Origin of the sequence: Butyricimonas sp. Marseille-P2440, from assembly GCF_900091675.1 — a bacterium.
GTDB lineage: Bacteria > Bacteroidota > Bacteroidia > Bacteroidales > Marinifilaceae > Butyricimonas > Butyricimonas synergistica.
In genome coordinates, this window is sequence record NZ_LT594610.1 from 1 (window position 1) to 57,671 (window position 57,671).

Annotated in this window: 55 protein-coding genes, 1 tRNA gene and 2 rRNA genes (1 of these 58 running past the window's edge); 55 read left to right on the plus strand and 3 right to left on the minus strand. The window is 40.2% G+C overall.

What is annotated here, in order from left to right; genetic code table 11:
* The 3 genes from BN8899_RS20955 to BN8899_RS11015 form a co-directional block, all read left to right on the plus strand.
* Positions 1 to 97 (plus strand): 23S ribosomal RNA (locus tag BN8899_RS20955); the annotation flags it as partial.
* A gap of 271 nt (positions 98 to 368) precedes the next feature.
* Positions 369 to 479: ribosomal RNA gene (gene rrf / locus BN8899_RS11010) — 5S ribosomal RNA — on the plus strand.
* 35 nt (positions 480 to 514) lie between these two features.
* Positions 515 to 588, plus strand: a tRNA-Met gene (locus BN8899_RS11015).
* A gap of 123 nt (positions 589 to 711) precedes the next feature.
* Here the strand turns inward: BN8899_RS11015 and BN8899_RS11020 are convergent.
* On the minus strand, positions 712 to 1,485 hold the full coding sequence (locus BN8899_RS11020; protein WP_065219474.1) for a DeoR/GlpR family DNA-binding transcription regulator: 774 nt from the start codon (positions 1,483 to 1,485) through the stop codon (positions 712 to 714).
* Between the two features lie 346 nt (positions 1,486 to 1,831).
* Here BN8899_RS11020 and BN8899_RS11025 point away from each other — a divergent pair, with 346 nt between their 5' ends.
* From BN8899_RS11025 to BN8899_RS11045, 5 genes are all read left to right on the plus strand, one after another.
* A complete protein-coding gene (locus BN8899_RS11025; RefSeq protein WP_018337474.1) occupies positions 1,832 to 3,409 on the plus strand; it encodes a glycerol-3-phosphate dehydrogenase/oxidase in 1,578 nt (525 codons plus the stop codon).
* Between the two features lie 43 nt (positions 3,410 to 3,452).
* Complete coding sequence (gene glpT, locus BN8899_RS11030; protein WP_065219475.1) at positions 3,453 to 4,799, plus strand: glycerol-3-phosphate transporter; 1,347 nt, start codon at positions 3,453 to 3,455, stop codon at positions 4,797 to 4,799.
* A 21-nt stretch (positions 4,800 to 4,820) separates the two neighbouring features.
* Positions 4,821 to 6,239, plus strand: coding sequence for a glycerophosphodiester phosphodiesterase family protein (locus tag BN8899_RS11035; RefSeq protein WP_065219476.1), 1,419 nt, complete (start codon positions 4,821 to 4,823; stop codon positions 6,237 to 6,239).
* A gap of 24 nt (positions 6,240 to 6,263) precedes the next feature.
* Positions 6,264 to 7,619: a histidine kinase gene (locus BN8899_RS11040; RefSeq protein ID WP_065219477.1), complete on the plus strand. Its 1,356-nt coding sequence runs from the start codon at positions 6,264 to 6,266 to the stop codon at positions 7,617 to 7,619.
* A gap of 137 nt (positions 7,620 to 7,756) precedes the next feature.
* Positions 7,757 to 8,407, plus strand: coding sequence for a tetratricopeptide repeat protein (locus BN8899_RS11045; protein WP_018337470.1), 651 nt, complete (start codon positions 7,757 to 7,759; stop codon positions 8,405 to 8,407).
* A gap of 56 nt (positions 8,408 to 8,463) precedes the next feature.
* Here BN8899_RS11045 and BN8899_RS11050 read toward each other — a convergent pair whose 3' ends face one another.
* Entirely contained in the window at positions 8,464 to 9,060 is a 597-nt protein-coding gene (locus BN8899_RS11050) for a MarC family protein (RefSeq protein WP_018337469.1), read from the minus strand.
* 103 nt (positions 9,061 to 9,163) lie between these two features.
* Here BN8899_RS11050 and BN8899_RS11055 point away from each other — a divergent pair, with 103 nt between their 5' ends.
* Both BN8899_RS11055 and BN8899_RS11060 read left to right on the plus strand, forming a co-directional pair.
* The gene (locus BN8899_RS11055; RefSeq protein ID WP_065219478.1) at positions 9,164 to 9,943 is read left to right on the plus strand and encodes a short-chain-enoyl-CoA hydratase; all 780 of its coding nucleotides are present in this window, start codon (positions 9,164 to 9,166) and stop codon (positions 9,941 to 9,943) included.
* A 35-nt stretch (positions 9,944 to 9,978) separates the two neighbouring features.
* Positions 9,979 to 10,824, plus strand: coding sequence for a 3-hydroxybutyryl-CoA dehydrogenase (locus BN8899_RS11060; protein ID WP_065219479.1), 846 nt, complete (start codon positions 9,979 to 9,981; stop codon positions 10,822 to 10,824).
* An 80-nt stretch (positions 10,825 to 10,904) separates the two neighbouring features.
* On the opposite strand, the gene BN8899_RS11065 is transcribed toward BN8899_RS11060, so the two are convergent.
* Entirely contained in the window at positions 10,905 to 12,497 is a 1,593-nt protein-coding gene (locus tag BN8899_RS11065; protein WP_065219480.1) for an outer membrane beta-barrel protein, read from the minus strand.
* 506 nt (positions 12,498 to 13,003) lie between these two features.
* Between BN8899_RS11065 and BN8899_RS11070 the strand changes: the two genes are divergently transcribed.
* From BN8899_RS11070 to BN8899_RS11290, 45 genes are all read left to right on the plus strand, one after another.
* Complete coding sequence (locus BN8899_RS11070; RefSeq protein WP_065219481.1) at positions 13,004 to 13,528, plus strand: UpxY family transcription antiterminator; 525 nt, start codon at positions 13,004 to 13,006, stop codon at positions 13,526 to 13,528.
* Between the two features lie 3 nt (positions 13,529 to 13,531).
* Positions 13,532 to 14,221, plus strand: a complete 690-nt coding sequence (locus tag BN8899_RS11075) for a hypothetical protein (protein ID WP_065219482.1) — start codon at positions 13,532 to 13,534, stop codon at positions 14,219 to 14,221.
* Between the two features lie 9 nt (positions 14,222 to 14,230).
* Entirely contained in the window at positions 14,231 to 15,106 is an 876-nt protein-coding gene (gene rfbA / locus BN8899_RS11080; protein ID WP_065219483.1) for a glucose-1-phosphate thymidylyltransferase RfbA, read from the plus strand.
* Positions 15,107 to 15,133: 27 nt separating this feature from the next.
* Positions 15,134 to 16,351 (plus strand): hypothetical protein, encoded by a 1,218-nt coding sequence (locus tag BN8899_RS11085; protein WP_065219484.1) that lies wholly within the window; start codon positions 15,134 to 15,136, stop codon positions 16,349 to 16,351.
* A complete protein-coding gene (locus tag BN8899_RS11090) occupies positions 16,344 to 17,804 on the plus strand; it encodes a lipopolysaccharide biosynthesis protein (protein ID WP_018337461.1) in 1,461 nt (486 codons plus the stop codon). The genes BN8899_RS11085 and BN8899_RS11090 overlap by 8 nt, the downstream gene beginning before the upstream one ends.
* Positions 17,794 to 18,906, plus strand: a complete 1,113-nt coding sequence (locus BN8899_RS11095; RefSeq protein ID WP_018337460.1) for a DegT/DnrJ/EryC1/StrS family aminotransferase — start codon at positions 17,794 to 17,796, stop codon at positions 18,904 to 18,906. Before BN8899_RS11090 ends, BN8899_RS11095 begins: the two co-directional genes overlap by 11 nt.
* A gap of 11 nt (positions 18,907 to 18,917) precedes the next feature.
* Entirely contained in the window at positions 18,918 to 20,027 is a 1,110-nt protein-coding gene (locus tag BN8899_RS11100; protein ID WP_065219485.1) for a sugar-transfer associated ATP-grasp domain-containing protein, read from the plus strand.
* Positions 20,024 to 20,887, plus strand: a complete 864-nt coding sequence (locus tag BN8899_RS11105) for an aldo/keto reductase (protein WP_018337458.1) — start codon at positions 20,024 to 20,026, stop codon at positions 20,885 to 20,887. The genes BN8899_RS11100 and BN8899_RS11105 overlap by 4 nt, the downstream gene beginning before the upstream one ends.
* A 2-nt stretch (positions 20,888 to 20,889) precedes the next feature.
* A complete protein-coding gene (locus BN8899_RS11110) occupies positions 20,890 to 22,140 on the plus strand; it encodes a CapA family protein (RefSeq protein WP_065219486.1) in 1,251 nt (416 codons plus the stop codon).
* The gene (locus tag BN8899_RS11115) at positions 22,131 to 23,102 is read left to right on the plus strand and encodes a 2-hydroxyacid dehydrogenase (protein WP_065219487.1); all 972 of its coding nucleotides are present in this window, start codon (positions 22,131 to 22,133) and stop codon (positions 23,100 to 23,102) included. Before BN8899_RS11110 ends, BN8899_RS11115 begins: the two co-directional genes overlap by 10 nt.
* Positions 23,090 to 24,427 carry an MmgE/PrpD family protein gene (locus BN8899_RS11120; protein WP_065219488.1) on the plus strand — a complete coding sequence of 446 codons (1,338 nt, stop codon included), beginning with the start codon at positions 23,090 to 23,092 and terminating at the stop codon, positions 24,425 to 24,427. Before BN8899_RS11115 ends, BN8899_RS11120 begins: the two co-directional genes overlap by 13 nt.
* Before the next feature lie 11 nt (positions 24,428 to 24,438).
* A complete protein-coding gene (locus BN8899_RS11125; RefSeq protein ID WP_018337454.1) occupies positions 24,439 to 25,320 on the plus strand; it encodes a hypothetical protein in 882 nt (293 codons plus the stop codon).
* Between the two features lie 7 nt (positions 25,321 to 25,327).
* Positions 25,328 to 26,536 carry an ATP-grasp domain-containing protein gene (locus BN8899_RS11130; RefSeq protein ID WP_065219489.1) on the plus strand — a complete coding sequence of 403 codons (1,209 nt, stop codon included), beginning with the start codon at positions 25,328 to 25,330 and terminating at the stop codon, positions 26,534 to 26,536.
* A gap of 15 nt (positions 26,537 to 26,551) precedes the next feature.
* Positions 26,552 to 27,808, plus strand: coding sequence for an ATP-grasp domain-containing protein (locus tag BN8899_RS11135; protein WP_065219490.1), 1,257 nt, complete (start codon positions 26,552 to 26,554; stop codon positions 27,806 to 27,808).
* Positions 27,809 to 27,818: 10 nt separating this feature from the next.
* On the plus strand, positions 27,819 to 28,955 hold the full coding sequence (locus BN8899_RS11140; RefSeq protein WP_018337451.1) for an HpcH/HpaI aldolase/citrate lyase family protein: 1,137 nt from the start codon (positions 27,819 to 27,821) through the stop codon (positions 28,953 to 28,955).
* Positions 28,956 to 28,965: 10 nt separating this feature from the next.
* Positions 28,966 to 29,478 (plus strand): fumarate hydratase C-terminal domain-containing protein, encoded by a 513-nt coding sequence (locus BN8899_RS11145; protein WP_065220696.1) that lies wholly within the window; start codon positions 28,966 to 28,968, stop codon positions 29,476 to 29,478.
* Positions 29,479 to 29,490: 12 nt separating this feature from the next.
* A complete protein-coding gene (locus BN8899_RS11150; protein WP_231932333.1) occupies positions 29,491 to 30,342 on the plus strand; it encodes a fumarate hydratase in 852 nt (283 codons plus the stop codon).
* A 5-nt stretch (positions 30,343 to 30,347) separates the two neighbouring features.
* A complete protein-coding gene (locus tag BN8899_RS11155) occupies positions 30,348 to 31,421 on the plus strand; it encodes a sugar-transfer associated ATP-grasp domain-containing protein (RefSeq protein ID WP_065219492.1) in 1,074 nt (357 codons plus the stop codon).
* A 3-nt stretch (positions 31,422 to 31,424) separates the two neighbouring features.
* Entirely contained in the window at positions 31,425 to 32,651 is a 1,227-nt protein-coding gene (locus tag BN8899_RS11160) for a hypothetical protein (RefSeq protein WP_065219493.1), read from the plus strand.
* Positions 32,652 to 32,655: 4 nt separating this feature from the next.
* On the plus strand, positions 32,656 to 33,813 hold the full coding sequence (locus BN8899_RS11165; RefSeq protein ID WP_065219494.1) for a TDP-N-acetylfucosamine:lipid II N-acetylfucosaminyltransferase family protein: 1,158 nt from the start codon (positions 32,656 to 32,658) through the stop codon (positions 33,811 to 33,813).
* Positions 33,800 to 34,975: a carcinine hydrolase/isopenicillin-N N-acyltransferase family protein gene (locus BN8899_RS11170; protein ID WP_065219495.1), complete on the plus strand. Its 1,176-nt coding sequence runs from the start codon at positions 33,800 to 33,802 to the stop codon at positions 34,973 to 34,975. The genes BN8899_RS11165 and BN8899_RS11170 overlap by 14 nt, the downstream gene beginning before the upstream one ends.
* Before the next feature lie 2 nt (positions 34,976 to 34,977).
* Positions 34,978 to 35,610 carry a PglD-related sugar-binding protein gene (locus BN8899_RS11175; RefSeq protein WP_065219496.1) on the plus strand — a complete coding sequence of 211 codons (633 nt, stop codon included), beginning with the start codon at positions 34,978 to 34,980 and terminating at the stop codon, positions 35,608 to 35,610.
* A 16-nt stretch (positions 35,611 to 35,626) separates the two neighbouring features.
* Positions 35,627 to 35,857 carry an acyl carrier protein gene (locus BN8899_RS11180; RefSeq protein ID WP_018337443.1) on the plus strand — a complete coding sequence of 77 codons (231 nt, stop codon included), beginning with the start codon at positions 35,627 to 35,629 and terminating at the stop codon, positions 35,855 to 35,857.
* Between the two features lie 5 nt (positions 35,858 to 35,862).
* Positions 35,863 to 36,621, plus strand: a complete 759-nt coding sequence (locus BN8899_RS11185) for an SDR family NAD(P)-dependent oxidoreductase (RefSeq protein WP_026207450.1) — start codon at positions 35,863 to 35,865, stop codon at positions 36,619 to 36,621.
* A 5-nt stretch (positions 36,622 to 36,626) separates the two neighbouring features.
* On the plus strand, positions 36,627 to 37,385 hold the full coding sequence (locus BN8899_RS11190) for an SDR family NAD(P)-dependent oxidoreductase (RefSeq protein WP_065219497.1): 759 nt from the start codon (positions 36,627 to 36,629) through the stop codon (positions 37,383 to 37,385).
* Between the two features lie 6 nt (positions 37,386 to 37,391).
* Positions 37,392 to 38,786 carry an AMP-binding protein gene (locus BN8899_RS11195; protein ID WP_065219498.1) on the plus strand — a complete coding sequence of 465 codons (1,395 nt, stop codon included), beginning with the start codon at positions 37,392 to 37,394 and terminating at the stop codon, positions 38,784 to 38,786.
* Between the two features lie 5 nt (positions 38,787 to 38,791).
* Entirely contained in the window at positions 38,792 to 39,031 is a 240-nt protein-coding gene (locus tag BN8899_RS11200) for an acyl carrier protein (protein WP_065219499.1), read from the plus strand.
* A gap of 10 nt (positions 39,032 to 39,041) precedes the next feature.
* The gene (locus BN8899_RS11205) at positions 39,042 to 40,100 is read left to right on the plus strand and encodes a 3-oxoacyl-ACP synthase III family protein (protein WP_065219500.1); all 1,059 of its coding nucleotides are present in this window, start codon (positions 39,042 to 39,044) and stop codon (positions 40,098 to 40,100) included.
* Between the two features lie 49 nt (positions 40,101 to 40,149).
* Positions 40,150 to 40,602: an acyltransferase gene (locus BN8899_RS11210; RefSeq protein WP_065219501.1), complete on the plus strand. Its 453-nt coding sequence runs from the start codon at positions 40,150 to 40,152 to the stop codon at positions 40,600 to 40,602.
* Between the two features lie 17 nt (positions 40,603 to 40,619).
* Positions 40,620 to 41,195, plus strand: coding sequence for a sugar transferase (locus BN8899_RS11215; protein WP_051082693.1), 576 nt, complete (start codon positions 40,620 to 40,622; stop codon positions 41,193 to 41,195).
* Positions 41,192 to 42,154 (plus strand): DapH/DapD/GlmU-related protein, encoded by a 963-nt coding sequence (locus tag BN8899_RS11220; protein ID WP_065219502.1) that lies wholly within the window; start codon positions 41,192 to 41,194, stop codon positions 42,152 to 42,154. The genes BN8899_RS11215 and BN8899_RS11220 overlap by 4 nt, the downstream gene beginning before the upstream one ends.
* A complete protein-coding gene (locus BN8899_RS11225) occupies positions 42,144 to 42,824 on the plus strand; it encodes a PIG-L deacetylase family protein (RefSeq protein ID WP_026207449.1) in 681 nt (226 codons plus the stop codon). Before BN8899_RS11220 ends, BN8899_RS11225 begins: the two co-directional genes overlap by 11 nt.
* Before the next feature lie 29 nt (positions 42,825 to 42,853).
* Positions 42,854 to 44,020, plus strand: a complete 1,167-nt coding sequence (locus BN8899_RS11230; protein WP_065219503.1) for a DegT/DnrJ/EryC1/StrS family aminotransferase — start codon at positions 42,854 to 42,856, stop codon at positions 44,018 to 44,020.
* A gap of 10 nt (positions 44,021 to 44,030) precedes the next feature.
* Entirely contained in the window at positions 44,031 to 44,807 is a 777-nt protein-coding gene (locus BN8899_RS11235; protein WP_018337431.1) for a polysaccharide biosynthesis/export family protein, read from the plus strand.
* A gap of 22 nt (positions 44,808 to 44,829) precedes the next feature.
* The gene (locus BN8899_RS11240) at positions 44,830 to 47,193 is read left to right on the plus strand and encodes a GumC family protein (protein WP_231932334.1); all 2,364 of its coding nucleotides are present in this window, start codon (positions 44,830 to 44,832) and stop codon (positions 47,191 to 47,193) included.
* A 25-nt stretch (positions 47,194 to 47,218) separates the two neighbouring features.
* The gene (locus BN8899_RS11245) at positions 47,219 to 47,929 is read left to right on the plus strand and encodes a tyrosine-protein phosphatase (RefSeq protein WP_065219504.1); all 711 of its coding nucleotides are present in this window, start codon (positions 47,219 to 47,221) and stop codon (positions 47,927 to 47,929) included.
* Positions 47,930 to 48,635: 706 nt separating this feature from the next.
* Complete coding sequence (locus tag BN8899_RS11250; protein ID WP_082987025.1) at positions 48,636 to 49,157, plus strand: UpxY family transcription antiterminator; 522 nt, start codon at positions 48,636 to 48,638, stop codon at positions 49,155 to 49,157.
* A gap of 44 nt (positions 49,158 to 49,201) precedes the next feature.
* The gene (locus BN8899_RS11255; protein WP_065219505.1) at positions 49,202 to 49,969 is read left to right on the plus strand and encodes a hypothetical protein; all 768 of its coding nucleotides are present in this window, start codon (positions 49,202 to 49,204) and stop codon (positions 49,967 to 49,969) included.
* A 120-nt stretch (positions 49,970 to 50,089) separates the two neighbouring features.
* On the plus strand, positions 50,090 to 52,009 hold the full coding sequence (locus tag BN8899_RS11260; protein ID WP_065219506.1) for a polysaccharide biosynthesis protein: 1,920 nt from the start codon (positions 50,090 to 50,092) through the stop codon (positions 52,007 to 52,009).
* A 29-nt stretch (positions 52,010 to 52,038) separates the two neighbouring features.
* Positions 52,039 to 52,467, plus strand: a complete 429-nt coding sequence (locus tag BN8899_RS11265; protein WP_065219507.1) for a BT0820 family HAD-type phosphatase — start codon at positions 52,039 to 52,041, stop codon at positions 52,465 to 52,467.
* A 47-nt stretch (positions 52,468 to 52,514) separates the two neighbouring features.
* Positions 52,515 to 53,309 carry a polysaccharide biosynthesis/export family protein gene (locus tag BN8899_RS11270; RefSeq protein ID WP_065219508.1) on the plus strand — a complete coding sequence of 265 codons (795 nt, stop codon included), beginning with the start codon at positions 52,515 to 52,517 and terminating at the stop codon, positions 53,307 to 53,309.
* A gap of 34 nt (positions 53,310 to 53,343) precedes the next feature.
* On the plus strand, positions 53,344 to 55,788 hold the full coding sequence (locus tag BN8899_RS11275; RefSeq protein ID WP_065219509.1) for a GumC family protein: 2,445 nt from the start codon (positions 53,344 to 53,346) through the stop codon (positions 55,786 to 55,788).
* 30 nt (positions 55,789 to 55,818) lie between these two features.
* Positions 55,819 to 56,454 carry a sugar transferase gene (locus BN8899_RS11280; protein ID WP_065219510.1) on the plus strand — a complete coding sequence of 212 codons (636 nt, stop codon included), beginning with the start codon at positions 55,819 to 55,821 and terminating at the stop codon, positions 56,452 to 56,454.
* Positions 56,451 to 57,350, plus strand: coding sequence for a methionyl-tRNA formyltransferase (locus BN8899_RS11285; RefSeq protein ID WP_065219511.1), 900 nt, complete (start codon positions 56,451 to 56,453; stop codon positions 57,348 to 57,350). The genes BN8899_RS11280 and BN8899_RS11285 overlap by 4 nt, the downstream gene beginning before the upstream one ends.
* Positions 57,351 to 57,367: 17 nt before the next feature.
* Positions 57,368 to 57,671, plus strand: the beginning of a protein-coding gene (locus tag BN8899_RS11290; RefSeq protein ID WP_065219512.1) for a PIG-L deacetylase family protein. It continues 350 nt past the right edge of the window; 304 of the gene's 654 nt are visible here — the first part of the coding sequence; the start codon lies at positions 57,368 to 57,370; its stop codon lies off the right edge, out of view.

Here is a 57,671-nt window from a genome sequence, read left to right on the forward strand (position 1 = left end):
CATCTAGGGTCGTCGTAGACGACGACGTTGATAGGCCACAGGTGTAAAGCCGGCGACGGCAAAGCCGAGTGGTACTAATCACCCGATAGTTGACGTTCGGTGGGTGAGATGATTCGATTAACGTTCCGGTCACTTGTCAAAACAAGTTTGACAAGTGTAATTGAAAATTGACAGTTGAGAATTGAAAATGGTGAAATGTCACCAGGATCAAGATGCAACGTTAGGTTTTCAAGGCATGAATAAATAACGAACTTTAAAGATATTTGTCACTGTGGCAAGAGTGCCACGCTGGAGTGACGGGAGTTGAAAGATAGACGTTAATTGGGAATTCATTTTCAATTTTCCACTTTCAATTTTCAATTTTATTAAACGGTGTCTATAGCGACGGTGATCCACCTCTTCCCATCCCGAACAGAGAAGTTAAGCCCGTTAGCGCCGATGGTACTGCCGAAAGGTGGGAGAGTAGGTCGATGCCAAATTTCCAAATCACTGGTATTTTTTAGCAGTGATTTATGGCGAGGTAGCTCAGCTGGTTAGAGCGCATGATTCATAATCATGAGGTCGGCGGTTCAAGCCCGCCTCTCGCTACAAAGTAAAGTTAGTGCTAAAAGGATCTCCGAGAAATCGGAGATCTTTTTTTTATTTTTATTTTGGTATTGACTTTGCTGAAAAATAAATGCTTGTTACATGAAAAGTGCGATTGTTTATCCCTTATTCTGCAATGGTGACTTCTAGTCCTCGTTCTCTTAATTCGTCTAAAATCTTGGGTTGAATATGACTATCGGTAATGATATGTTCCACTGCATCCAGCTCGCAAATTTTTCCGAAACCTCTGCGTCTGAATTTCGAAGAGTCTGCAAGGACTACGGTTTTTTGAGCGGCTTTCATCATGACTTGATTGAGGTTGGCTTCCATCATGTTGGTTGTGGATAGACCATATTCCAAATCGATACCATCGACTCCCATAAACAATTTACTACAAGAAAAATTTTCCAGCATTTTCTCTGCGTAGCTTCCCACGACAGATACAGAACTATTCCGCACGAGTCCACCCAATTGAATAATGTCGATATCTTTATTGCAAGCAAGTATATGCGTCACATTAATAGCAGAAGTAATTACGGTAAGATGCCCTTGGGGGTTGATCTGACGAGCTAGGGCGTGCATTGTGGTTCCGGAGGCAATGATAATGGAATCGTCGGGCGTGATTAAATTCGCTGCTTGCATTCCAATAAGACGTTTTTCTTCGGTATATAATTTTTCTTTTTCATTGACATGCCGGTCATTGATGTAAGGATTGATCAATATAGCACTCCCGTGAGTACGGTATAACATTTTTTTCTCCTCAAGCAGTGTAAGATCTTTACGTATGGTTACGGAAGATACTTTTAGTTGATTAGCAAGATCAATAACAGAAACAGATCCCTGTTGCCGCAACAATTCGAGAATGTAACTGTGTCTTTCGCTCAAAGATAATGTTTTCATTTCTTTCCGATTATCAATAATACTCTCAATGATTTACGCACACATATAAATAATAGTTTGTCCTTATAAAAGGATATGACTAAGATAGTAATTTATTTTAAATGAATATTGCCTATTTCTAAAAAAAAAGAAACTTTTACAGTCTATTTCCGTAAATGATTTCGATACCAAAGATGGTCAAATTCAGCTCTGTCGAATTGACTGATACCAATAGCAAGAAAAGGATAGTTGTCTTAATATAGTGATTTACGTGCATATACGCATGATAGATCGGATAGTTTTTCGTAGAGAGAATTGATTGTTTGTTGAAGTATAATAGATTGTAAAACAAATAAATAACTGCGTTATGAACCGAGAGGATATGTTGAATAAAGTTCAAGAATCCGGTAAGGTATGGGATATGGTTGTAGTAGGAGGTGGAGCCACGGGTTTAGGTGTTGCCGTTGATGCTGCAACACGAGGATATAGTGTCGTCCTGCTTGAAATGGCGGACTTTGCAAAAAGTACTTCAAGTAGAAGTACAAAATTGGTACACGGTGGTGTACGTTATCTACAAAAAGGTGATGTTGCTTTGGTGTTGGAGGCATTGAGAGAGAGGGGAAGAATGAAAGCGAACGCTCCGCATCTGGTAAAAGATCAGGCATTTGTTATATCAAATTATACGTATTGGGATAATTTTCTTTATTTCTGCGGATTGACTTTTTATGATTTACTATCATTTGGCTTCGGGTACGGAAGAAGCCGGTTTATTTCGTCCAAAAAGGTGATGGAATATTTGCCGACATCCGTGAAGAAAGGGTTGAAGGGAGGAATCGTGTATCATGACGGGCAATTCGATGACTCGAGGATGGCAATAAATCTTGCACAGACTTGTGTCGAGAATGGCGGAGTGGTATTGAATAAAGCGAAAGTGTCTGGTGTTGTACATGATAAGAATGGAAAGGTGGCAGGAGTAAAATTTGTGGATATAGAATCGGGCAAGGAAATGCAATTGGCTGCCAAAAGCGTGGTGAATGCTTGTGGTATTCTTGTCGACGATTTGATGGCAATGGATTCTCCGGGACATAGCAAGATGGTGACCCCTAGTCAAGGGGTTCATCTCGTGTTGGATATGAAGTTCTTGAAAAGTGATTACGCGATAATGGTGCCTAAGACAAGCGATGGGCGTGTACTATTTGCCGTGCCTTGGCATGATAAAGTTGTCGTGGGTACAACGGATATTATGCGTCCGGTACCGGAGATTGAACCGAAACCGTTGAAAGAGGAGATTGATTTTATCTTAAAGACCGCCTCTTTATACATGGATCCGGCTCCCACGTATGACGACATAGAATCTGTGTTCGCGGGACAACGTCCTTTGGCAGCCCCGAAGCACGAGGGCAAGAGTACGAAAGAGCTTTCCCGGGGACATAAGATTATTGTTTCGGATAATAATCTGGTCACTATCACGGGAGGAAAGTGGACTTCCTATCGGAAAATGGCAGAAGACACGGTGGATAAAGTAATCGCGCTTAAATTGCTGGAACCGAGAAAATGTATAACACAGAAATTCCATATCCACGGGTATCGTAAGAACCCGAACTTGAAGGATCATATGTACGTTTACGGGAGTGACCAGGATGCTATTTTGAAATTGATTGCTGATCATCCGGAGTACGGGGAGAAGCTCTCGGACAAATATGACTATACCGTGGCGGAGGTCGTATGGGCTGTTCGCCAAGAGATGGCGAGAGAGGTGGAGGACGTTTTGTCGCGGAGGGTTCGTTTGCTGTTTGTTGACGCGAGAGAAGCTATTAAAGCAGCTCCTAAAGTAGCGGAAGTGATGGCGAAAGAACTCGGGAAAGATCAGGCATGGATTGACGAGGAGGTAAAGGAATTTACCGAATTGGCTGAAAATTATATTGCGGCTAAGATCATTATTTGATCTTAGCTGATGTAAGAATCAATAATTTATAAAAACGAATATCATGTGGAGTTTTCTAAAACCTGAACCCCACAAACCTTTATTACCTAAAGAGAAGATCGACCCAACGTACAAGAGATTACGGTTGCAGGTCTTCCTCGGGATTTTTATCGGTTATGCGGGTTACTATCTTGTCAGAAAGAACTTTACTCTGGCAATGCCTTATTTGCAGGAATTGGGATTTGATAAAGGAGATTTGGGAGTAGCTCTTTCGGCAAATGCTATTGCTTACGGGTTATCGAAATTTTTGATGGGAGGTGTTTCTGACCGGAGTAGTGCCCGCAAATTTTTGCCTTTAGGTTTACTGTTGTCGGCTGTCGTTACTTTGTTTTTAGGAACGAGTGCCGGGGTGTCTTCTATTGCGGTGATGTTTATCACGCAGTTCTTGATCGGTTGGTTTCAAGGTATGGGCTGGCCTCCCTGCGGACGTGTGATGACTCATTGGTTCTCGCATAACGAACGCGGGACAAAAATGTCAATATGGAACGTGGCGCATAACGTGGGAGGAAGTTTGGTCGGGATCATGTTCTCGTTGGGACTGGTATGGTTTGGTTCGTGGCAGGCTGCCACGTTTGTTTTCCCGGCAGTTGTCGCCCTTGTTATTGCAGTGATAGCTCTCGTGCTAATCCGGGATACACCGCAGTCGGAGGGATTGCCGCCTATCGAGGAATATCGTAATGATTACCCGAAAAATTATAGTGCCAAGTCGGAAGAAGAATTGACGGCAAAGGAGATATTTTTTAAATATGTATTGAATAACAAGATATTATGGTATATAGCGATTGCTAATGCTTTTATTTATCTGGTGCGTTACGGGGTGTTGGACTGGGCTCCGACTTATTTGAAGGACGTGAAAGGGTATGACAGTAGCGCGATAGGTTGGATTTATTCGGCTTACGAGATTGCGGCAATCCCCGGGACGATTATTTGCGGTATCGTGAGTGACCACGTGTTCAAGGGACGACGTGCGCTCACCACGATGACTTATATGGTGTTGGTGGCTTTATTTGTATTTATATACTGGCAAACAAAAGATAATCTTGTGATGGATAGCATTTCTCTGATTGCTATCGGGTTCCTGATTTATGGACCCGTAATGTTAATCGGGGTACATGCCTTGGACCTTGCCCCAAAGAAAGCTGCCGGAACGGCTGCCGGGTTAACCGGTTTCTTCGGGTATTTTTTTGGAACGGCGCTTTTGGCGAATATCATGTTGGGATACGTGGTTGACAATTTAGGATGGGACTGGAGTTTTATCATCTTGTTGGCAGCGTGTGCTCTTGCATTTATATTCACCGCATTTACAGTGAAAGAGGAACAATATTTAGTGAAAGGAGAAAACAAACATTAACCGCTCTAAAATTCAAAAACTATGATCAAAAAGTTTTTTCATGCAGCAATGGCATGCGGGCTATTGGCTTTAGTCATGTCGTGTGAAGACCAAAAATTCAACAACATCAATGTTGACGTGGATCGGGTGGATCTCGATCATCTCACGGAGGACATGATAAAAGTTCGGGATTACGTGCCGGAGTATGCTGTTGTTGCTCACCGGGGATCGACTTTCTGGGCGCCGGAGGAGACAGAGGCAGCCTATCGTTGGGCAAGGGAAATCGGAGCTGATTACCTGGAATGTGATATGCAAGTGTCGAAGGACGGGGTTGTGCTTGCTTTGCACGATGACAACTTGAAACGCACGACAAATATCGAAAATGTATTCGGAGAAACGTTGCCGTTCGATATACGCAAAGCGTATTACCAGAAAATCGGGTACACGGAAACTGAGGCTGATTCACTCACCCGGGTGGATGCGAAGAATTTCGTGCCGAATCTGCCGGCTTATTACACTTACGAAGAATTGTCCATGCTGGATGCAGGAACGTGGTTTAACGAAACGAGTATCGAACAGGCACGCCCGGCTTATTCGACAGTGCACCAGTACGTGTCTACGCTGGAAGACCTTGTTAATTTTGCCCGTGGCAAAATATTGAAGAGGAACGGTGGAGAACGTGTTTTCACGATAGGGCAGAAAACCGGGAAGAAGATCAAGAGTTTGAGTGGAACGGCTGATTTGATTGAATATACTTTCGAGTATGAGGCAGATCCGGAAGACTCGGGACACAGACCGGGTATCTATATCGAGTTCAAGGAACCGTGGTTGAATCCGACCGGGTTTGAAGAATTGGTTTATAATGAGCTGGATCGTTTGGATATGAATATTATCACCAAGCCGGAGGCAGAAGGTACGCCTTTTTACGTGAATGGTAAGGTGAACACGGGTAACACGAACGGGAAAGTGATTTTACAAACCTTCTCTTTGGAGAGTTTGGTGCGTGTTGCCGAACATTTCAAGGGACAGGTGCCGATGTGTTTCTTGTTGTGGAAAGGAACGGGGGCGACGGATCTGACGTATGATGACCCGCTAGGGTATGCTTCGTTTATTAATCTGGGCGTGAAGTACAAGGCTCATTTTATCGGTCCGTGTATTGCCGGAGCCCCGAATGATTACCCGGAGTTGAATAACCCATGGCAGAATTACTTGATTCACAAGGCGGGTATGAAGAATCATCCTTATTCTTTTGACACGTATGACCAGATGGCAAAGTATTTCGGGCAATATAATTTCGGCGTAGAGATCGACGGAAAGTATAAAGCTCCTTACTTGGATGCATTATTCACGAATCATTCCGATATGAGTATCAATTACATGATTACGCAGGGATGGAGAAAGAGTCCGGCATCACAGGAGTTGGTGGATGCGAGAGTTGTGTTAGAAAGATTAGGATACTAAATCATCATTAAAATGCAGATCAGTATGAAAAGATATATATTATTTCCCGTGATGTTCGTGGCTCTCGTGATGTCATCTCATGGGGTAAAAGCCCAGGTCGAGGATGTACTCAATCCCTTGCTGCAATATATAAATAAGGAGAATGGACTTCGGTTTACCGCGGGAGCCCGTCTGTTTGCCGATGTTGCTTATTACCATTCGGAATATACCCCGATGAAGTCCGGTGCGGCGATTACCGATGCCCGTATTCGTACTTCGTTGACGTATAAACAATTCTATTTTTATGCCGATTTCGATTTCTCGAAGGGAAAATTCACTCAAAAGAATATTTTCGTTCGTTATAATTTCTGTGAGTCGCCGTTCGGGATTCATAGTTTGAGAGCCGGGTATTTCAATGAACCGTCAAGCATGAGCCTGAATGCCAGCTTGTATAATTATCATTTTATTGCACGTGCAGCTCCCGCGATGGCATTGTCTGCCGGACGTGGTCTGGGTATCACTTACAAGTATTATGATGCCCGTTTCTTTGCAGACCAAGGTATTTTTGCCGAGAACAAGTATAATGACCAGATATCCGGGTTCCAAGGGGTGAGCCTTAGCGGGCGTTGGTTATACAAACCGATTAATGACGAGGATGTTACTTTACATATCGGGGCTACTTTCCATTATGGTAGAACGAACACGGGGATGGTTGTAGATAATGTTTTCCGGACAAACATGGAGCTGGAGTCGAATATGCAGACTTACGTGGATGCGACGACTAAATTTTTGCATGCCGATGTGCCCTGGGCGAAAAACACGATTACTTTCGGACCGGAGGTGTTGGTGAAGTCTAATTATTGGTTCTTCAGAGGGGAGTATATTTACAAGCGTATTTACAAGAAAAGGAATGACCGGGAGCTTTTTGAGAACCAGTTGGGTGGCGTATGGAGTTGGACGACGCAGGAGTCATGGTTAGCCGGAAATCCGATAAGAAGTTCCAAATTTCAAGGTGCTTACGCGGAGATGGGGTATTTAATCCGGGGAAACGGGTACGAGTATGATGACGAGTACGGTTTGCTGGGTGGATGTAATAATAAAGGCGATTTGGAGGTTGTTGCACGTTACAGTTATACCGAGTTGAATGATATTAATAAAGGCGATTTTTTCTTGATCGGTAAACATGTGTTCTATCCGGATGGAGTAGTTTCCGACTACCCGCCTATCTCGACCAGTATCGGGGGAGGACGTTTGCATACCGCCACGGTAGGAATTAACTACACTTTTAGTCCCTATATAAAGGTGATGGGAGAATACCAGTATAGTAACTTGAAAAATGTGTATTATCCTCTGGATAAGAATTTTCATCAGCTACAAGCACGTTTGATGGTATCGTTTTAACGTTCCATTTTATAAGAATCTATGCGAGGGGATACGTTTTTAACGTTTCCCCTTGTCTATTTTTCTTGCATTTTTAATTCCGTTTCATTATTTTTGAGTTTTTAAAACACACAAAACACTAATCTAGCGGGAAAACTATGAGAAGAATTACTTTACTCTTGGTGGCGGTAGTTGCCGTGTCTAAGATTGCGGTAGGTCAAGTTGATGTGAGTGCGATAAACAAACCTATCGAATTGTTGCAGGAAGCAAATAAGGACATTGAAAACGGGGATTATCAGGATGCCGTGCAAAAGTTAATTGCGGCAAATCGGCTTAATCCAAATTTGAGAGCGGTTTATTTATCGTTGAATGTTGCTTGTTCGCATACGAATCAACTTACGCTGCTGAAAGAATATTTGATTAAGGGAAAGAAGATATTCGAGGAAGATGACGAGTTGTGTTATTATTTGGGGAATCTTTACCAGAATCAGAAGAAATACGCGGAGGCTGTGAAAGAGTATACGCTGGCGATACAGTATTCAAAGAAAAACGGGGAGGATTACGAGTTGGTGTATGCTTATTATCTGAACCGAGGGAATTGTTACCTGAAACAGAACGAGTACGCTAAATCTATTCCGGATTACACGTATTCGCTAAAGCTAAACAAAGATAACGGGGCTATCTACGCGAATCGGGGTATCGCTTATTTCCAAACGGGTAAACGGAAAGAGGCATGTGTCGACTGGCGGAAGGCGAAAAGCCTTGGGGTAACTAGCGTGAATGCATATATCAATAGATATTGCAGGTAACGTTTAATCGTCGGGTTTTCTAAAATATTGAAATAAAGGGGCTGAATGCCCCTTTACTATTTAAATATATCGATTAGTGATGTGAGGTTGCTGGTGAAAAGTTTTACAGAAATAGCGAGAAGAATAATCCCGAGGAATTTGCGTAATATATATACACCGCCTTTCCCGAATACTTTCTCGACCAGCGTGACATTCTTTAATACGAAATAGACCACAATAATGTTTAACGTCAGGGCTATAATAATGTTTATTATATGATATTCTGCCCGCAGGGACAACAAGGTCGTGAGTGTTCCTGCCCCGACAATCAAGGGAAAAACGAGGGGAACGATGGATGCCGTGCCGGAAGGACTGTCATTCTTGAAAATGGGTATTCCGAATATCATTTCCACGGCAAGCACGAAAATCACAAGAGAACCCGCTACGGCAAAAGAGGATATATCCACGCTGAACAGGTTTAACAGTTTATCGCCGAGGTAAAGGAATGCGATCAAAATAACAAAGGAGGCTAAAGCGGCTTTCATGGCACTGATCGTATGACCTTTCTTTTGAATATCAATGATGATTGGAACTGCTCCCGTAATATCAATAACGGCGAAAAGTACCATGAATGCACTTGCTAATTCTTGTATGCTAAACTCTGAAAAACTCATAACAAAAAGGTTGGTTTATTCTCAATTAATGTTGTAAATTTGTCTGCAAAGATACGGAAACAGGCGGTGTTATCAAAATGAATTATAATAATACGGAAAAGCTATGGTTTACACGAAATTAATAATAGAAAAGCAAGAGAATATTTGTACGGTGAAGATCAATAATCCTGAAGCGTTGAATGCGCTTAACTCAATTATATTGAAAGAGTTGGATGTTGCTTTTACCGAGATTGGAGAGGACGATAGTATCGATGTGGTTATTTTGACGGGAGAGGGACGTTCCTTTGTTGCCGGAGCGGATATTTCACAAATGAGCACGATGAATGCCGTTGAAGGAAAAGCGTTTGGAGAATTGGGGGCTGCTGTTTTTAGAAAGATCGAACTGTTGAACAAAGTTGTTATTGCAGCCGTGAATGGTTTTGCGTTGGGTGGCGGTTGTGAGTTAGCCATGGCTTGTGATATTCGTATTGCCTCCGTGAAAGCAAAATTCGGGCAACCGGAAGTGGGATTGGGAATAACACCGGGATTCTCGGGCACGCAACGTCTGTCCCGTATCGTGGGGTTAGGCAAGGCAAAAGAATTAATTTACACGGCGGATGTAATTGTTGCCGAAGAGGCGTATCGTATCGGCTTGGTAAATAAAGTGGTGGCACCCGAGGCATTGATGGACGAGAGTATGGCGATGGCAAAGAAGATTGCGTCCAAGGCTCCGCTTGCCGTCCGTTATGCTAAAGAAGCGATTAACCGGGGCGTGGAAACCGATATTGAAACCGGAATTTCTATTGAAACTGATTTATTCGGGCTTTGTTTCTCGACAGAAGATCAGAAAGAGGGGATGCAGGCTTTTTTGAATAAGAGGAATGCTAACTTTAAGAAAAGATAGTGATAATATTTTTTAATAAATGAATTTTAGATAACATGAAAATTTGCGTTGTAGGAACAGGCACAATGGGTAATGGAATTGCCCAAACTTTCGCGCAAGCCGGACATGATGTCCTGCTGAAAGGTCGTTCAGAAGCATCTCTCGGCAAAGCTCACAAGGCGATCGAGAAAAGTCTATCCAAACTGGTGGAAAAAGGCAAGATGGAAGCTGCCGAGAAAGAGGCAATCACGGCTCGTATCAAAGATACGATGGATTACGGGGATTGTAAGGATGTCGATTTAGTGATCGAAGGGGTTGCAGAGGATATGGCAACTAAGGTTGAAATATTCAAAACGTTAGATGCTATTTGCAAACCGGAGGCTATCTTGGCAACGAATACTTCTTCACTTTCCATTACAGAGATTGGGGCTGCAACAAACCGTCCGGACAAAGTGATCGGAATGCATTTTTTTAATCCGGTTCCTATGATGAAATTGGTAGAGGTGATTAGCGGGCAATTGACATCCCGGGAAACTCATGACCGGGTGATGGCTATCGCTTCTGAGGTTGGAAAAACACCCGTGAGCGTTAACGAGGCTCCGGGATTCGTCGTGAATCGTATTCTGATCCCGATGATTAATGAGGGAATCGGCATTTATGCCGATGGCGTGGCTTCCAAAGAAGAGATTGACGAGGCTATGAAATTGGGTGCCAACCATCCGATGGGACCTTTGGCTTTAGGTGATTTGATCGGTTTGGATGTGTGCTTGGCTATCATGGAAGTTTTGTTCCATGAGTTTGGAGATTCTAAATATCGTCCGCATCCGCTATTGCGGAAAATGGTACGTGCCAACCTGTTGGGACGTAAAACCGGAATCGGTTTTTACGATTATCGTAAATAATTGGGTTTGTAGATTGCTGGTTGCAAATTGTAATATGAAAGCGATGGTGTTCAACGTGAACGTCCATCGCTTTCGTTTGTTTATTGTCCCAGGCGGATAGGTGAACGTTTTACCGGATGTGGATCGTCGGGGACTTCTTTGGTTTTGTACGAGTTGAAACGGAATGTTAATCCGATCCAGTAAGCATGCGTGGCTTCTTTGCTATAATTTTTAATAGGATTCTGTTTCCTAGTAGAACGAATGTTCCATTCTGAAGTATCGAAGACATCTGTAACGGAGAAACTAAGTTGGAGTCTATCCTTGAGAAAACCTTGGCGGAGGGATAAATCAAAAAAATAGTCTTCTTTCAATTTGAATTGTGGAATTTTCGAGGGAGATCGGTAGCAGAAATTTGCTTGAAATTCCGTGTATTTATGAGGAGTTAATGCTAGTCTGATGTCGCCAATCCAGCAGAAAGCATCGGAATGAAGATTTATGCCCTCGAACTTGCCGGACGTGTGCGTGTGTGTAAAAGAAAATGCTGGGGTTACAGATACCCACGAGGAAAGTTCGAGAGGAATTTCAACATCCAATCCAATTTTATTTTGCATGGTACCGTTCGTGTAACTTAGCACGAGTTTGTCATCCGTGGCGAACGTGTATACCGGGGAGATGAATTTCTCGGTTGCCTCGAAGTAAAGGGTTGTGAGTACTTGAGCCTGTTTGCCGGAGTACAAGTGGGTGATCTCCGAACGGTTCGTGATTTCCTGACGTAATGCCGGGTTGCCTTGCTCTGTTGTTATGCGGTCGATATATGTCATGGACGGGTTTAGTTGTATATAATCCGGTCGGAAGGCTCGTCGGGTAAAGTGAAAGGCTAGTTCTTGATTCTCTGACAAGTTATATTTGACGGTCAGTAACGGGTAGAGATAGAAGCGGTTGCTGTTTTTCTTTTGATCGGTTAAGGAAAATGTTGATCGATTCAAATCGAAGGCTGCCTGTAAACCTATTTCGTGGAAAAGACGTTTTCCGGCTTCCAGCTTTCCTTCGCCAGATAGCATTTTTAGATAATTCATTTGCACGCGGGTATATTGTGGTGATTCTTTATTTCTTGATATATGGGCAATTAGGTTATTCACGTGGTATTTGGAGGGACAGATGTGCTTCGTGTACGAGAAAATTCCGTTCACGGATAATTCGTGTCTGTTTTGCTCGAACACGTGCTTGTAAGCCAACGTGCTTTCAAATATTTTTTTGTCAGAAACAGTTCTATTGTGTTCATTGTTATTTATATCTTGATTCGTGGTAATTTTTGGAAGGTGTATTTTGAAATCCCAAAGGAATGAATTGTGGACAGAGGGACGTAGATATAATTGCAGATTTATCAAATGGCTCAAATGGTGTTGCTCTGTTTCTATGGTTTGAAATATCGTGTTATTTTGAAAATGTCGGGACAGTTCACTACTGGTTTCAATTCGGTCTGAATGAACAGAATAGTCCATGTACAGATCGTAGTTTTTTCGGTTATACCCTAGATTGATATTACTCGTGAAGTTGTTCGAGAAATCGTAATTCAACGAAACCGATCCGCTGAAAGTATTTTTTGTTTTTTTGTTGTCCTCTTGTCCTTGAATTTCAGAGCACACGCATAATGTCAAGAAAGAGAAAATGAGTTGGAAGCCCTTCTTCTTCATAATGTATTCAGTTTGTTGTTTACGTGGATATGACAAGAGTATCCTTGAATTCCTTGCGTTTGCTTGTGTGTTTTTCTATAAAATGAAAATATGTATTTCGTGTTTTTGTAAAACGCAAATAAATATTTTCCGCGAACTTACTTTGGTACAAGGCGTCAGTTTATAATTCGATGTTATGATATTAGGTGTTTCGTGTGAGATAAATGCCCTTGAATAGTCACCATTTTCTAAGTTTCTGCTAATACTTTTGTGGTGTCCAAAAAAGAGATAATAATGTGGAATAATTAGTAGGAAAATCTGGAATTCTCTTGACTGGATTATACGGAAGTGTGGTGTGTGAGATTTGAACAAAATCCATCTTCCCGAAAAAGACAGCTTTTATATACTGTACCTGTTTAAGGATGGTATGTGAAACACATGGTAAAAACGTCGATTCCTGATAAAAAAGGTTAGTGCGCGAAGCGCATTCGGACGGTTTTAATGAATGAAATACACGAGAGGATAACATGTCGGATAGAGATAGAAAATTGCACTGGTTTGCGGCATACACGAAGACAAATCAGGAATTGACAATCAAAAAGAGATTGGATGGGTTGGAGGTGGAGAACTATCTGGCAATACGGGAAGAGATACGGGAAACAGCTTCCGGCAAAAAGGACGTGAGGGTGATCTTAATACCACATCTAATATTTATCAGGACAGATCAAAGTACTGCTTTTTCGTTGATTAATGAGCAAGGTGTGAGTGTCATTTATTTAAAAAATCCCGAGACTCGTCATTCTTTAATCGTTCCCGACAAGCAAATGCGTGATTTCATGTTTTTGCTTGATTTTTCGGAGAGTACGGTGGAAGTGATTAATGAAGAATTAAAACGAGGGGATCGAGTACGAGTAATCAAGGGACCTTTAGCCGGGTTGGAAGGCGAATTAATACGCATTAAAGGTCATAAAAGAGTCATTGTTCGGTTGGAAGGTGTGGTTTCAATAGCGACCTCGTATATTCCGGGGTCATTCTTAGAGAAAATAGGATAATAAATGGATACGAAAGTATTTAAGGATTTATACCGGAAGGTATGGAATACGCGTGTGAAAGATTTTCCCGTGTCTTCCTTGTCGAGCCTGCTGCATGGTTATTTGGCGGTATACTCGATGGTACGTGTTTATCCTTGGCTGGAGGATAATTACGGTTCCCGTTGGAAAATACATGAACGGGTGCGAGAAATAGCAAGAGTCCTCTCTCTCTTGGTTGAGAACGCTTCCATTCCCACGGGGGAACGAGTCGGGTATGTGGCTGATTTAATGAATGCTTACTTGACGTACTCAGATATGAATATTCTGGATAAAGCCTTGGACGGTGCTTATGAAATTCTGTGGTTACTGGAAAATAAAGACGAGGCGGCAGCCTCCTGTCGTTCCGCAGAAATGTGCCGGATGTTATGTAGTTGTTTTTATTTCATGAACGAGAAGAAGTATGTAGAATGGGCATGGCACATTATTGATGGATGGGACGAAGAGAAAAATACGATAAGTATGGAGGAGAGATGGAAAAGAAATCGGGCTAAGGATTTATACTATAATACGGTGGGAAACGATAAAATGAATGAAAGTGCTTTGTCTTTTGGGAAAATTGCCGCGAGAGAGAAGTCTGATGATTATGCCGTTCTGACTTTGTGGTTTGATGTCCTTGCTACTTGCGAATACGAAAAAATGAGATTGAATTCTTAAATATTTTTTATGAAAGGAATTGTATTAGCCGGAGGATCCGGAACACGTTTGTATCCTATCACCAAGGGGGTAAGTAAGCAATTGTTGCCGGTATATGATAAACCGATGATCTATTACCCGGTATCTGTATTAATGTTGGCTGATATACGTGAGATTCTGATTATTTCAACCCCACAGGATTTACCTGCTTTCAAACGATTGTTGGGTAATGGGGATGATTATGGCGTCCGGTTTGAATACGCGGAGCAACCGAGTCCGGATGGTCTGGCGCAAGCTTTTATTATCGGAGAGGAATTTATCGGGGATGATAGTGCTTGTCTGGTGTTGGGAGATAATATATTTTATGGTAGTTTCTTTACAAAACTCTTGTCAGAAGCCGTGAAAGCGGCAGAACAGGAAAATAAAGCCACGGTTTTCGGTTATTGGGTTTCCGATCCGGAACGTTACGGCGTGGCTGAATTTGATAAGACGGGAAACGTGTTGTCGATAGAAGAGAAACCACGAGAACCGAAGTCAAACTATGCGGTTGTGGGATTGTATTTTTATCCGAATCAGGTTGTGAAGGTGGCTAAAAACATAAAACCATCAGCCCGGGGTGAATTGGAGATCACGACAGTCAATCAGGAGTTTCTTAAAGATAAAGCACTGAAAGTTCAATTATTAGGACGTGGTTTTGCGTGGCTGGATACGGGGACTCATGAGTCTTTGGCAGAAGCATCTACTTTTGTTGAGGTCATCGAGAAACGCCAGGGGCTGAAGATTGCTTGTCTGGAAGCGATTGCTTATCGGAAGGGATGGATTATAAAGGAGAATCTCATTAAATATGCTAGGATCATTTCTAACAATCCGTATGGAAAATATTTATTACGGATTGCGGAAGAATAAGAGCATAAAAATGATGTACTAAATACAATGGCTACTAGATCGATTTTAGGTGCTTCTTTTGTTTTTTTTGAAATAGGGGTGCTCGTTTTTGTTTTCATGTCAATGAATATGTCATTAACGTGGCCTTTGGCAAGAATTTCTATTACTTTATTTACTTTTATAACAACGTGTTTCTTTTTATTTGTACAAAAAAGAGGTGTTTTTAAAGTGACTACATCAGGGATTAATCTTTGTGTGTTTTTGGGGATATTATGTTTGTACCAACTATCATTTTGTGTACAGTTCAATTTAGATTCCATATCTCGCTATATCTGTACTTTTTTAGTCGGTTCTGTGATTATTGTTTCAACGTTAAAGATTAAGATCAAATTATTGGAGATTTTTTCAAAATCTCTGGGTGTCCTTTTGAGTGTTTCTCTTGTTGGCTGGGTATTGTTCTTGTCGGGAGTGCCCTTGCCTCATTATACGACTTATGATGGAGTCTTTTATACCCATACGAATTACTATTTCTTTTTATCGGATGGCTATACAGAAGAATTAGTACCACGTTTTATGGGGATGTTTCAAGAACCTGGACATTTGGGTACTACTTGTGTTTTTTTGTTGTTCGTGAATCGTTTTAATCTGAAACGGTGGGATTGTATGATTATGTTCATAAGTATTCTATTCTCGTTATCGTTGGCTGCATACGGTTTATTAATAGGTGGAATGATATTGCATATGCTAATTTATTCTCGGCATAAAATTATTTATACTACATTGTTAGTAACCGTTTTAGCAGGCAGTGCGATTTTTGCGATAAGCGTAGATAGAGGAGATAATGTTGTAAATCAGATGATCGTGTCTCGGCTTGAGATTACGGATGATGGTGATATTGCTGGTAATAATCGATATGCAGAGTTTTTCAGGTATCGTTATTCTAGATTTATAGAGTCAAAAGATCGATATTTTGGCATTGGGAATATGTATGAAAATCTGGCTCGTCGTTGGTGGAATAATTCTGCCGGTTGGCGGCGTTTACTGGTGACGAACGGGATTGTGGGGACCGTGTTGGTTTTGTTATTTTATATCTTCGTATTACGAAAGAATTATTCTCGGGCAGGATTGGCTTTATTTATTTTGTATGTGGTTGCTAATATGATAAGAGATCATGTAATGAAAGAATATTGGCTTTATATTTATTTAATGGCGATCCCGATATTAGCGGCATATACGGCAAATAAAAAGGGGACCTTGAATGGCTGATTCTTTAAAAAATAAGACTGTTAAAGGGGTCGCTTGGAGTTTAACTGATAACCTGGCAAATCAAGGAATTACTTTTTTGGTGGGGTTGGTGTTAGCTCGATTATTGACGCCAACGGAATATGGGGTTATTGGAATAATCATGATTTTTATAGCAGTATTTAACAGTATTGTGGATAGTGGTTTTTCGAGTGCATTAATCAGGAAGACAAATACAACCCATACAGATTATAATACCGTGTTTTTATTCAATATCGTGTTGAGTATTCTTTTATATGTCGTGATATATATAGGGGCACCAGCCATAGCACATTTTTTCAATAATGATTCATTGATTATACTTACGCGAGTAATGGGGATTGTTGTAATAATTAATGGGTTGGGATTGATACAAAAAACAATATTGACCAAAAATATTGATTTTAAAACACAAACCAAAATATCATGTATATCTTCAATAACAAGCGGGATCGTTGGTATTGTGATGGCTGTAAAAGATTTTGGTGTTTGGAGTTTAGTTGCACAACAAATTTCAAGACAGATTCTTTTTACCATATTTTTATGGATTTATAGTAGAGAATGGTTTCCCCGTTTTGAATTTTCCATACAAAGTTTTAAACAGCTTTTTAGTTTTGGGTCAAAGGTTCTTGTCGTTGGGCTTATACATACAATTTGGGAAGAAATATATCAATTTGTTATCGGAAAATGCTATAGCCCGGCTACATTGGGGCAATTTACGCGAGCGAATCAATTTCGAACAATATTTTCCCGAAATTTTGCCAGTGTTATTCAAAGAGTGAGTTATCCAGTACTTAGTTCGATCGAGAATGATCCTGAAAGATTAAGAGATGGGTTTCGTCGTATCGTGAAAGTTACAACCTTAATTGCATTTACTTGTATGCTAGGTTTGGGGGCTGCATCTTATCAAGTTATTTTGGTTTTGATCGGAGAGAAATGGTTGATAGCTGCTTCTTTTTTACAAATCATCTGTTTTTCAGGCATGCTTAATCCACAACAGATGTTGAATAACAATTTATTGCAAGTTCAAGGTAAATCAGGTCTATTATTACGGTTAGAGATTGTCAAAAGAATATTTGCGGCGATTCCGGTATTATTCGGTATATTTATAAATATAGAATGGATGTTGTGGGGAAGCGTATTTACCAATTTGTTATGTCTTTGTTTAAGTGGATTTTATGCAGGAAAAGCCATTCATTATTCTTTATCGGATCAGTTTAAAGATGTATTACCTGCTTTTTTGATTGCTTTGTTCATGGGGGGAGTTGTTTGGGCAATATCTTTTATTTCTTGGACTAATTATCTTTTATTGCCCGTGCAAATAATTTCTGGTGGTATTGTGGTCATTTCACTTTGTGAGTTATTCAAATTGGAAGAATACTATGAAATTAAACATATAGCTTTGAGTTTAAAGGAGAAAATTAGTTATGGAAAATAAAGAGAAGATTACTGTGACCTCTCCCTTGTTACCAAATCTGCAAGAGTTTACAGCTTGTTTAAATGAAATCTGGGATTCTAAATGGATTACGAATAACGGAGATTTTCATAAACGGCTAGAAGAATTGTTATGCGAGTATTTGGGTGTTCAATATATTAGTTTATTTACAAACGGAACATTACCGTTGATGACGGCTTTGCAAGCATTACGTATTACGGGGGAGGTAATTACAACACCTTATAGTTTTGTGGCTACGACACATTCTTTATGGTGGAACGGAATAAAACCGGTTTTCGTTGATGTCGATCCTCGGAATGGTAATCTTGATCCGGATAAGATAGAAGCAGCTATATCTCCGAAAACTACAGCTATTATGCCTGTTCATGTGTATGGAAATCCTTGTGATACGGAAAAGATAAAGTCGATAGCTGATAAATACGGTCTAAAAGTAATATATGATGCAGCCCATGCTTTTGGTGTTACAGTGGATGGTAAATCCATTCTGGAAGCGGGGGATATGTCTACATTAAGTTTTCATGCGACGAAAGTTTTTAATACGATAGAGGGTGGAGCTCTTATATGTCATGATGAAATGACAAAGAAGCGTATAGATTATCTTAAGAATTTTGGATTTGCCGGGGAAACAGAAGTGGTAGCTCCCGGTATTAATAGTAAAATGGATGAGGTTCGTGCTGCTTATGGCATTTTGAATTTAAGACAAGTCGAGCAAGCTATTGGTTTGCGTTGTGAGGTTGCAGGGTGGTATAAAGAAGTATTGAAAGATGTAAGAGGAATTACTTACTTTGAGGATCTACCTGGTGTCCTACACAATTATGCTTATTTCCCCATTTTTGTGGATGCCGAAAAGTACGGGATGACACGTGATGATCTTTATTTTAAAATGAAAGGGCTAGGTATACTGGGGCGGCGATATTTTTATCCTTTAATTAGCACATTTTCGACTTATAGAGGACTGGAATCTTCTTCGGCAGACAGGCTTCCTGTGGCAACCAATTTAGCTGATAGTGTTATCTGCTTGCCTATACACCATAATCTTTCTCGACATGATGTCGAGCGAGTTCTTTCAGTCATTAGACGCTAAATGAACAACATATGAAAAATAAGTTACTCTTCTTTTTACGTAAAGTATATTTCCGTGTTCGAGTTTATCCTCGTCAAGTGAAACATTTAAAGAATTATACTTCCCAATATTATGGGAAAACTTATTTCCCTGATTCGGAACATAAATCTGAGCGGGAAATCTTTAATGAACAAAAAAAATATATACGGAAATACGGTCGCATGAACGAATATTATTATCTGTATGGTTTTGATGTGAAGGGTTTGCGGAATCAAGAAGAATATCTCGATTATGGGGTGTATATGCATAGGCGGGATTATCTAAATAATCATCCTTCGAAAGATATCTATAGTTATACGGGTATTTTACGTGATAAATTCTATTTCGCCATTTTTATGGAACAGCTAGGGTTCCCGGTACCAGGCACGATTGGCCTATATGACAAAGGAGATGTGTTCGTGTTTGCCTCAAAATGTAATGTGAATATTGCCGATGTCTTAAAGAATGGAATGGAATTGATGTTCAAGCCGCTAGATGGGATTGGCGGCGTGGGAATATATGCTATATCCATGACAGATGGTAAATTGTATTATGCCGGGAATAAAATTTCTATGGATGAATTAATGGAAATGCTTTCTTCTCAGCGCTTTTTTATACAAGAAAGAATAAATAACCAACACTCGAAAGTGGCGGAATTATATCCGAATGCGGTAAACTCTTTACGGATAACGACTGTTCGGGATTTGAAGAGTGGGAATATTGAATTAATGGGATGTATGTTTTTGATGGGAGCACGCGAGGCAGTGGTTTCTAACTGGCATTATGGTGGCGTAATTATAAATGTAAATGACCAGGGATATTTTGATAAATATGGTTACTCTCTTTACGAAGGGCGAATAGATAAACATCCTGATACAGGAGTCCCTTTTGACGGATTCCAAGTTCCTTTTTTTGATATGGCAATGAAAGAAGCTATTAGATGCCATCAGTTGTTTTACGGTGTTCATAGTGTTGGTTGGGATTTTGCCATAACAAAAGATGGAGTATTATTTATAGAAGGTAATGATAATTGGGGAATGGCAGCTCATCAAATGGTATCGGGCGGATTAAAGAAAAAGTTTGAAAAGTATTATTTTAAATGATGGATTGTAATACGGTTATTTTGAATAATGGGGTTGAAATGCCTATAATCGGATTAGGAACGCATACCTTAAGTGGGATAAAAATGTACAAAAGTGTAAAGCATGCTTATCGTGCTGGGTATCGTAATTTTGACACAGCCTGGTTGTACAAAAATGAATCTTCTTTGGCCTGGTCATTAAAATTTCTGGGAATCGAGAGAAAGGATATTTTCATTACCTCAAAATTAGAATGGAAACAATTAGTTGATAATAATCTGAAAGGAGAGCAGGTAAAATCCGTGAAGACATGTTTTGAAAGTACTTTACGCAGATTGAAAACTGATTATATTGATTTGTATTTGATTCATTGGCCTAATCCCAAGTATTATTTATATATGTGGGAGGAGATGATTAAACTGTATGAAGAAGGGTATATCCGCGCTATTGGAGTTTCTTCTTTTTTAGAACCACATTTAGAAAAATTGAAAACGATATCGGATGTAATCCCAATGGTAAATCAGATCGAGATGCATCCATTAAATAATCGATTTGATTTGGTTAAATATTGCAACGAAAATGAAATTCAAATAGAAGCACATTCTCCTTTTGCTAGGGGAGCTTCTGCGGCAGAGTTGATGTGTCATCCCGTATTATTGGATATTGCCAGATATCATAATAGATCGGTTGCGCAAGTTATTTTGCGTTGGATTATTCAGCAAGGTTGTGTCACCATTCCTCGGTCAAAAAATCCCGAAAGGTTAGTACAAAATATACATATTTTCGATTTTGAGTTATCCGAGGAAGAGATGACTAAAATATATTCTTTAAATCAGGATAGATTTTTTGGTAGTGATCCGAGAAAAACTTTGGCATATCTATAATCATGGATAGACAACAACAAGTTTGTTTGACTTTTACTGGAGATATTCTTTGTTCTGAGATGCAAAATAAAGTATCAAGAATAGGAGAAGATTGTTATGTTTATGATTCGATATTTGCCGGTATTCGTGATTTGTTTATTCAGGCGGATTATGTTTGTGGCAGTTTAGAGACGCCATTGGCTGGTAAAGAATTAGGTTATTCTGAAAGTGCGATAAATTTTAATACGCCGGATTCTTTTGCTGAAGCTCTGAAAAAAGTTGGGATCAATATGGTTACTACATCAAACAATCATTGTTTGGACAGGGGAATAATAGGACTCAAAAGAACAATAAAGGTCTTGGATGAATTTGGACTTGAGCATATCGGTACTTATTTGACCCGGGAAGATAGCGAACATATTTTAATAAAAGATTTCGATGGTCTGAAAGTGTCATTTCTATCATACACTTATGGAACAAATTCGCGATCTAATAAACATTTTTTGGAGGGAGAGGATATCTATCTTGTAGATTTATTCAGAAGGCAAGATCGGCTGGTAGTTCAGAAGATATCTTTTATCAAAAAATGCATTAGGAAAATCAAAAGAAAATTATTTTCCTCTAAAGACGTGAAAAGATCCAAAATCGTATTGGATAATGTCCCTTCAACGGAAATCACGAATTCTGATAACCAATTTTACGTGAAAAGATTAAGGTCTAAAATTTCTAAGGCGAAAGAATTATCAGATATTGTTGTCTTATGTATGCATGGAGGCGGGCAATTTAATTTCAGGGAAGGTCCGGGAGAGTACACGAAATATTTAATGCAGACAGCTTTAGATGCGGGAGTAAATATTGTTATCGGAAATCATACCCACTGTGTATTACCGGCAGAATGGTATGACAATCAGACATTGGGTGTCTATTCTCTTGGTAATTTTTGCTTTACTCCAAGGGACGGATATTACGTGGATGGTGTGTATGCTGATTATTCTGTGGTTCTAAATATCTACTTGGACAAGGTCAATAAATGCCTTGGGAAAGTAACATTCTTTGTGACGAAATCTGTGCGTGCCGAGGATAACGGGTGTGTTGTAAAGTTGGTGTATGATCTATTTCAAAGTGAGCCAGATGAGGAACAAAAACGTATTTTGCAACAAGATAATTTAGCTGTAATTTCCCGTTTTATCAACAAAGAATTACAAGAACTGCCAGTCGAAAGGGAATATGATTTTTGTTTATTAACAAATAAAGAAGAAAAATTGTGCCTGTAATTTTAATTTCAAATATGGTTGATAAACAACCACTGGAGATCATACAAAGTGTAATTCCGCAAGGTTTTGACGTGTTATTTCTTTCCGAAGGAACTCGTGAAGAATTGCTTGACAAAGTTCCATGGGCCGATTATATCTTGGCAAGCGGGCGATTAACAATTGATGCGGGAGTGATCGAGAACGCTCGAAAATTGAAAATGATACAGCGTACAGGTGTTGGCTTGGATAGTATTGATATTAGAAAGCTTCAGGAAAAAAGAATTCCATTATATGTAAACAAGGGGGTGAACTCCGATAGTGTGGCAGAACATACCGTTCTATTGATTTTAGCTATGCTGAAACGTCTGGTGGATATTAATAAAGAACTAAAGGATGGCATCTGGGTGAAACAGGCTAATGGAATAAAGAATAGAGAAATAAAAGGGCGTGATGTCGGACTTGTCGGGCTTGGGAGTATAGGGCGTAAATGCGCACAAATTTTAAGGGTATTTGGAGCAAATATTTATTATTATGATATAAATCGTTTGTCTGTTGACGAGGAAAAAGCAATGGGTTTGAGGTATTTGCCATTTAATTCATTAGTAAGTTCTATGGATATTATTTCTTTACATTGTGCGCTAACCGAGGAAACGACTCATTTATTTTCAGCAGAAGAGTTTCTGGCAATGAAAGATACCGCTTTTATAATCAATACCGCAAGAGGTAAATTAATAGATGAGAAAGCACTATATGCGGCATTGGTTTCCGGTACAATTTCTGGTGCCGGATTGGATGTGTTTGAACAGGAACCTTTGAATTCGGGTAATGTTCTTTTAAAACTGGATAATGTTCTGGTTACGCCTCATATCGGGGGAATTACTCGTGATTCCTATACAGGTATGATAAGAGAAGCTATGAATAATATTTCACTTTTCGAGCAAGGAAGATTGGAGGAAATTGAGGAACATAGATGGAAAATATAACAGATCGTTTTATTGATATCTTGTATCGTCTGTCGAGGCAAGATATAGATGCAAGAACATATAAACATGCAAAATATGTCTTGTTGGATTATTTAGGAACGGCTATTTATGGCTCTGGTATGCTTCGTAAACACATGGAAGCATATTTATATAATTTCCAAGATGGAATAGATCGGGCTACGGTTATGGGAATGCCTCATAAATACATGCCTTATCATGCTGCATTGTTGAATGGGATGGCTGCACATGCGACTGAATTTGATGATGGTTGCCGTTTCGGGATGATACATTTGGCTGCACCGATTATCCCTGCTGTTTTTGCTGCCTCAGAGAATGCTTCTATTTCTGGAAAATATTTATTGAAAGGGATCATTTTGGGGTATGAGGCGGCAATAAGATTATCTCGTTCCATTCAACCATATCATAAGAAAAAAGGATATCACACGACTGCCACTTGTGGATGTATCGGTGCCGCAATTGGGGTTGCGGTAGCTTTAGGTTGTGATAAGAAAGAGCTAAAAAGAGTTTTATCAGTAGCTGTTACAAATTCTTCCGGGGTATTGGAAATTCAAGAAGATGCCTCCGAGTTGAAAGGTTTTAATGCTGGAATGGCGGCTGCTAATGGATTGATGGCTGCTTATATTGGGAAATCAGGATTGGCTGCACCCGATGATGCCTTGGGCGGAAAGAGAGGTTTTTTGGCTGTTATGTCTGATCGTTATTGTGATGAGGATAAACTATTGGCTGTGGAAGATGAATATTTAATACATAAAATATATTTAAAGCCATACGTGTCTTGCAGGCATTGCCATCCCATTGTAGAAGGAGGAATTCAAATAGCAGTGGAAGAACATTTGAATTCGGATTGTATAAAAGAAATATTGGTTTATACATATCAGTTGGCAGTGAAAGGACATGAACACAAAGAGATAAAAAATACTAGTTCTGCCAAGTTGAGTATCCCCTTTTGCCTGGCTATATCTGTTTTAAGAAAAAAGTGTGGAACTGAGGAATTCCAGGAAAAATGGATAAACGACAAGGAAGTTATTAGCCTTATAGACAAAATAACTGTACTTGAGGATCCGGAGTTAACACGGGTTTCATCTGAGAGGCGATCCGCCAGGGTCGTGATTGTCTTGGATAATGGGATCAAATATGAACGAACGGTCGAATATCCTCTGGGAGAACCTGAAAATCCGATGACAGAAGAGGAGATAAAATCAAAGTTTATAACATTGGCAAAAGCATCTGTCGATACAGAAAGAGTTATAGAGTCAGTTTTTAAAATAGAGATGGAGTTTGCGACTCTCGTGGAAAATTTGTAAAGAATATCAACATGAAAGAAACAAGAGATTTTTTGACAAAGATAGGTATGCCGTCTGGAGATGCGTATAGTTTACCTACATCAGAAAAACGTTTTGAAGATGGTGGACAGTATAGATTTGAGGTGCCTGGAATTCAGTCTCCGGGAGTAATGAAGGCTTTACTGGAAGAATTGGATAAGTATGGAATAAAAATTCATCGAATTACTCAAACCAAGGGGATCATGTCCCTTCTGGATGAAGAGATAGAGAAAATGGTTGAATATGCCAATCATTGGGAGGTAGAATTAATATTAGCGATAGGACCAAGGGCAACAACCGATACCAGTGCCTCCGTTCATACCGAGGAAGGGCAAAGAATGGGATATCGTTTGAGAGGTCAGGAGCAAATTGTGAGAGCTATCGAGGATGTCAAAAGGGCTTGTCGATTGGGATGTCGTTCATTTTTGGTATATGATGAAGGATGCCTATGGCTGCTAAACCGAATGAGACAAGAAGGAGCGCTACCATTTGATTGTAAATTTAAAGTGTCAGCACATGCCGGGCATGGGAATCCATGTTCTGCAAAGTTATTGGAAAGTATAGGGGCTAATTCGGTAAATCCTGTGCGTGATATACAATTACAGATGTTGTCGGCAATAAGACAGGCTATAGATATTCCGATAGATATTCATACCGAGAATCCTAAATCTTCAGGTGGTTTTATTCGTCATTACGAAGTACCTGAAATGATTCGGATTGCTTCTCCTATCTACTTAAAAACGGGAGGATCGGTTGCGCAGACACATAGCTGGGATACGACAGAGTCTGATGCTAAGAAACGGGCAAAACAGGTCATGCTAGTAAAAAGGATTATAGACAGCTATTATCCCGAAGCAATTTGTTCTCCGAAATAAAAGAACGATGGCCAATAGACCGAAACGTTTGCTTTTACTTGGAGGGTTACGCTATCTTGTACCAGTAATCAATGCTGCCCATGAAGAGGGATATTACGTTATCACGTGTGATTATATACCGGATAATATTGCGCATGCGTATTCCGATGAGTATCATAACGTGAGTATTATTGACAAGGAAGCAGTTCTTCAATTAGCTCGGATACTGAAGATCGATGGAATTATGTCATTTGCCGTTGATCCGGGAGTGGTTACGGCAGCTTATGTTGCCGAGCAAATGGGGTTACCGGGTAATCCGTTTAAGTCAGTTGAGATATTACAAAATAAGGATAAATTCAGGTCTTTTCTTCAACAAAATCATTTTAATGTTCCCCGTTCCAAAGGATATCGGGATTTGGAGTCTTTATTGGAGGAGATGGATTATTTTTCGTTCCCGGTTATTATCAAGCCCACGGATTCCGCGGGTAGCAAGGGGGTGACGAGAGTTGACAACCCGAAGGAGTTACGGGAAGCGGTAGAATCAGCATTAAGTTGCTCTTTATCGGGAAATTTTATTGTTGAAGAGTTTATAGATAAAAAAGGATATTCTTCAGATTCTGACGGATTCTCGGTTAATGGAGAATTGAAATTTGTTTCATTTTCAGATCAAAGGTTTGATGATCGTGCTGCGAATCCGTATACGCCATCTGCATTTAGTTGGCCTGCCACGATGGAGCAGGGACATCAGGATGTGTTGAAAGATGAGATTCAGAGATTATTAACTTTATTAGGAATGCGAACTTCGGTCTATAATATAGAAACCCGAGTGGGTCAAGATAATAAGCCGTATATCATGGAGTTATCTCCTCGCGGTGGAGGAAATAGGTTATCGGAGATGCTTAAATATGCAACGGGGGAGGATCTGATAAAAAATGCAGTAAGAGCAGCTGTTGGAGATACTATAGAAAGTATGTCCTCGCCTCAGTATAACGGTTTTTGGGCAGAAATTATATTACATGGGGATAAGCCGGGTAGATTTGAACGAATAGAGATTGCGGAGGTAATAAAATCTTCGGTTGTCGAGTTGGATTTATGGATCGAGAAAGGAGATGAGATAAAAGCATTTAATGGTGCAAATGATACTATTGGAACTTTAGTTTTAAAATTCGATACACGGGAACAATTAACGGAAACGATGGATAAAACGAGTGATTGGTTAAAAGTTATTATTCAATAGTATAAACAAATTAGAATGGATAGCAGGAAGAAAGTTTTGGTACTTGGTGGCAACGTTCCTCATCGAACTTTGATTCATAAATTAAAATTAAAGGGGTATTTTATAGTCTTGATAGATTATCTGGATAATCCTCCGGCAAAAAGTGTTGCGGATGAGCATATTCAAATAAGTACGTTGGATAAAGAGAAAGTACTTGAAGTCGCTAGAAAAGTGAAGCCGGAATATATCGTTAATGTTTGCAACGATCAAGCTATCACCACTGCGGCTTATGTTGCAGAGAAGTTAGGGGTATCTTATCCTTATAGTTATGAAACTTCATTAAATATTACGGATAAAGGGCGAATGAAAAGGATTATGCGGGACAATTGCATTCCTACGGCTTGCTTTATTCATGTGAATGAAGAATTGGAAGGGAGGAGCGTGAATTTGAATTATCCTTTGGTCGTAAAACCTTCTGACACGACAGGTTCAAAAGGAGTGAAGAAAGTTACAAATGATAAGGCATTAAGCATGGCAATAAAAGATGCCTTGAATCTAAGCCCGAGTCATAATGTGATTGTTGAAGAATTTATTCCCGGCAAGGAATTTCAGATTGACTGTTTTATTCAGGATGGACTTGTCGATGTAATTATGATCCGTCAAAAGTTGAAATTTGTGGAAGGCGAAATCTCATCTCCGTTGGGGTCGCTTATTCAGATAAATTTGCCTGAAACAGAGCGTAATTTATTATATGATATTGCCACAAGGATTTCCAAAGCTTTTGGTATAAATAACAATACATTATTTATGCAAGTAATCATGAATGGTAATGAGATTAACGTGATCGAGTTTGGCGTAAGGATTGGTGGTGGGTGGAGCTACAAAATGATAAAAGAGATTACCGGATTCGATTATTTGGAAGCGGCAATGAATTCTATATTGGGCATAAAAACTCCGATTACTTATTCTTTGCCCCAAGAGTTCTATATGAGTAATTTTCTTTTTTCTAAGGAAGGTGTGTTTGAAGAGGTTGTAGGATTGCAGGAATTGAAAGAGGAGGGGGCTATCGATGATTTTGAAATTTTTCTAGAAAAAGGAAGATTCATAGACGGAGTGGTTGCGAATAGAAATAGAGTTGCTATTTATCTAGTAAAAGGCAAAACATTGAATGTGCTTTTTGAGAAGGTGCATAAAGTTTTGGATGTTTTGGATATACATGATTGTCACAAAAATTCTCTTCTATATAAAAGTATGTATGACATGGCTTTGCCAGTAATCGAAAAGAACCTATAATAATTTTTATATGCGTCATCATTTATACAATTCTGGTTTTGTATTTGTTGAGAAACCAATAGAATTTACTAAAAATACTCCGAAAGAAGTTCTGCAATATTGCTTGGGAGCTACTTTGTATATGCCTGCCATAAAGGATTTTGCAAAAGTCATCATTAATAAAGAGATGTTGGGATTAACTTCCATGGTCATGTGTTTTGAAGATGCAATCAAAGAGGAAGATATTCCTTTAGCAGAAAAAAATGCTATTTTGACTTTGGAGAAATTGTTAAGTGCAATTGATGAAGGGATCATAACTGAAAACGATGTACCGTTGATTTTTTTCCGAGTACGTACTCCCGAGCAGTTTGCAAGTTTCTCTAAACATATCCAAAAAGAACATTTAAGGATTTTTGCCGGTTTTGTTTTTCCCAAGTTTAACTCGAGTAACGGAGTGGGATATTTCGAACAGTTGAAAGCTATCGGAAATAGGCATGGGGAATTGATTTATGGTATGCCGATATTGGAAGGTCGGGAATTAGCATTCAAGGAAAGCCGTTATGATGAATTGAAAGGTGTAAAAGATATTATAGACACCAATAAGGATAGCATTCTGAATGTCAGGGTTGGTGCAACGGATTTTTCGTCATGTTTTGGCGTGCGTAGAGGAATCGATTATACGATCTATGATATGATTACTGTTCGAGAGATTTTGATGGATGTTTTGAATACGTTTGGTCGAGATAATGACTATGTGGTATCCGGACCTGTTTGGGAATACTTTTTAGCTAACAAGAACATGAAATTCACGGAAATACCGCAGCACAATATTCAAACTTCTCTTTTGAAGAGGGAGGAGATCATAAATGAAGCTGTGGACGGATTGCTGAGAGAGGTAATTTTGGATAAAGCGAATGGATTTATCGGAAAAACAATTATCCACCCGTCTCATCTGAAATACGTGAATGCTTTGCAGGCTGTAATTAGAGAGGAATATGAGGATGCTAAGCAGATACTGAATGTGTCGGGAGGCGTGGTGAAAAGTGCGAACTGCAACAAGATGAACGAGATAAAGCCTCATCGTAGTTGGGCTAAAAAAATATATATGAAAGCACAGGCTTATGGAGTTATAGAGGATGAGTCATGTTATTCATTGTTGTTTAGATAAAGAGGCAGATATGGTACAAATCGTTTATACTCCGATATCAGATGAAACAATTCGTTTGCTGGCTGTGGGTGATATGATAAAGATAACCGGCTCCATTTACACCGGGCGTGACGCGGTGCTTCCTAAAATAGTTTCTTTAATAGAGCGTGATCAAATAAAAGATACTAAAATCAATTTGCAAGGAAGTGTGATTTTTCATACGGCCGTAAGTCCGGCTGGAGTGGGACCAACGTCTAGTAATAAGTTGGAAATAGAAAGTTCTATTCCTATTTTATCAAAGGCTGGGGTGAAACTTCATTTAGGGAAGGGGGCAATTAGCGAGAGAACGGTGAAAGAATTGCAACATTATAATTCGGTTTATGCCGTGATGCCTCCCGTGACGGCATTATTGAAAAATCAGACGAATAGCGTGGAATTGATCGCTTTCCCGGAATTAGGGATGGAGGCTTTTTATACGTTGAATGTATTTGAATATCCGGCTATTATTGCCGCAGCTCATGGTAAGAGTATTTATCACGGGTAACAAGATATGTGAATGATGAATCAAGTTGTAATAGACAAGGTAAAAGAGGCTTTGATAACGGCAAGTTCTGGTTTCAGAGAAGATCAGAAAGAAGCCTATCGCAGGGCAATTGAACAAGAAGGGCATTTACAGTCTTGTTGGGTGCTAAAAACATTATTGGAAAACGCTCTTGTTGCACAGAGTAGGAAAAGTCCTTTATGTGACGATACGGGGATTCCGCATCTTTTTTTAGAAATCGGAAAAAACAATGTGCTTACCGGTGATTTATTAGAAAATATAAAAGAGGGGGTAAGAGAAGGCTTGAAATGCCTGCCCGGAAGACCGATGGCGATAAAAGGAAATACTTGTGAACGATTGGACCAGTCTGGTGGTTTGGATGATGATCCCCAAGCTTTGCAACCGGCACCTGTTTTAATAAAAAGTATAGATGAAGATATACTTCGGTTACATGTTTTGATGTTGGGTGGAGGTCCCGCGATAAGAGGAAAAACTTATCGTGTATTTCATTGGCATAACGTGAATGTTGTGATAGATGAGATTGTCGCTTGGTCTAAAGATGCAGTAGCACAACTGGGATGTACTCCGTGTACATTGGCTGTTGGTATTGGTCGCACTCAATTTGAAGCGACATCGATGATGATAGAATCCATGGTTTATGGTAATTATGGTGTGCAGAGTGAGTTGGAAAATGAAATTACCCGAAAAGTAAATGAATCGAATGTTGGAGCATTAGGCTTAGGAGGAAATGTTAGTGTATTAGCGACATTTTTGAACGTTGGTCCGCAAAGAGCGAGTGGGGTTCGAATTGTTTGCCTTCGTCCATGTTGTTGTGTTGAACCTCGAAGGGCTTGTGTAATATTATAGATAATATGAAAAAAGAGTTTTTCCGATTGTTGAGATTTTTATTGAAAAAAAGTCCTTTGTTCTCAAAATTATTTCTTTGCGCGTGGAAGTTGTTAAGGAGAAAAAATTATGATTTTATTGATATCCAAACCAAATCGTGGATTGCGGATATCTCAGATAAAGAACGGGCTAAACGTGTTCATTTTGAGATGATGCGTGACTTTTGGATTTATGGTGCATTACCGGAAGATTACGCTTTTTATAATTTTGAATATTTGAACCAGAGGGGGAAAGAACAGTATGTGACTGATAGATTGCGCTATAAGCTTTTATATCAAGTAAATGACCGGGAAGATGATTATACTTTTATTAATAAATACAAGGCATATATTACGTTTCAGCCATATTATCTGCGGGATGCCGTTCTGGTGAGAGATGAAAATGATCGTGAATTATTTGAAGATTTTTTTAAACGATATAGTGAAGTTGTGATAAAAAGGGCTGAATTCTCTAGAGGTAGAGATGTACTGCTACTGTCTTCTGACAAAATAGATGTGGAGGCAGAGTTTACTAAACTCATGGAAAATAATGACGGGCATGGGTATATTTTGGAGGAAAAGATTATTCAGAGAGAAGAAATGGCGAAATTGAATCCTTCATCAGTAAATACGGTTAGAATACCAACTTGTATCACGGAAAACGGAGTCGAAATATTCCATCCTGTAGTAAGAATGGGACGGGCTGGAAGTTTCGTGGACAATGGATCACAGGGAGGAATTTTTGCTGCGATAGATATAAAAGCAGGTATTGTTTCTTCCCCGGGGAAGGATAAAGAATGTTTTAAATATATTGTACACCCGGATTCAGGCGTACAGATTGTCGGATTTCAGATTCCCATGTGGAAGGAACTGGTGGAAACAGTTAAGAATGTGGCAATGATAGTGCCTTCAACCAAATATGTCGGTTGGGATATGGCTTTTACAGATAAAGGGTGGGTTGTTGTGGAGGGAAATAATTATGGACAATTTTTTTTACTACAAATGCCTGCAGAGCAGGGGTTCCGATACGAGTTTGAAGATCTGATGAAAATTAAATCTTAAAGAATGTGTACAGGGACGATCATTTCTAGAAACATTGCGGAAACAGGAAGACCGATATTGTTGAAACATCGGGATATATCTTTTTCCTTAAGTAATCATCGAGGAAATAGAATCGAGTATGAGTCGAGTGTCCGTTTTGGAAAGAAAGGAATTATTTCGGTCGTTGATTCTCATAGTTTAGACGAATGTAGTTCTTTATGTGGGATGAATGTTGCCGGTTTTGCGATAATTAATACTGCAACATATAATTTGGGAACAAGAGATTTTAACAATCAGATAGCACCTTCGAAATTAATGTATAAGGCATTAGCAGAATGTGAGAATGCGATAGGGTTTGAAGAAATGCTTGAGCGAACAGCTCGTAAGATGATGCCTGCTAATTATGGAATTATTGATAAGGATGGAAATGCTTTTTACTATGAAGTGGGGGAAGTTTCATGGACAAGAATAGATGTAAATAACGTAAAAGATAACCACATCACATTCACTAATTTTTCACAATCCGGAAATAAAAATAATCGAATAGGTTTGGAGCGATGCGTTACAGCAACAGCAATCATGAATGAAACAATAGAAAGGGAAAAAATAATCACCCCTCGATCTTTATTTGATCATATTTCCCGTTCTTTTCGAAATGAGTTTATAAATATTGATTTGAAAAAACAAGATAATCCGTTTGGAGATTATTTTATTGATGGAATCTTTATTCCGTTGAAAACGACAACTTTTTCTGCAGCATTTCAAGGCGGTGTGGCTTGGGTCATGTTGGGATATCCCCCTGCCAGTGTTGTTGTTCCGGTATTAATGAACCGGGAATTGCCCCCTTTTATGTGTAAATCAGGGGAGTGGCAAACAGCAGAAATTTGCAATAAGTCTTTTGAATTGAAAAAGAAAATTTTTGATATAAACGTGGGAGAAGGAAATAAGTATTTCAATTTTAATCGGCTTTACAATACGGCAGGTACGGGCTATATGCAACAAATTGAGGAGTTGGAGGATTGGATGTATGAAAATTTTGATCCAACCTTTAGCGAAATAAGTTTGGCTGATTTTTATAAGGAATATTACAATCGAATAGAGAATACGTACAATTGCATTTTGTCGGAAAAAACAAAAAATGATCAATACTCCGAATTTCGATTATGTGGATTCGATCAGAAATTCGATATAATAATACCCAGGAAAGAGTGTTACGCGAAACGTGTATTGAAAACCTTGTTAAATAAATGAATATATGCAAGACGGCAAAGAAAAAATAATATTACATGTTGTTAGTGATACATTATTTTTTGATTCTATATCCGAGAGATTTGAAGCACTGGATGGGTATAAAAATATTTACTTGTTTCGAGCTCCTAAAATAGAAATGCATGATATTAAAAGGATTCGACAAAAAGAAAAATTGATTTATACGAAATCAGAGAAAGAATGGGGCAGATATTTTGCATTGCCGGAGGTCAATATCGTTTTCTTTCACGGGTTATTTTATGATGCTTATAAATCATATAAATATATATCCAAAGATAAAAAGGTGATATGGTGGACATATGGCAAGGATCTATATGAAGCCAATAAATACGTTTCTCCCTTATTGGATTTGAAATTGTATAAAAAAGTCACAGGAAGATGTTTTCCTTGCCTCAAGAGAAAATTATTGACGGATTTATCTCGTGTTTACGGAGTTTTACGAGGGAATATACCTAGAAAAAGATGGATTAAAAGAGTTGATTATTGTTCTACTGTATTTCCAATTGAATATGTTTTGTTGAAACAATTACGATATTTCAGAGCAGAGCCTTTTATGTTGAGAGGAGTTCGAGGGTTTGGAGAGTATAAACCGGTTGTAAAGGAACAAGCGGGAGATATTATTGTTGGTCATTCGGCAACTTACACGGATAATCATTTAGACGTCATTGAGAAGATAAAGCATTGTTCCTTGCATACTAGAAAAATAATAATGCCTATTAATTATGGATATGAAGATTTTAAGGCGGTACTTAGAAAATATAAAAATATCGGAGGAGCAGAAGTCATTCATTTAGAAAAAGTTTTGCCTAGGAAAGAATATTTTGAATTAGTAGGAAATTGTACGCATGCTATTTTTGGAGCGGTTCGCCAACAGGCTGTGGGGAATATTAACGGATGTATGAAAACGGGGGTAAAAGTGTTTTTGTTCAAGGATAGCATGGACTATAAACAGTTTAAACAAGATGGATATATCATTTATTCAATAGAAGACGATCTAAATCAGGAAGAACTTGATAAACCCTTATCTCGGGAAGAAGTTTACCACAATTGGAAAACATTTTATGCAATACTTGGTTTCAACAATGCGGCAGATGTCCAAGCCAATGTGCAGAAACAATTTGATTCTTTGTATGAAAACGAATAGATTCTGGATTTTACTCTTAATATGTTTTTCTCTTTTCCCGGAAGATCTACTTGGTTGCACTTCCATTATTATTACGGGGAAATTAACTAAAGATGGTCGTCCTTTATTATTGAAACAACGGGATGGAGGTAATGAAAATAATCGAATTGAATCATTCCATGGAGAAAAATATGATTTTATAACTCTTGTAAACAGTGAATATGTGCAAAAAGATTTAGCTTGGTGTGGGATAAATGAAATGGGGCTTGCTATTACGAGTAACGCTTCCAATAATTTAGGAAACCGGGAAAATGGGGGATATAGTTCTCCTAAAGTTATATATCTTGCATTAGCTAAATGTAAGAATTTGCAAGAATTCGAGTGTTTGTTGGACAGTATTAAATTGTTTGTCCCGACGAACTTTGGAGCCATTGATGCCGGGGGGGGAGCGGCTTATTATGAAGTGGGAGAAACAAATTGGACGAAATTTGATGTTAACGATCCGTCTGTTGCACCTGATGGATATTTAGTGCGGACGAACTTTTCTTTCTCGGGAAATATGTTAGAACAAAATGGGATCGAGAGGTATCGGGCTGCCAATAAAATTGTGGCAGAACATTTAGGCAAGAAAGATTTTTCGGCAAAATGGATTTTTAATAATATCTGCCGTTCATTTCGGAGAGAAGACCTGAAACATGACCTTTCAAAACTAAGAAAGAATGTTGGTACTTCAACTTATTTTGATGAATCCAAGTATATTGCCAGTCAATATTCTGTTGCATCCGTTGTTTTTCAGGGAGTCCGGGTAGATGAATCTCCCAGAAATGCTGTCATGTGGACTCTTTTGGGATGGGCTCCAACCGGCTTTGTAGTTCCCTTGCAAGTCAATCGAATTTTACCGGCTTATGTCCAGAGCAAGAATGATACGGATCTTAATAGTATTCTCTGCGATCAATCTATTCATCTAAAAAGAAGAGTGTTTATAAAGAAAGGAAATTTAAAAGAACTTGATAAACAATTACTGTTCGGTTCTAGAGGTTTATTAAACAATATTCGAGGAATAGAGAGAAATATGTTTGGAACTTTTGAAAAAAAAGGACGAAATTTTTCTGATGAAGAATTGCATGCTTTTTATGGAAAATATAATAACGAAATAATGCATTACTATCAATATATAAAATAATTATGAAAGAATTGGTCATTATTGGAGCTGGAGGAATGGGACGCACTTTTTTTGATTGGATAAGGGAAAGTATAGGGTATGGAAAAGAGTTTATTATAAAAGGTTTTATTGATGATAACCTTCATGCATTAGATGGTTTTGAAAATTATCCACCAATGCTGGGTATGATTAATGAGTATATTCCTCAACAGAATGATGTTTTTACTTGTTCGATGGGGGGGAATGCAAAGAAAATATGTTGCGAAAAAATAGTAGCTAGAGGAGGCGTATTTAGAAATATTATTCACTCTACCGCACGTGTCGGAACTAATGTAAAATTGGGGACTGGTAATGTTGTCGGTGCTTATGTGGCATTGGGTGCGGATTCACGAATGGGGAATTACAATCTTATTCAAAGCTATAGTATTGTAGGGCATGACGCTATAATTGGTGACTGGAATCGAATCGATACACATGTGACTTGTGTTGGGGGAATAAAGATAGAAGATGAAGCGACAATACATACATCGGCTGTTTTGAATCATAAAGTTGTTATTGGAAATAGAGCAAAAGTTGCTGCTTGTAGTTTCGTCATAAGAAAAGTGAAAGAAGGAACAACTGTGATGGGAAATCCCGCTAAAATAATGAGTTTATAATTAAAAATATATAATGATGGAAATATTGAAATTTGTAGAACTGGTAGCGGAACAATTTAATGAAACGGATAGATGTGAATTTACCGCTGAAACACAATTTAAACAATTAAAGGAATGGGATTCTTTAATAGCTCTTTCTATAATTGGAATGGTTGATGAAGAGTATGGAATCACAATCCAGGGAGAGGACATTCGGAATGCCGGAACAATAAACGATCTTTTTATTCATGTAAAGGCAAAACAATAGTGGATGTGTCATATAATCCGTTTTCTCTTTCCGGTAAAGTTATTTTAGTAACGGGAGCGGCAGGGGGAATAGGGCGGGCAATAGCCGTGGAATGTGCCAAGTCTGGTGCGAGGGTAATTATGACGGATATCAATGAAGAAGGGCTGAAGGAAACTTTAGCTTCCCTTGATAATAATTCCGGTCAAGAACATATTTATTATAGGGCAAATCTTACAGAGGAGCGGGAAATAGCAGAGTTAATCACGTTTATTCCCGGTCTGGATGGATTTGTTTGTAATGCCGGAGTGATGAAACTGGCGTTAACACAGTTTATCACGACAGATGAGATCGAGAGAATTCAACGTATTAATTTAATTGCTCCGATGTTATTGACTAAATATCTCGTGAAAATGAGAAAAGTCAGTAAGGGTTCTTCTTTAGTTTTCACGGCTTCGGCGGGTGGTGTTTATCGTGTTTCTCCGGGGAATGCAATTTATGCGACCACAAAGTGTGGGGTCGATGCATTTATGAGGACAGTGGCTTTGGAACTAGGTCCTCGGGGAATCAGATGCAATAGCGTTAATCCCGGTATGGTAGAAACAAATTTAACTCATGCCGGTCAGTTTACAGATGAACAGCGTCAAAAAGAGTTATTGAATTATCCATTGGGGAGATTTGGTAAGCCGGCAGATGTGGCTTTGGCTATTATTTATCTATTATCAGATGCTTCATCTTGGGTAACAGGTACGGCTTTAAAGATAGATGGTGGCATGACTTTAAGCTAACGTGTATGGAACAATTATTGCAAAACAAGGTTTGTATTATTACCGGAGCGGCACAGGGAATTGGAAAGGCTATTGCAGAACAATTTGCTGCAGATGGTGGAATCGTGTATGCTTGTGACAGACAGCCTAACAGTATGAACGAATGGTCGGAGGAGTGTTCTCGGAAATACGTAACGAAAGTAATTCCGTTATATTTTGATATCACGGATACGGTAGAAGTGAAAAATGCTTTCATGGCTATTAATAAAAAAGAGGGGAAAATAGATGCGTTGATTAATAATGCCGGAGTGGTGTTTAATAAAAAATTAGGCATGATTGTTAGGGAAGAAATGGAATTGATGTTTAAAATCAACGTGATAGCCGTGATAGAAATGATACAATTGGCAGCTCGTCTGATGGCTCGCAATAAGAGGGGGTCTATTGTTAATATGGCATCGGTTACGGCCATGTTAGGTTCTCCGGGACAAGTAGCTTATTCTGCTACGAAAGGAGCTATTGTTTCGGTGACGAAGTCGGCAGCTAAAGAGTTAGCCCCGAGTGGAATAAGAGTTAATGCCGTTGCTCCTGGGATTATAAAAACGGAACGTTTCACGGAATTATATGAGGCTACTGGAGATAAGATTGACGAGCGGATTAGGAGAATAGCTCTTGGGCGATTAGGTAATCCGGAAGATATTGCTAATGCATGTGCCTTTTTAGCTTCAGATCGGTCATCTTATATATCGGGACAAATTTTAGGTGTCGATGGTTGCGCCTCAATATAGACAGAAATGATTTTAAATATAGATAAACACGAGGTCGGCTCCATTGCAGTGATAGACTCTGCGGGTAACGAGCTAAGCTATGGGGGGCTGGTGGAATTTTCAGAAGAACTTGTAAAAGTAATTCCTGTTCGTTCTGTTGTATTCTTGCTCGCTGGCAATGACACGGGGGGAATAGCATGGAGTATAGGTCTTATCAATAACGGGATCATTCCGTTATTGTTAAATTCCCAGACAGATAAGGATTTGTTCGAGAATTTGTATGCTATATATAGACCGGCTTTTCTCTGTGTACCGGCAGAAGGTGCGGTAGAGTATGGATTTGAATGTAAGACGGAACGATGGGGATATGCTTTATTGGAAACGGGTAATAAGCGTTATCCGGTATATGAAGAATTATCTCACCTTCTTCCCACGTCAGGCTCCACGGGAAGCCCTAAGTTAGTACGGCATAGCTTTGAGAATATAGAGGCTTCTGCTCTGAATATCTCGACTTTTTTTAATTTGAAAGCAGGAGACCGTCCGTTGTTGGTGTTGCCTTTATATTACACGATGGGATTATCAGTCGTTTTTAGCCATTTGTATGTAGGTGCAACGATTCTTGTAACCAATTTAAGCATGACTCAACGGGAGTTTTGGATGTTTTTGAAAGAAAAGAATGCGACGAGTTTCACGGGAGTGCCGTATAGTTTCGAAATTTTGCGTCTGATGCGTTTCTTTAAAATGGACTTGCCCGATTTAGAATTATTGACGCAGGGTGGGGGAAAACTTTCCAGGGAGTTGAATCTGCAATTTGTGGAATATACTCAAAAAACAGGGAAGCGTTGGATTGCAACTTATGGACAAACTGAGGGAACCGCTCGAATGGCATATTTGTCGCCGGAATTTGCGATGTCTAAATGTGGTAGTATTGGCAGGGCTATTCCTAATGGAGAATTGTTTTTAATTGATGAAGAAGGAAGCGTGGTCGAGGAATGTAATCGGGAGGGGGAATTATGTTATCGGGGGCGAAATGTGACCTTGGGATATGCATTGAAAAAAGAAGATTTAGCATTGGGTGATGAAAGAAACGGTTTCTTGCGAACGGGTGATTTAGCCTATCGCGATGAAGATGGATTTTATTATATCGTGGGGCGTACCGGGCGGTTTTTGAAACTTTTCGGGATGCGTGTGGGATTGGATGAATGTGAGCATATTATAAAATCAAGATACCCCATTGATTGTGCCTGCATGGGAACAGACGAAAGAATGCTGGTTTACATTACAGACCCCAAATACAAAGAAAGTGTAAAAGACGAACTGGTAGGAAAAACGAAACTCGTGGCTTCAGCTTTTGAGATAAAAGTTCTTCCTGAAATACCCAAAAGTAAAGTAGGTAAAATATTATATAGCAAATTAATATAAATGATATGGCAGCAATAGAAAAATATAATCAAGCTTTTGTAGAGGTTTTTGGTGTGAAAGAATCTGCTTTAAATGATCATTTTTCAAAAGATAACATGAAAGAATGGGATTCTGTACATCAACTGAATATTGTGGCTTTCTTGGAAGAAGCGTTTGATATTATGCTTGAACCGGAAGATATTATGAACATGACTTCTTACGAGGAAGGAAAAACTATTCTTACGAGGTATAATATCGAATTTTAATGTTTATCGTATGGCAAGATGGAATATAAAAAATGTAGCACTTCGGGGAGTTTCACTATGTGTTCCTGACCGGGTCGTGAAAACGGAAGATTTTGAGTTTTTCACGGCAGAGGATGCAGAGGTTTTTAATAACACAGTGGGTATAAAAAGCCGTTACTTGGCACCGGATGATGTTTGTGCCTCCGACCTTTGTCAGGCTGCTGGGGAGAAACTTTTGAATGAGTTGGGGTGGGACAAAGAGAGTGTCGATGTCCTCCTTTTTGAATCGGTAACCGGTGATTACAAGACTCCGCCGACCTCCTGTCTGTTGCAGGATCGCATGGGGTTTTCTCAACATTGCTTTACGATGGATATTCCCATGGGATGTTGTGGTTGTATGTATGCTATGACTATTGGGGCTAATCTACTTTCGGCAGGTAGTGTAAAAAGGGCACTTCTTCTGGTGGGGGATACTGCTGTGAGAATGGGATCCCTTAAAGATAAAAGTAGGGTTCCCTTGTTTGGTGATTGCGGAACGGCTCTTGCGTTGGAATATGATACTGCGGCAGACGAGATAAGGGTTGATTTTCAATCTATGGGAAAAGGAGGAGCCGCCTTGATGACCCCTCATGGAGGTTTTCGCCAGCCGGTAACTCCCGAATCGTTTATTTATGAAGATTTTGGTAACGGAATCAAGAGAGCCCCTGTCCATACATTGATAAATGGCATGGATGTGTTTTCCTTCGCCATCTCTCGTCCTCCTCAAACAGTTGCTGCTTTCATGGAAGATTATGGGATTGACAAGGATATGGATATAGACTATTTTCTCATCCATCAGGCAAACAAGATGATTGTCGACCGGGTGGTGAAAAAACTTAAATTGGATGCAACCAAAGTTCCCTATAATTTAGAAGAATACGGCAACCTGGGAGGCGCCTCTTTGCCTTCATTGATGGTTAGCCGGTTGAAAGAACAATTAACGACTAATCCCCAAACATTACTGCTGTCTTCTTTCGGTCTCGGTCTTACCTGGGGAACGATGTTTCTAAAAACTAAACCAATGATTATACCAGATATAATCAGGCTATAATCAAGTATATGTGAATTTATATTTATTTATCAATACAATATTAATCATCATGGAAAAGAAAACATTTAGACAAAGAGTCAGCAAAATAGTACGTGGTACATATACAAATTATTTGAAATACATTAAAAAAGTAGATATCGGGAAGGGTGTTTCAATTTCCCAAAGAATCGATATGGATAAAGTAAATCCGCGAGGAATACACATTGGTGATGAAACCAAAATTTCAGTAGGAGTCATGTTATTAGCCCACGATTATTTCCGCGGCAAATATCGAGTAGACACTTATATCGGTAAAAGATGTGTTATTGGCGGAAGAGCAATAATTACTCCTGGCATCACTTTGGGTGACCATGTTTTTGTCGGGGCGGGAAGTGTTGTTACTAAAAGTTTTCCCAGTCATTGCCTGATTGCAGGCAATCCGGCAAGAATAATCCGAACCGGCATTGAGATTAGTGAAAAAAGTCAGATCGTAAATTTTGGAACTTTGGTAAAGCAAAATTAATCATTCGTTATTATAGTATGTATCCCAATTTTTTTAAAAGAATAATCGATTTTTTTATCTCTTTCATCGCGATAATATGCCTATCCCCATTGTTCCTTATCATACCATTGCTTATAAAATTGGAAACAAAAGGTCCTGCATTCTTTTTACAGGAACGGTTGGGCAGGAACGGCAAGGTATTCCGGATAATTAAATTTCGTTCCATGAGAGTGGGTAAAATGAATCAAAAGGATGACTTTGAAAATTATCACAATAACCCCAGGGTAACCAAGGTCGGTAAGTTTATCCGAAAAACAAGTCTTGATGAAATACCTCAGGTAATCAATATCTTGAAAGGAGAAATGGCTTTTATAGGTCCGCGTCCTCCTTTGGTGTACTATCCGAAAGCTTATAGCGATTACACGGATTATGAAAAGAAACGCTTTTCTGTAAAACCGGGACTAAGTGGCTTGACTCAAGTCAGAAATCGTTTTATCGATGACTGGAATCATAATATCCCAATTGATATTGAATACGTGGAAAATCTTTCTTTTATGAATGATTGCAAGTTATTTTTACTGTCTTTCAAATCCTTTTTTATGCAAACAAAATGAAACATCAATTAAAGATTAAATCAATAGAACTCGCCAAGGAACTGCATATGCGAATTGAAAATTTAAATGATTTCGATATTTTTTCATTTTCCTCTCTTGCCGATAAAGTTCCTAATACGGTTACCTTTACCACTTCAAAGTATTATAAAACCATCGATTTCAATCATTTTCCGGAGGACATTTTATTGATCGCTCCGGTAGAATTTGAAGGAGAAAAACGACAGAATACCATTTACGTGGACAATCCATTAAAAGATTTTCTTCATTTAATAAAAAAATATGTCCGAGATAAACATACACAACCGCCTGGAAATGTTCACCATACTGCAATAATTGACCCGCAAGCCATAATCCATCCATCCGTTTCTATCGGGGCATATTCTATCATCGGCATGTGTAAAATTGATGAAGGATCTGTAATTAAAGAACATGTTCATGTATATGACCATGTAGACATAGGAAAAAATGTGATTTTATATTCGTCAACGGAAATCGGGACAGAAGATTTCGGTCCGATAATACAAAAAGATGGAGAAATAGAGATGTTTCCTCAAATCGGCTCATTAATTATAGAGGATGGTGTACAAGTATTCCCCTTCACGGCTATTGGACGGGGAACTTTAGGAGCGACAATAATAAAAAGTGGAGTGAAAATAGATCATTGTTGTCAAATAGGGCATAATACTATAATCGGTACCAACTCAATTATAACAGCCAATAGTATCATTTTGGGAAGTGCTATAATAGGTAAAAATTGTTGGATCGGTTCCGGTTCTATCATAAAAAATCAAATTGAAATTGGGGATGGGGTCACGACGGGGATGGGTTCTGTGGTCACGAAATCTATCCCTGGTGGCTATACTGTGGCTGGTAATCCGGCGATAGAACTGCAGCAAATGATACAAGAACGAAAAACGTTAAAACGTTTGATCAATAATGCCCAAGCGGATGAAAAATAGGGTTCTTGTAATTGCTCCACATGCTGATGATGAAATACTCGGATGCGGAGCGACAATGGCGAAACTGGCAGCAGAAGGGAATGATGTGTATGTTTTGATTGTCACGAACGCAAGCATCGGGGCGCCTGAGTTGTACACGGAACAAGGAATAGCGAAAGTAAGAAGGGAGGCAAAAGAAGCGCATCAAATTTTAGGAGTGAAGGATACTTTTTTCATGGATTTCCCGGCTCCCAGGTTGGATACTTATCCATCTTATAAAATCTCAATGGAAATCTCCAAACTTTTTGAGAAATTGATGCCGGAAATGATTTTTATTCCTGGGCTTGGCGATCTACACGTGGATCATGCTGTCTTGTACAGGGCTTGCCTTGTTTCAGCTCGGCCTATTAATAATTACTCGATAAAAAAGATATACACGTATGAAACTTTATCGGAAACGAATTGGGCTCCTCAACAAGGGGGACATGCGTTTGTCCCGAATGTTTATGTCGATGTCACGGATTTTTTACCGAAAAAGTTGGAAGCGTTGCAATGTTTCAAGAATCAGACTAAATGTTACCCGCATTGCCGTTCACTAGAGGCAATAGAAGCCTTGGCTAAATATAGAGGCAGTACTATCGAGAAGATATATTCGGAAGCCTTTATGGTCGAGAGGATTATTATATCTTAAGCATATCTATACAGTAAAATTACATCATAATGAATAAACGTATTTGGATGTCTCTTGCCCACATGGGGGGCCGAGAACAAGAGTTTATACAAGAGGCGTTTGACACGAATTGGGTGGTGCCGTTAGGTCCTAACGTGGACGCTTTTGAGAAATCTTTAAAGGATTATTTAATTGAAAACGAAACAATTGAAAATGAGGGGAAACGGGTGGTGGTATTAAGTGCGGGTACAGCTGCATTGCATTTGGGATTGATCTTGTTGAAAGTGGGATGTGGTGACGAAGTGATTTGTCAAAGTTTCACGTTTTCAGCATCAGCTAACCCGATTGCTTACCAAGGTGCAACTCCTGTGTTTGTGGATAGCGAGCGGGAAACATGGAATATGGACCCGGTACTACTGGAAGAGGCTATTAACGATCGAATAAAAAAGACAGGACGTAAGCCGAAAGCGATTATTCCGGTACATTTATATGGAATGCCAGGCAAGATGGATGACATCATGGCCATCGCTAGGAAATACGGGATTCCCGTGTTGGAGGATGCGGCAGAAGCGTTAGGTTCGGCATATAGAGGGGTTCGATGTGGAATGTTTGGTGATTATGCCATATTGTCGTTTAATGGCAATAAGATAATTACGACATCGGGTGGCGGCGCTTTGATTTGTTCTTGTGAAGAACAGGCTAAACGAGCTTTGTTTTATGCCACACAAGCAAGAGAACAAGCGCCTCATTACCAGCATGAAGAAATAGGTTATAATTATCGCATGAGCAATATATGTGCCGGAATAGGCAGAGGGCAGATGTATGTCTTAAATGAACATATAACCCAAAGGCAAGATATACATGATTTGTATCTCCGCTTGTTGCAAGATGTAAAAGGTGTTCAGGTGATGTGCCAACCGGAAGGCGGGGAATTTAGTTCAAATTATTGGTTGACTTGTATTACCGTGGAGCCTGAGGTAGCCGGTTTTACCCGGGAGGATATTCGTTTAGCATTGGATGCGGATAACATTGAAAGTCGTCCGCTTTGGAAACCGATGCATTTGCAGCCTGTGTTTAAGAACGCTCCTTTTTATGGAAATGGAACGAGTGAACGGTTGTTCGAGATCGGATTATGTTTACCTTCCGGGCCGACATTGACGAATCGTGATATCGAGAGAGTTGTTAAAGTGATAAAGAATTTAATGTGTAAATCCTAATTTTAAATGTATGCATAATAATTTTGGATGGATTATTTTATTTCTGCTCGGGGGTATGTTATTTGCTTCTTGCGGATCCAGAAAGAAAGTCGTGTATTTGCAGGATGTTGATATTAACAAACGAATAAAAGCGGAATGCGAGTATAAAACAGTTATTCATGCAGACGACCTGTTATCCATTATTGTATCGTGTGATGATCTTGAGTCTGCTTTGCCTTTTAATACACCGATGATCGGTTTGGGGCGTGAGGTGAATGCTACTTCGACTCAACAGATTCCTAGAGGTTATTTAGTAGACAAAAGAGGGGAGATAGATTTTCCTGTATTAGGGAAGTTAAAAGTGGAAGGAATTTCAAGAAATGAGTTGGCAGAAATGTTGAAAGAGAAATTATCCGTTTACTTGAAAAATCCGATTGTGACAATTCAATTCCAGAATTTTAAGGTAACTGTTCTTGGGGAGGTCCGGAATCCTGGTAGTTATAAAGTGGTTAGTGAACGAGTTTCTTTGTTTGATGCATTAGGGATGGCAGGCGATTTACAAATAAATGCAATACGTAAAAATGTATTGATTATGCGGGAACAAGGGGATGAAAAAATATTTGCACGGGTGGATCTGACATCCAGTGAATTTATAGATTCTCCTTTTTTCTATTTACAGCAAAATGATGTTGTGTATGTAGAACCTAATCGAGGAAGAATAGCGGGTGGAAGTGTAAGTGCTTTTTTGCCTTATATATTATCAAGTATGTCTACAATCGTGGCTCTTGTGACTTTGATAGTGAAGTAGTGTAAATAATAATGGTGAATACATGAAAACAAATAACGTGGATAATAACTCTTTTTCCCAAATGGAAGAAGAGGAGTATTTTGATTTGCGATCATTTTTTTATAGAGTGTGGGGCGTTTGGTGGTGGTTTTTCATTTCAGTTCCTTTGTGCGCGGGGATTGCCTTATATATAGGTTTTAGTACGACGCCTATTTATGAAATAGGGGCAAAGGTAATGATTAGCGATTCTAAAAAAGGAGAAATCGGGGTAAACCCGATGCTCAAGGAATTGGGATTGTTCCAGGGGAATATGTTGGTTGAAAATGAAATGATCGAATTAATGTCAAAAAATTTGATACGAGATGTTGTAAAAGAATTGGAATTGAACATTAATTATACCCGTGAGAATATCATGCGGAATGAGGAATTGTATAAAGATTCTCCTGTGAAAATTCTCGTGGATTTGCCTCAAAATATCAAAGATACAACTTTCTACCTTGTATTTGGGGAGGAGGATAAAATCCAAATATGTAATACAAGTAAAGAGGTGCTTTTTGAAGGAGGGTATTCCAAAATTATTCCTATGGGAAATTATAGAATGACTGTAGAGAAGAATATCGGATTGCCCAAAGTCGGTGACGAGATACTCGTCAAAATGCAATCATTTGAATCGGCGGCTAATAGTTTTCATAAACGAATGGAAGTTACGTTGCTTGAAAAAAATACGAGTGCCGTACAAATTTTTTTAGAGGATGTATCTCCGGAGCGCGGTAAAGATTTCCTTTATACTCTTATTCAAAAATACAATGAAAATGGTATTGATGATAAACAATTGGTTTCGGCGAAAACCGTAGAATTTATTAATGATCGCCTTCTGGTCATTAATAAAGAATTAGGGGATATCGAAAATGATGCAGAGGCTTTTAAAAAGAAAAATCAGTTGACGAATCTAGCTTCGGATGCAGCATTAGTAATGGAACGTAAAAAAGTAACAGAGGCCGAGTTGTTAAAAATGGAAATAGAGATGGACGTGGTCAAAAATGTACGCTCTTATCTGGAAGATGCAGGGGAAAAAGAATTTGAAATATTGCCGGAACAACTGGGATTGACTGATGAAACATTGAATAGTGGGATCGCCAAGTATAATGAAATGGTGCTTCGGAGAGGTAAATTGTTATTATCCGCCCGCCCGAGTAATCCCATCGTAACGGGATTGGAAATGCAGCTAAGAGAGTTAAAAGTGAGTATTCTAGCGGCGATTGCAAATGTAGAAAAAGGGTTGGATATAAAAATTAAAAGTTTGTCGAAGGAAAGCCAACTTGTGGAGAAAAAATTAACCTCCGTACCAACGCAGGAAAAGCAATATCGGTCCATCGCTCGCGAACAAGAATTGAAAGAAAATCTCTTTTTGTTTTTAATGCAAAAGCGGGAGGAAGCGGAAATCGCGAAGTTGATGTATGTCCCTATGGCTAAAATTATTGAGAATCCAGATCCAGGAGAGAATCCTGTGGCGCCTCGGAAAAAAATAATTTTATTTATAGGAATGCTTATCGGGATTGCGTTACCCATAGGAGGAATTATTTTAAAAGATCGATGGGATACGAAAGTTAGAGATGTGGCAGAAGTAGAAAAAGTAATACATTCGCCTTTACTGGGAACACTGCCACAGTTACAAGAAGGTAAGACCTCTGTTGACCAGGATGATTTCATGATGTCGGAATCGATGCATTTGATCCGGGAAAATTTGAATTACCTGATCAAGCAGAAAGAAGCTCCCGTGATTATGGTATCGTCCACGATTCCGAGAGAAGGAAAATCCTTGGTTGCGGCTCATTTGGCGAATGCTTATGCCAAAGCTGGCAAGAAAGTTGTCGTTATTGGTTGTGACTTGCGGAATCCTCGATTGAACGAGTATTTCAACCGGGAAAACAGAAAAGGATTGTCGGCTTATCTTGCCGGAATGGAAGATGATCCGGCTAAAATTATGGAGAAAGTGGATGATAATCTTTACGTGATATTCGGGGGAACCGTGCCGCCGAATCCGACACAATTGGTTGCCAGCCCCCGTATGGGAGTGTTGTTGGAATATCTAAAGAAAGAATTTTCGTATGTTATCATGGATACTCCTCCCTTGGGAATTTTGGCGGATGGTTTTTCGTTGAGCGTGTACGCAGATGCCTGCGTGTATGTGATACGGGCAAACGTGTTGGACAAAAAAGGATTGAGAGTAATTTCCGATTTGGAAAAAGGAGATCGTCTGGCAAATCTGGGAATCGTGGTGAATGGAATTAAGTTGAGCCGTTCCGGGGGCTATGGCTACGGTTATGGCTATGGTTATGGCTACGGCTACGGTTATGGTTACGGCTACGGTCAAGGAAATGAAAAGAAGAAGAAAGCCTCGAAGTAATTTTAGATTTATTTTAATTTATAACATGAGTTTATTCCGTAGAGAACCTAAACAGTTTTTCTTTTACGAGCATGATATGCATTCCCATATATTGCCGGGATTGGATGACGGGGTGAAGACGATCGAAGAGTCGGTTGCTATCGTGAAAAGCATGTTGGCTCTGGGGGTGAAAAGGTTTTCTTTTACCCCTCATATTTCTTTTCCCTCGCCCATGAACACCCCGGAGATTATTCGGGAGCGATTGGATTTACTAAAGGCACGTCTTTTGAAAGAAGATATTCATTTGGATGCGGATGCCGGGGCGGAATATAAGGTGGGAGAATATATGTTGGAGTTGATCGAACAAGATGCGATAGCTTCGTTCCGGGATAGAATGGTTTTGATAGAACATAGCTTCGTGTCCCCGGCTCCTTCTTTTGAAGAAGTCGTTTTCCGCTTGCAGGAGCGGGAATACCATCCCGTGTTGGCTCATCCGGAACGTTATCCGTTCTATGCCGGGGCAATTTTAGAGCGGGTGAAGGCTCTGAAAGAACGTGGTTGCCGAATGCAGGTGAATTTATTGTCTTTTGTCGGATTTTACGGGAAAGAGGCTCAAAAAGGAGCACTGGTTCTTGCCGATGCGGGGGCGATAGATTATCTTTCCGGGGATATTCATTCATATCGCCAAGTGGAACACTTGGAAAAATTCGTGAAATCGAAGCATTCCGCTCATTTATTTAAATGTATGAACTTGTGATTTAGACCGTACGTCGGATCATAATGACTAGTATAACCTCGGGTGGAAAGCCCGAGGTTTTTTTATTATATTTTTTTTTGAAATTCCATCTTTGCTTGCGATGCTTCTTTCGAACCGGAAATATTTTACCCTTATTAACTGAAGAACCAAAGAGAAACCGTGGAAAATCCGAGGTAATCGTTTCTCACTGTCGTGTTGCGGACGTTTTCGCTCTAGTGTTTCTATATAAAAGATTATAGGATGTCTACGGCAAAAACGGAGATACAACGGGAGTGGGGTATGATTTGGGTTAATCTTCTTTGGGTTTACAGTGGGTTCTCTGTAGGTTCATGTACTAATAATCATGTGCAAATATGAACTGTAGAAGGAGTATTTGTCCTGATTTTTAGAGTATTATTTATCGATCGTTTATTGCGTTGCAAATATACGCCATTTTTTATTATCGCAAATCTTTCTCGTGCATTTTTTCATTTCTCGAAATTAAGCGATTACAATTTTATGGATAGAAGACTCAAAATGATCTTCGTTCATATCAATAAACGATCATTTTTTGATATAAAATATCGTTTATCGTAACAGCTTTCACGCATCCATAATCCATAGTGCTGTTTAAGCGGGGCGCATGAAACACGTGGCAATAAATCAGGACCGGTAACAGGGTTAGTGCGCGAAGCGCATCCGGGCGGCTGATAGAATAAACATTTACATGATTGGGGATAAGGAATTACACTGGTATGTCGCTCACACGCGGGTGAACCAAGAATTATTGATCAAGAAGAAACTGGACGAACTGGAAATCGAGAATTTCCTTCCATTGGAGGAACAAGTCCGGGAAACACCGCTTGGTCGGAAGTCGTTTCGTGTACCTTTGATTCATGGTATGATTTTTATCCGCACGGACAAGGCAACGAGTTTCTCCTTGCTCAACGAGTATTCCCTGAATATAGTTTACCTGAAAGATATCGAGGGACGTTGTTCCCTGGTCGTTCCCGACAAGCAGATGAAGGATTTCATGTTCCTGCTGGATTTTTCACCCGAGGGCATCGAGGTGTTTAATAACAATCTCCGGCGGGGTGACCGTGTCCGGGTGGTTAAAGGACCGTTGGTGGGGCTGGAAGGAGAGTTGGTTCGCTTGCGGGGGCACAAGCGGGTGGTGATCCGCCTGGAGGGAGTGGCATCGATTGCCACGTCTTATATCCCGGGTTCATTCCTGGAAAAAATAGAGTAAAAGAAATAGATTGATTTATGAATTGAAAGCATAAATCTAAAATCATGAATCAAGAATTGCAGATGGAAAAAGGTTTGTTTCACGATTTGTACAGGCAAGTGGACAATCTTGATCTCCGGTCGTATTCCCCGGCGAGCTTGTCTGGATTACTGCACGGTTACCTGACGGTGTACTCGATGGTGCGGGTGTACCCGTGGTTGGAGGGGGATTTCGGTAATCCCGGCGATGTTCACGAGCGGGCGAAGTCGATCGTCCACTTGTACCCCAGCCAGTTGCGATGTAGTGATGTTGATGCGGAAATCCGTGCGGGTTATGCGGCGGACAAGATGGATGTCTACCAGTTGTACGCGGACTTGAGTTACCTTAAAAATGGTCTGGACGCGGCGTACAAGATACTCTCGTTGCAGGGGAACGGGAAGATCGTGTTGCCTTGCCGGACGCCGAATATTTGCCGTTTGTTGTGCAACTGTTACTATTTTGCCGGCGACGAGGAATGCGGGGAACTTGCCGGACGCTTGGTGACGGAGATGTTGGGATATATTCGCGGCGGTGACCGAGAGGTTTTATTGGCGTGGTGGGATGCCATTTGCTTGTACATTGATGCGGTGGGAGCGATGATGTTGCCTGGGGAGGATTATAAACGGCTGGAGGAGGAACGGGCTCGTTTGCGGGTGAGCGTGGAACGGGAGGAGAAGGAGATTGTTAAGCGTTTTTTGCAGTCGCATGAGAATGGTTTTGACATGAAAACGAGAGTGTTTAATATATTGGCAAAGCGGGAGTTTGCCGCTTGCAACGAGAAATATGCCGGGTAACGCAACCCCCGGCAATAGCGTCTCCCTCAACGGTACTTCATGCGCCGGATCAAACTGTAAATACCGGAGGGGACGCTTCTTTTAAATTTTTAGAGAACAAGAAATTTTATCATTTTATAAATGGAAAATTTGATAAACGAGGTGTCCAAGTATTTGGTCGGAAGGAAAAAATACGTGAGTTATAAGGTGATCCTTTTGGCGGATGTCTATTTGTCGCTTGCTAGTTCGCTAGTGTCGCTTTTTTTTATTGATAGTTTTATAGCGGACCTGTCTTGGCTGGCTTATGCCACGGTACTGTTTGCGGGAGGGGTGGTCACTTTTTTAGTCTTTTGGCTTTCGGGAACGAGCAAGAACATCATCCGCCATGCGTCAATGAAAAGTATGGGGAGATTGTGTTTCTTCATATTTTTGAGCGATATTCTTTTAGGAGGCGTGCTTTGGGTGTTCGATAGGTATTTGTTGGGGCATCATCTTGTTGCTTTTTGCTTGCTTGATTTTCTTGTGACGACAGTGGTTTTAATCGTTTTTCGCATAATGCTGGTACTGGTTTACGATTACGCTGTTTCGCGGGAGGTTTCGGGTAAAACCCGGGTGCTTGTTTACGGGAGCGGGGATAAAAGCGTGGCGTTAAAAAAGCGGATGCACACGAGCAAGCATTATCAAGTGGTAGGGTTCGTGAATTCGGACAAGTATTTGAAGTCTTGCGTGATATCGGATTTGCCAGTTTGTTATTTCGAGGACGAGGAACATTTTTCACGTTTCGTGAAGAAATATAATATCAATGCGTTGTTGTTTCCCTCGTACGAGGAGGCTCGCCGGGAGGCGGACCGCTTGGTGCGTTTTTGTATGGATTGCGGTCTGAAAAATTTGGTGACACCCCCGGTAGACGTGCTGGGCGATGGTTTAAAGAAGACTATCGTTCGTGAAATACGTGTCGAGGATTTACTGGGGCGTGAAGAGATCAAGGTAAACATGCGTGAGTGCGCTGATCATTTTGTCGGCAAGGTAGTGATGGTCACGGGGGCGGCGGGCAGTATCGGCAGCGAATTGTGCCGCCAATTGGCACAGTTGGACGTGAGGCATTTGGTTTTGTTTGATAACGCTGAAACTCCGATGCACGAGTTCCGCCTGGAGCTGGAGAGGAATTTCCCGGAATTGAAGTTTAGTCCTTTTATTGGAGATATCCGCCAGAAGGAACGTTTGCGAATGGCTTTCGAGAAGTTTCGCCCGGCGGTGGTTTTCCACGCGGCGGCTTACAAGCACGTGCCGTTGATGGAGGAGAATCCCTGCGAGGCGGTGCGGGTGAACGTGGTGGGTTCGAGGTTGGTGGCGGACTTTTGTGTGGAGTACGGCGTGGAGATGATGGTGATGATTTCCACGGACAAGGCGGTGAACCCGACGAACGTGATGGGGGCCTCGAAGCGGTTGGCTGAGATTTACGTGCAGAGCTTGGGATTGGCTATGGAACGCGGGGAAGTAGGGGGTAAAACCCGCTTCGTCACGACTCGTTTCGGGAACGTGCTGGGGAGTAACGGTAGCGTGATTCCGTATTTCAGGAAGCAAATCGAGCAAGGCGGCCCGGTGACGGTGACGGACCCGCGAATCACCCGTTATTTCATGACGATCCCGGAGGCTTGTCGTCTGGTGATGGAAGCTGCAGTGATGAGTGCAGGCAACCAGATTTTCGTTTTTGACATGGGCGAACCGGTGAAAATCGTTGACTTGGCGGAAAGAATGATACGCTTGGCGGGTTACGTCCCGGGTGAAGATATCAAGATCAAGTTTATCGGGTTGCGCCCCGGAGAGAAGTTGTACGAGGAGGTGTTGAGCAACGAGGAGAATACCCTCCCGACAGGGCATACCAAGATACGGGTGGCCCGGGTGCGGGAGTACAGGCGGGGCGATATCTTGGAGGCTTACGACAAACTGGCCGAGCTGGCGCTGGTGGTGAAGGTGGAGGACACGGTGCGATTGATGAAACAGGTGGTGCCGGAGTTCAAGTCGAAAAACTCGGAGTACGAGAAGTTGGATGTACAATAAACGAGAGTTGAAAAATTGAGGATTAAGAGATGGTAATAGCTGTGGATTTTGACGGTACGATCGTCGAGCATAAGTACCCGGCGATCGGCAAGGAGTTGCCTTTCGCTATAGAGACGTTAAAGAAATTACAATCGGAACGGCACAAGTTAATCTTGTGGAGCGTACGGGAGGGCAAACTTTTGGAAGAGGCTGTCGCTTTCTGCCGTGAGCGGGGTTTGGAATTTTATGCCGTGAACCGTGATTACCCGGAGGAGGAAAGAGAACAAAATAACCATTTCTCGCGCAAGTTGAAGGTCGACCTCTTTATCGATGACCGTAATCTTGGCGGTCTACCGGATTGGGGTATGATCTACGAGATGGTGAGTAAAAAACTTTCCTACGAAGATTTGATGCGCGAATATGAACTGGGATGTGAACCGGAAAAACCGAAAGGTTTTTTCTCCCGGTTGTTTCGTTAAATCCGTGTTGTTTGTGTTTCATGAAATATAAAAGATAACAGAATAATATGAAGATCAAAAGATTATTGTTTTTATTGGCATTGCTCCTGTTGGTGTCGAGTTGTACCTCTTACAAAAATGTCCCTTACCTTCAAAACCCTGATACCGTGAATGATTCCAAGGAGGTGCTTCCCTTGTATGATGCGAAGATCATGCCGAAAGACTTGTTGTGTATCACGATAAACACGACAGACCCGAAGGCGGCGACCCCGTTCAACTTGACGGTGCAGACTCCCCTTAATGCGGCATTGACCAACATCAGCACGACCACGCAACCGACGATGCAGCAGTACTTGGTGAATAACAAGGGCGAGATTGATTTTCCCGTTATCGGTCGCTTGGAGGTGGGTGGTCTCACGAAAAATGAGGCGGAGGACTTGATCCGTGAGCGTTTGAAACCTTATTTGAAAGAAGTCCCGATCGTTACGGTTCGTATGGCCAATTACAAGATATCCGTGTTGGGGGAGGTCGCTCGCCCGGGTAGTTTCACGATCAGCAACGAGAAGGTGAACGTGCTGGAGGCATTGGCGATGGCAGGGGACATGACGATCTACGGTGTTCGCGATAAAGTCAAGTTGATCCGAGAGGATGTGAACGGCAAGCGTAAGATTATTAGCTTGAATTTGAACGACGCGGGAGTCGTGACTTCTCCATATTATTACTTGAAGCAAAACGATATTATTTACGTGACCCCGAACAAGACGAAGGCGAAGAACTCCGATATTGGTAATAGCACGAACCTCTGGATAAGCTCGATATCGATACTGGTATCTATAGCCAGTTTGTTAGTAAATATATTTTAATGAGGAAGAAGTTGAAAATTGAAAATCAATAGAGATGATAGAAGAACGGATGAATAATAACCACGGGACGGAAGTTGATGAGCGGGAGATCGATTACCTTGCTCTTTTATTCAAGTACTTTTTTTACTGGCGCTGGTTCGTCGCGAGTGTGTTGATATGTTGTGTTGCCACTTACGTGTTTCTTCGTTACCAAACGCCTGTGTATAACATATCTAGTTCCGTGTTGATCAAGGAGGAGGACAAACGGGGTGGTTCGAGCAATAATCCATTAGCGGCTATTCAAGATTTGGGCATGTTTTCCATGACAAATAATTTTGATAACGAGGTGGAGATATTGAAATCCCGTACTTTGATAAAAAAAGTCGTGAATGACTTGAATTTGAATGTTCGTGTGGTGAAAAAGCGAGTGTTCGGTTACGCGATACCCCTTTACAAGAATAGCCCGGTGCAGGTTTACATGACTCCGGAAGAATCCTCCAGGCTGGAGGAGCCGATAAGGCTGGAACTTATCTTTGCCAAATCCGGGAAATTGTCTGTTGTGGCTGAATACGTGCAGGATGGCGAAGAGCGGGAGATGAAACAGGTATTTGACCAATTACCGGCGGTGTTGCCGACACCCGTGGGTGTTTTAAGTTTTACGTTGGGTGATACCTTGTGTATGGATGAAGAGGAAATCACTTTACGTGCTACTATAAACACACCGATTGAGACTGCCGAGAAGTATATGAAGGATTTAAGCGTGACGCCTTCTTCCAAGACTACGACCATAGCAAAGGTCAGTGTAAATAACACGGACAAGGAACGGGGAGTGGATTTTATCAATCGTTTGGTGGCGTTTTACAATCAAGATGCGAATGACGAGAAGAACGAGGTTGCCCAGAAAACTGCCGAGTTTATAGAGGAACGTATCGGTATCATAAATCACGAGCTAGGTGCGGCAGAGAGTGAACTTGCGGATTTCAAGCAACGATCCGGTCTGACGGATTTGACAAACGATGCCCGTTTGGCCCTGCAAGAGAGTTCCAAGTACGAGCAGCAGCGTGTGGAGAATGCCACGCAAATTCGTTTGGTTCAGTTTTTGAGAACCTATATTAACGATCCCGCAAACCGGGAAGAGGTGATACCCGCAAACGTGGGATTGCAGGATCAGAATCTGGCAAGGGTGATAGAGCAATACAACACGATGATTGTCGAGCGTAAACGTTTGTTGAGAACCTCTTCGGAAAGCAACCCGGCGGTGATAAACTTGAATGCGGGTATTGATGCGATGAGGCGTAGCGTGGAAACAACCGTGAATAGTGTCTTGGAAGGGTTGCAGATTGCCCAAAAGGATATCGAGCGCCAAGCTAGCAAGTTCGAGAACCGAATCAGCAACACGCCCAAACAGGAGAAAGAGTTCATGACTATTTCCCGCCAACAAGAAATCAAGGCAACCTTGTATATCATGTTGTTGCAAAAACGGGAGGAGAATGCGATCACGTTGGCATCCACGGCTAATAACGGCCGTATCGTGGAAGAACCGTTACCAGGGAAGGAGCCGATAGCCCCGAGAAAACTCATCTTTTTACTGGCGGCACTGGTGGCGGGCTTGTTTATCCCGGTAGGGATCATTTTTGTCGTGGAGTTGTTGAAATACAAGATCGAGAACCGAGATGATATCGTGGAGTTGACGAATGTGCCTATTTTGGGAGAGTTGCCGTTGAGTGGGCACAAGGCCACCGATAAAGGTGCGATCGTGGTACGCGAGAACAAAAATGACATAATGGAGGAGACTTTCCGGGGATTGCGTACCAATTTGCTCTTTATGTTACAGAAAGAACAGAAGGTAATCCTTTTCTCTTCCACGCAGCCCGGAGAGGGTAAATCTTTCGTGACTGGAAATCTCGCTGTCAGTTTGGGGTACTTGGGCAAGAAAGTGATCGTGGTTGGTATGGACATCCGCAAGCCTGGGTTGAACAAGGTTTTCGGTTTGTCAAAAAGGAAAGAGGGAATTTCGAATTATTTGATGAACCCGGAAGACAAGGATCTTTTTGAATTCGTACAACCTTTTGGTATTCATTCGAATGTAGATATCCTTTTAGGGGGAACAATACCCCCGAATCCAACGGAATTGGTGGCTCGCAATGCATTAGATAATGCGATAGAACAATTGAAGTCCCGTTATGATTACGTGTTGTTGGACACGGCGCCAATCGGCATGGTGATCGATACACTTATCATCAGCCGAGTGGCTGATATGTGTGTGTATGTTTGCCGTGCGGACGTGACACCGAAAGCTGCTTTCTGTTATATCAATGTTCTCAAAGACGAGCATAACTTCGATAAGTTGGCGATTGTTCTTAACGGGATTGACTTGAGTAAACGTAAGAATACTTATGGTTACGGTTATGGCAAAAAATACGGTTATGGTTATGGCAAACATTATGGCTACGGCTATGGTTATGGCTATGGTTTTGAGGCGGAGAATAAGAAAAAATAGTTAGACACGAGAGTGGTTAGGTTTTATTATATGACAAGAAGACTAAATCTTTTAATAAAACGGGGCTTTGATATTATTATTAGTTTTATTGGAATCATAATATGTGCTTTGTTTTGGTTTGTTATTATGGTTTTGATAAAGGTGTTGATGCCTGGACCTATTTTTTTCAAACAAGGTAGGGTGGGGAAAAATTTTAAAATGTTTTCGGTGCTTAAGTTTCGGACAATGAAAGTAGATAGAGATGCCGAGAAGAATTTTAAAATAGAAAAAGATAAGGAAAGAATAACTTTCTTGGGAAATATTCTTCGAAGGACCAAATTGGATGAAACTCCGCAATTGATAAATGTATTAAGAGGAGATATGAGTTTGGTTGGTCCTAGACCTACTGTACAGCAAAGAGTTGATGAGTATCCGGAGCATCAAGCGAAGAGATTAAGTATGCGTCCGGGAATGACGGGACTTGCTCAAATAAGAGGCAATGTTTTATTGTCATGGCCTAGAAGGATCGAATATGATTGTGAATATGTGGAAAGGTTTACAATCTTATTGGATTTACAAATTTTAATTAATACTGTTGGGGTGATATTATTCGGGGAAGAAAAGTATATAAGTGATAGAGACTTATCGAGTTATAAGAACCCAATATATGATAATATTAGAAAATGAAGAGTATATTAATTGGTTCAGTACATTCAAGTGAAATAGCTTTAAGGGAAATGATAAAATTAGGTTTTCCTTTAGAAATGGTTTTTTCTTTAGATGACCAGTACTCTGAAAATGTATCAGGTTATGTACCTTTACATGAAATAGCGGAAGCGTATGGAATTCCATTCAAGAAATTCAAAAAAATTAGTTCAGAAGATAATATTCGATTAATAAAAGAAATTGTGCCGGATTATATTTTTGTAATAGGTCTTTCTCAATTAATCAATAAAGAGATTATTGATAGTGCAAAGGTCGGTGTTGTCGGTTTTCATCCGACTCCGTTACCTAAGTTTCGAGGAAGGGCCGCAATGGTTTGGCAGGTTTTGTTAGGAGTTCGAGCAACAAAATGCAGCCTGTTTATGATTGATGAAGGAATGGATTCTGGAGATATTTTAGGGCAGGAAGAATATGTAATAGAGGATACCGATTATGCTGTTGATGTGTCAAGAAAGTTAGGGGAGGCGTTATCTCGTTTAATACCGAAAGTGTTGAAAAAGATTATTGAAGGAAATTTGGTCCTTGTCAAACAAAAAGAAGAGGATGCTACTTATCTGTTAATTCGTCGTCCGGAAGATGGACAAATAGATTGGAAAGATCCGGTAGAGAAAATACAACGCTTAATAAGAGCGGTATCTAGGCCATATCCAGGGGCATTTAGTTTGTATGACGGTGTTCATAAGATAATTATTTGGCGGGCGGATTATTTAGAAAACAAGAAATATATAGGTATCCCAGGACAAATTTGTGAGATACATGATGCCTATATAGATGTGGTTGGAATGGATGGCATTATTCGTATATGGGATTATGAAAATATAGATGGGATAAGGATGTTGGTAGGCCATAAGTTGAAGTAAATCAAATTTATTGTATAATGAAGATACTTGTTTTTGCACCTCACAACGATGATGAGGTGTTGGGGGTTGGTGGAACTATCGCAAAATATGCAAGAGAGGGGCATGAGGTGTATGTTTGTGAAGCAACAAGTCTTTTAAGCAAGCCGGAAAGAATTCAAATTGTACGGGATGAAGCATTAAAAGCTCATGAAGTATTGGGGGTGAAAAAATCTTTTTTTCTAGATCTTCCAGTTGTTGCAATTAAAGATACTCCAACAAAAGAGGTAAATGCTCGATTTGATAAAATTGTACGACTTATTAGGCCTGATGTTGCATTTATTC

Coding starts and splice junctions, on each gene's coding strand:
- rfbA (WP_065219483.1), top strand. CDS start 14,231: ATGAAAGGAATTGTATTAGCCGGAGGATCCGGAACACGTTTGTATCCT.
- BN8899_RS11285 (WP_065219511.1), top strand. CDS start 56,451: ATGAAGAGTATATTAATTGGTTCAGTACATTCAAGTGAAATAGCTTTA.
- BN8899_RS11260 (WP_065219506.1), top strand. CDS start 50,090: ATGGAAAATTTGATAAACGAGGTGTCCAAGTATTTGGTCGGAAGGAAA.
- BN8899_RS11125 (WP_018337454.1), top strand. CDS start 24,439: ATGAAAGAAACAAGAGATTTTTTGACAAAGATAGGTATGCCGTCTGGA.
- BN8899_RS11045 (WP_018337470.1), top strand. CDS start 7,757: ATGAGAAGAATTACTTTACTCTTGGTGGCGGTAGTTGCCGTGTCTAAG.
- BN8899_RS11160 (WP_065219493.1), top strand. CDS start 31,425: ATGTGTACAGGGACGATCATTTCTAGAAACATTGCGGAAACAGGAAGA.
- BN8899_RS11065 (WP_065219480.1), bottom strand. CDS start 12,497: ATGAAGAAGAAGGGCTTCCAACTCATTTTCTCTTTCTTGACATTATGC.
- BN8899_RS11095 (WP_018337460.1), top strand. CDS start 17,794: ATGGAAAATAAAGAGAAGATTACTGTGACCTCTCCCTTGTTACCAAAT.
- BN8899_RS11270 (WP_065219508.1), top strand. CDS start 52,515: ATGAAGATCAAAAGATTATTGTTTTTATTGGCATTGCTCCTGTTGGTG.
- BN8899_RS11075 (WP_065219482.1), top strand. CDS start 13,532: ATGGATACGAAAGTATTTAAGGATTTATACCGGAAGGTATGGAATACG.
- BN8899_RS11250 (WP_082987025.1), top strand. CDS start 48,636: ATGATTGGGGATAAGGAATTACACTGGTATGTCGCTCACACGCGGGTG.
- BN8899_RS11150 (WP_231932333.1), top strand. CDS start 29,491: ATGATGAATCAAGTTGTAATAGACAAGGTAAAAGAGGCTTTGATAACG.
- BN8899_RS11145 (WP_065220696.1), top strand. CDS start 28,966: ATGGTACAAATCGTTTATACTCCGATATCAGATGAAACAATTCGTTTG.
- BN8899_RS11040 (WP_065219477.1), top strand. CDS start 6,264: ATGAAAAGATATATATTATTTCCCGTGATGTTCGTGGCTCTCGTGATG.
- BN8899_RS11035 (WP_065219476.1), top strand. CDS start 4,821: ATGATCAAAAAGTTTTTTCATGCAGCAATGGCATGCGGGCTATTGGCT.
- BN8899_RS11060 (WP_065219479.1), top strand. CDS start 9,979: ATGAAAATTTGCGTTGTAGGAACAGGCACAATGGGTAATGGAATTGCC.
- BN8899_RS11090 (WP_018337461.1), top strand. CDS start 16,344: ATGGCTGATTCTTTAAAAAATAAGACTGTTAAAGGGGTCGCTTGGAGT.
- BN8899_RS11235 (WP_018337431.1), top strand. CDS start 44,031: ATGCATAATAATTTTGGATGGATTATTTTATTTCTGCTCGGGGGTATG.
- BN8899_RS11165 (WP_065219494.1), top strand. CDS start 32,656: ATGCAAGACGGCAAAGAAAAAATAATATTACATGTTGTTAGTGATACA.
- BN8899_RS11140 (WP_018337451.1), top strand. CDS start 27,819: ATGCGTCATCATTTATACAATTCTGGTTTTGTATTTGTTGAGAAACCA.
- BN8899_RS11230 (WP_065219503.1), top strand. CDS start 42,854: ATGAATAAACGTATTTGGATGTCTCTTGCCCACATGGGGGGCCGAGAA.
- BN8899_RS11120 (WP_065219488.1), top strand. CDS start 23,090: ATGGAAAATATAACAGATCGTTTTATTGATATCTTGTATCGTCTGTCG.
- BN8899_RS11255 (WP_065219505.1), top strand. CDS start 49,202: ATGAATCAAGAATTGCAGATGGAAAAAGGTTTGTTTCACGATTTGTAC.
- BN8899_RS11195 (WP_065219498.1), top strand. CDS start 37,392: ATGATTTTAAATATAGATAAACACGAGGTCGGCTCCATTGCAGTGATA.
- BN8899_RS11245 (WP_065219504.1), top strand. CDS start 47,219: ATGAGTTTATTCCGTAGAGAACCTAAACAGTTTTTCTTTTACGAGCAT.
- BN8899_RS11110 (WP_065219486.1), top strand. CDS start 20,890: ATGGATAGACAACAACAAGTTTGTTTGACTTTTACTGGAGATATTCTT.
- BN8899_RS11215 (WP_051082693.1), top strand. CDS start 40,620: ATGTATCCCAATTTTTTTAAAAGAATAATCGATTTTTTTATCTCTTTC.
- BN8899_RS11085 (WP_065219484.1), top strand. CDS start 15,134: ATGGCTACTAGATCGATTTTAGGTGCTTCTTTTGTTTTTTTTGAAATA.
- BN8899_RS11210 (WP_065219501.1), top strand. CDS start 40,150: ATGGAAAAGAAAACATTTAGACAAAGAGTCAGCAAAATAGTACGTGGT.
- BN8899_RS11105 (WP_018337458.1), top strand. CDS start 20,024: ATGATGGATTGTAATACGGTTATTTTGAATAATGGGGTTGAAATGCCT.
- BN8899_RS11100 (WP_065219485.1), top strand. CDS start 18,918: ATGAAAAATAAGTTACTCTTCTTTTTACGTAAAGTATATTTCCGTGTT.
- BN8899_RS11135 (WP_065219490.1), top strand. CDS start 26,552: ATGGATAGCAGGAAGAAAGTTTTGGTACTTGGTGGCAACGTTCCTCAT.
- BN8899_RS11200 (WP_065219499.1), top strand. CDS start 38,792: ATGGCAGCAATAGAAAAATATAATCAAGCTTTTGTAGAGGTTTTTGGT.
- BN8899_RS11070 (WP_065219481.1), top strand. CDS start 13,004: ATGTCGGATAGAGATAGAAAATTGCACTGGTTTGCGGCATACACGAAG.
- BN8899_RS11280 (WP_065219510.1), top strand. CDS start 55,819: ATGACAAGAAGACTAAATCTTTTAATAAAACGGGGCTTTGATATTATT.
- BN8899_RS11275 (WP_065219509.1), top strand. CDS start 53,344: ATGATAGAAGAACGGATGAATAATAACCACGGGACGGAAGTTGATGAG.
- BN8899_RS11220 (WP_065219502.1), top strand. CDS start 41,192: ATGAAACATCAATTAAAGATTAAATCAATAGAACTCGCCAAGGAACTG.
- BN8899_RS11050 (WP_018337469.1), bottom strand. CDS start 9,060: ATGAGTTTTTCAGAGTTTAGCATACAAGAATTAGCAAGTGCATTCATG.
- BN8899_RS11225 (WP_026207449.1), top strand. CDS start 42,144: ATGAAAAATAGGGTTCTTGTAATTGCTCCACATGCTGATGATGAAATA.
- BN8899_RS11020 (WP_065219474.1), bottom strand. CDS start 1,485: ATGAAAACATTATCTTTGAGCGAAAGACACAGTTACATTCTCGAATTG.
- BN8899_RS11190 (WP_065219497.1), top strand. CDS start 36,627: ATGGAACAATTATTGCAAAACAAGGTTTGTATTATTACCGGAGCGGCA.
- BN8899_RS11205 (WP_065219500.1), top strand. CDS start 39,042: ATGGCAAGATGGAATATAAAAAATGTAGCACTTCGGGGAGTTTCACTA.
- BN8899_RS11170 (WP_065219495.1), top strand. CDS start 33,800: ATGAAAACGAATAGATTCTGGATTTTACTCTTAATATGTTTTTCTCTT.
- BN8899_RS11155 (WP_065219492.1), top strand. CDS start 30,348: ATGAAAAAAGAGTTTTTCCGATTGTTGAGATTTTTATTGAAAAAAAGT.
- BN8899_RS11180 (WP_018337443.1), top strand. CDS start 35,627: ATGGAAATATTGAAATTTGTAGAACTGGTAGCGGAACAATTTAATGAA.
- BN8899_RS11175 (WP_065219496.1), top strand. CDS start 34,978: ATGAAAGAATTGGTCATTATTGGAGCTGGAGGAATGGGACGCACTTTT.
- glpT (WP_065219475.1), top strand. CDS start 3,453: ATGTGGAGTTTTCTAAAACCTGAACCCCACAAACCTTTATTACCTAAA.
- BN8899_RS11265 (WP_065219507.1), top strand. CDS start 52,039: ATGGTAATAGCTGTGGATTTTGACGGTACGATCGTCGAGCATAAGTAC.
- BN8899_RS11240 (WP_231932334.1), top strand. CDS start 44,830: ATGAAAACAAATAACGTGGATAATAACTCTTTTTCCCAAATGGAAGAA.
- BN8899_RS11055 (WP_065219478.1), top strand. CDS start 9,164: ATGGTTTACACGAAATTAATAATAGAAAAGCAAGAGAATATTTGTACG.
- BN8899_RS11130 (WP_065219489.1), top strand. CDS start 25,328: ATGGCCAATAGACCGAAACGTTTGCTTTTACTTGGAGGGTTACGCTAT.
- BN8899_RS11025 (WP_018337474.1), top strand. CDS start 1,832: ATGAACCGAGAGGATATGTTGAATAAAGTTCAAGAATCCGGTAAGGTA.